At 72.6% G+C, this 53,440-nt stretch carries 39 protein-coding genes, 1 other RNA gene and 1 pseudogene (1 of these 41 cut by a window edge); 22 read left to right on the top strand and 19 right to left on the bottom strand.

The window, feature by feature from the left end; translation table 11 throughout:
* Window positions 1-115: 115 nt before the first annotated feature.
* Genes ACFC0Z_RS32835 through ACFC0Z_RS32815 form a run of 5 tightly spaced genes read right to left on the bottom strand, consistent with a single transcriptional unit; the run spans window position 116 to window position 5,529 of the window.
* Window positions 116-1,426, bottom strand: coding sequence for a DUF58 domain-containing protein (locus ACFC0Z_RS32835; RefSeq protein WP_376445791.1), 1,311 nt, complete (start codon window positions 1,424-1,426; stop codon window positions 116-118).
* Between the two features lie 12 nt (window positions 1,427-1,438).
* On the bottom strand, window positions 1,439-2,422 hold the full coding sequence (locus tag ACFC0Z_RS32830; protein WP_376445788.1) for an AAA family ATPase: 984 nt from the start codon (window positions 2,420-2,422) through the stop codon (window positions 1,439-1,441).
* Window positions 2,419-3,627: a DUF4350 domain-containing protein gene (locus tag ACFC0Z_RS32825; RefSeq protein ID WP_376445786.1), complete on the bottom strand. Its 1,209-nt coding sequence runs from the start codon at window positions 3,625-3,627 to the stop codon at window positions 2,419-2,421. Before ACFC0Z_RS32825 ends, ACFC0Z_RS32830 begins: the two co-directional genes overlap by 4 nt.
* Window positions 3,624-4,316, bottom strand: coding sequence for a DUF4129 domain-containing protein (locus ACFC0Z_RS32820; protein WP_376445784.1), 693 nt, complete (start codon window positions 4,314-4,316; stop codon window positions 3,624-3,626). The genes ACFC0Z_RS32825 and ACFC0Z_RS32820 overlap by 4 nt, the downstream gene beginning before the upstream one ends.
* A gap of 4 nt (window positions 4,317-4,320) precedes the next feature.
* Window positions 4,321-5,529 (bottom strand): hypothetical protein, encoded by a 1,209-nt coding sequence (locus tag ACFC0Z_RS32815; protein WP_376445781.1) that lies wholly within the window; start codon window positions 5,527-5,529, stop codon window positions 4,321-4,323.
* 391 nt (window positions 5,530-5,920) lie between these two features.
* Between ACFC0Z_RS32815 and mtrA the strand changes: the two genes are divergently transcribed.
* From mtrA to ACFC0Z_RS32785, 6 genes and pseudogenes are all read left to right on the top strand, one after another.
* On the top strand, window positions 5,921-6,598 hold the full coding sequence (gene mtrA / locus ACFC0Z_RS32810; RefSeq protein WP_024758631.1) for a two-component system response regulator MtrA: 678 nt from the start codon (window positions 5,921-5,923) through the stop codon (window positions 6,596-6,598).
* A gap of 1 nt (window position 6,599) precedes the next feature.
* Window positions 6,600-8,621, top strand: coding sequence for an MtrAB system histidine kinase MtrB (gene mtrB / locus ACFC0Z_RS32805; RefSeq protein ID WP_376445777.1), 2,022 nt, complete (start codon window positions 6,600-6,602; stop codon window positions 8,619-8,621).
* Window positions 8,622-8,667: 46 nt separating this feature from the next.
* The gene (locus ACFC0Z_RS32800) at window positions 8,668-10,473 is read left to right on the top strand and encodes an LpqB family beta-propeller domain-containing protein (protein WP_376445808.1); all 1,806 of its coding nucleotides are present in this window, start codon (window positions 8,668-8,670) and stop codon (window positions 10,471-10,473) included.
* Between the two features lie 174 nt (window positions 10,474-10,647).
* Window positions 10,648-11,475: a ComF family protein gene (locus tag ACFC0Z_RS32795; protein WP_376445774.1), complete on the top strand. Its 828-nt coding sequence runs from the start codon at window positions 10,648-10,650 to the stop codon at window positions 11,473-11,475.
* A 293-nt stretch (window positions 11,476-11,768) separates the two neighbouring features.
* Window positions 11,769-12,449: a ribosome hibernation-promoting factor, HPF/YfiA family gene (hpf, locus tag ACFC0Z_RS32790; RefSeq protein WP_376445771.1), complete on the top strand. Its 681-nt coding sequence runs from the start codon at window positions 11,769-11,771 to the stop codon at window positions 12,447-12,449.
* Window positions 12,450-12,757: 308 nt separating this feature from the next.
* Window positions 12,758-13,432: pseudogene (locus tag ACFC0Z_RS32785) on the top strand (response regulator); the annotation flags it as partial.
* Between the two features lie 181 nt (window positions 13,433-13,613).
* Here the strand turns inward: ACFC0Z_RS32785 and ACFC0Z_RS32780 are convergent.
* Both ACFC0Z_RS32780 and ACFC0Z_RS32775 read right to left on the bottom strand, forming a co-directional pair.
* Window positions 13,614-14,777, bottom strand: coding sequence for a winged helix-turn-helix domain-containing protein (locus ACFC0Z_RS32780; RefSeq protein WP_376445769.1), 1,164 nt, complete (start codon window positions 14,775-14,777; stop codon window positions 13,614-13,616).
* A gap of 41 nt (window positions 14,778-14,818) precedes the next feature.
* Window positions 14,819-15,406 carry a GNAT family N-acetyltransferase gene (locus tag ACFC0Z_RS32775; RefSeq protein WP_376445766.1) on the bottom strand — a complete coding sequence of 196 codons (588 nt, stop codon included), beginning with the start codon at window positions 15,404-15,406 and terminating at the stop codon, window positions 14,819-14,821.
* A 239-nt stretch (window positions 15,407-15,645) separates the two neighbouring features.
* Here ACFC0Z_RS32775 and secA point away from each other — a divergent pair, with 239 nt between their 5' ends.
* On the top strand, window positions 15,646-18,453 hold the full coding sequence (gene secA, locus ACFC0Z_RS32770; protein WP_376445764.1) for a preprotein translocase subunit SecA: 2,808 nt from the start codon (window positions 15,646-15,648) through the stop codon (window positions 18,451-18,453).
* 79 nt (window positions 18,454-18,532) lie between these two features.
* On the opposite strand, the gene ACFC0Z_RS32765 is transcribed toward secA, so the two are convergent.
* Window positions 18,533-19,051 (bottom strand): Rv3235 family protein, encoded by a 519-nt coding sequence (locus ACFC0Z_RS32765; RefSeq protein ID WP_376445761.1) that lies wholly within the window; start codon window positions 19,049-19,051, stop codon window positions 18,533-18,535.
* Between the two features lie 766 nt (window positions 19,052-19,817).
* Here ACFC0Z_RS32765 and ACFC0Z_RS32760 point away from each other — a divergent pair.
* Together ACFC0Z_RS32760 and ACFC0Z_RS32755 are read left to right on the top strand one after the other, a co-directional pair.
* Window positions 19,818-20,324, top strand: coding sequence for a DUF6912 family protein (locus ACFC0Z_RS32760; RefSeq protein ID WP_376445759.1), 507 nt, complete (start codon window positions 19,818-19,820; stop codon window positions 20,322-20,324).
* Between the two features lie 93 nt (window positions 20,325-20,417).
* On the top strand, window positions 20,418-21,074 hold the full coding sequence (locus ACFC0Z_RS32755) for an HAD family hydrolase (protein ID WP_376445756.1): 657 nt from the start codon (window positions 20,418-20,420) through the stop codon (window positions 21,072-21,074).
* Window positions 21,075-21,170: 96 nt separating this feature from the next.
* On the opposite strand, the gene ACFC0Z_RS32750 is transcribed toward ACFC0Z_RS32755, so the two are convergent.
* Window positions 21,171-21,725 (bottom strand): DJ-1/PfpI family protein, encoded by a 555-nt coding sequence (locus tag ACFC0Z_RS32750; protein ID WP_376445753.1) that lies wholly within the window; start codon window positions 21,723-21,725, stop codon window positions 21,171-21,173.
* A gap of 421 nt (window positions 21,726-22,146) precedes the next feature.
* Here ACFC0Z_RS32750 and ACFC0Z_RS32745 point away from each other — a divergent pair, with 421 nt between their 5' ends.
* Window positions 22,147-27,114, top strand: coding sequence for an NAD-glutamate dehydrogenase (locus ACFC0Z_RS32745; RefSeq protein ID WP_376445750.1), 4,968 nt, complete (start codon window positions 22,147-22,149; stop codon window positions 27,112-27,114).
* 48 nt (window positions 27,115-27,162) lie between these two features.
* Here the strand turns inward: ACFC0Z_RS32745 and ACFC0Z_RS32740 are convergent, their stop codons facing one another.
* The 3 genes from ACFC0Z_RS32740 to ACFC0Z_RS32730 are packed head-to-tail and all read right to left on the bottom strand — an operon-like array spanning window position 27,163 to window position 30,312.
* Window positions 27,163-28,527 (bottom strand): glycosyltransferase 87 family protein, encoded by a 1,365-nt coding sequence (locus ACFC0Z_RS32740; RefSeq protein WP_376445747.1) that lies wholly within the window; start codon window positions 28,525-28,527, stop codon window positions 27,163-27,165.
* Window positions 28,528-28,559: 32 nt separating this feature from the next.
* Window positions 28,560-29,387, bottom strand: coding sequence for an ABC transporter ATP-binding protein (locus ACFC0Z_RS32735; RefSeq protein WP_376445745.1), 828 nt, complete (start codon window positions 29,385-29,387; stop codon window positions 28,560-28,562).
* Window positions 29,380-30,312 (bottom strand): ABC transporter permease, encoded by a 933-nt coding sequence (locus tag ACFC0Z_RS32730; protein ID WP_376445742.1) that lies wholly within the window; start codon window positions 30,310-30,312, stop codon window positions 29,380-29,382. Before ACFC0Z_RS32730 ends, ACFC0Z_RS32735 begins: the two co-directional genes overlap by 8 nt.
* Before the next feature lie 200 nt (window positions 30,313-30,512).
* Between ACFC0Z_RS32730 and ACFC0Z_RS32725 the strand changes: the two genes are divergently transcribed.
* Window positions 30,513-31,112 (top strand): TetR/AcrR family transcriptional regulator, encoded by a 600-nt coding sequence (locus ACFC0Z_RS32725; protein WP_376445739.1) that lies wholly within the window; start codon window positions 30,513-30,515, stop codon window positions 31,110-31,112.
* Between the two features lie 80 nt (window positions 31,113-31,192).
* Here the strand turns inward: ACFC0Z_RS32725 and ACFC0Z_RS32720 are convergent, their stop codons facing one another.
* From ACFC0Z_RS32720 to ACFC0Z_RS32705, 4 genes are all read right to left on the bottom strand, one after another.
* Complete coding sequence (locus ACFC0Z_RS32720) at window positions 31,193-31,984, bottom strand: carbohydrate ABC transporter permease (protein WP_376445805.1); 792 nt, start codon at window positions 31,982-31,984, stop codon at window positions 31,193-31,195.
* Between the two features lie 116 nt (window positions 31,985-32,100).
* Complete coding sequence (locus ACFC0Z_RS32715) at window positions 32,101-33,423, bottom strand: carbohydrate ABC transporter permease (protein ID WP_376445736.1); 1,323 nt, start codon at window positions 33,421-33,423, stop codon at window positions 32,101-32,103.
* A 12-nt stretch (window positions 33,424-33,435) separates the two neighbouring features.
* Entirely contained in the window at window positions 33,436-34,827 is a 1,392-nt protein-coding gene (locus tag ACFC0Z_RS32710) for an ABC transporter substrate-binding protein (protein WP_376445733.1), read from the bottom strand.
* Between the two features lie 136 nt (window positions 34,828-34,963).
* The gene (locus tag ACFC0Z_RS32705; protein WP_376445730.1) at window positions 34,964-39,592 is read right to left on the bottom strand and encodes an FHA domain-containing protein; all 4,629 of its coding nucleotides are present in this window, start codon (window positions 39,590-39,592) and stop codon (window positions 34,964-34,966) included.
* A 566-nt stretch (window positions 39,593-40,158) separates the two neighbouring features.
* Between ACFC0Z_RS32705 and ACFC0Z_RS32700 the strand changes: the two genes are divergently transcribed.
* The 4 genes from ACFC0Z_RS32700 (at window position 40,159) to ACFC0Z_RS32685 (ending at window position 45,797) form a co-directional block, all read left to right on the top strand.
* Window positions 40,159-42,021: a serine/threonine-protein kinase gene (locus ACFC0Z_RS32700; protein ID WP_376445728.1), complete on the top strand. Its 1,863-nt coding sequence runs from the start codon at window positions 40,159-40,161 to the stop codon at window positions 42,019-42,021.
* Window positions 42,022-42,138: 117 nt separating this feature from the next.
* The gene (locus tag ACFC0Z_RS32695; RefSeq protein ID WP_376445725.1) at window positions 42,139-43,383 is read left to right on the top strand and encodes a serine/threonine-protein kinase; all 1,245 of its coding nucleotides are present in this window, start codon (window positions 42,139-42,141) and stop codon (window positions 43,381-43,383) included.
* 58 nt (window positions 43,384-43,441) lie between these two features.
* Entirely contained in the window at window positions 43,442-44,545 is a 1,104-nt protein-coding gene (gene prfB / locus ACFC0Z_RS32690; protein ID WP_376445723.1) for a peptide chain release factor 2, read from the top strand.
* Window positions 44,546-44,942: 397 nt separating this feature from the next.
* The gene (locus ACFC0Z_RS32685; RefSeq protein ID WP_376445720.1) at window positions 44,943-45,797 is read left to right on the top strand and encodes a hypothetical protein; all 855 of its coding nucleotides are present in this window, start codon (window positions 44,943-44,945) and stop codon (window positions 45,795-45,797) included.
* A gap of 92 nt (window positions 45,798-45,889) precedes the next feature.
* Here the strand turns inward: ACFC0Z_RS32685 and ACFC0Z_RS32680 are convergent, their stop codons facing one another.
* On the bottom strand, window positions 45,890-46,072 hold the full coding sequence (locus ACFC0Z_RS32680; RefSeq protein WP_376445717.1) for a hypothetical protein: 183 nt from the start codon (window positions 46,070-46,072) through the stop codon (window positions 45,890-45,892).
* Between the two features lie 236 nt (window positions 46,073-46,308).
* On the opposite strand from ACFC0Z_RS32680, the gene ftsE reads away from it, so the two are divergent.
* The 7 genes from ftsE (at window position 46,309) to ACFC0Z_RS32645 (ending at window position 52,704) form a co-directional block, all read left to right on the top strand.
* Entirely contained in the window at window positions 46,309-46,998 is a 690-nt protein-coding gene (gene ftsE, locus ACFC0Z_RS32675) for a cell division ATP-binding protein FtsE (RefSeq protein WP_150269743.1), read from the top strand.
* Window positions 46,999-47,026: 28 nt separating this feature from the next.
* Window positions 47,027-47,944 carry a permease-like cell division protein FtsX gene (ftsX, locus tag ACFC0Z_RS32670; protein ID WP_376445714.1) on the top strand — a complete coding sequence of 306 codons (918 nt, stop codon included), beginning with the start codon at window positions 47,027-47,029 and terminating at the stop codon, window positions 47,942-47,944.
* A gap of 78 nt (window positions 47,945-48,022) precedes the next feature.
* Window positions 48,023-49,171, top strand: a complete 1,149-nt coding sequence (locus ACFC0Z_RS32665; protein ID WP_376445712.1) for a S41 family peptidase — start codon at window positions 48,023-48,025, stop codon at window positions 49,169-49,171.
* 18 nt (window positions 49,172-49,189) lie between these two features.
* Entirely contained in the window at window positions 49,190-49,738 is a 549-nt protein-coding gene (smpB, locus tag ACFC0Z_RS32660; RefSeq protein ID WP_376445709.1) for an SsrA-binding protein SmpB, read from the top strand.
* 117 nt (window positions 49,739-49,855) lie between these two features.
* Window positions 49,856-50,224, top strand: a transfer-messenger RNA (tmRNA) gene (gene ssrA / locus ACFC0Z_RS32655).
* Window positions 50,225-50,373: 149 nt separating this feature from the next.
* A complete protein-coding gene (locus ACFC0Z_RS32650; protein WP_376445706.1) occupies window positions 50,374-51,465 on the top strand; it encodes a hypothetical protein in 1,092 nt (363 codons plus the stop codon).
* A 177-nt stretch (window positions 51,466-51,642) separates the two neighbouring features.
* Window positions 51,643-52,704 carry an LLM class flavin-dependent oxidoreductase gene (locus tag ACFC0Z_RS32645; protein WP_376445704.1) on the top strand — a complete coding sequence of 354 codons (1,062 nt, stop codon included), beginning with the start codon at window positions 51,643-51,645 and terminating at the stop codon, window positions 52,702-52,704.
* A gap of 38 nt (window positions 52,705-52,742) precedes the next feature.
* Here ACFC0Z_RS32645 and ACFC0Z_RS32640 read toward each other — a convergent pair whose 3' ends face one another.
* Window positions 52,743-53,192, bottom strand: coding sequence for a MarR family winged helix-turn-helix transcriptional regulator (locus ACFC0Z_RS32640; protein ID WP_376445701.1), 450 nt, complete (start codon window positions 53,190-53,192; stop codon window positions 52,743-52,745).
* Window positions 53,193-53,218: 26 nt separating this feature from the next.
* Window positions 53,219-53,440 carry the 3' end of an MFS transporter gene (locus tag ACFC0Z_RS32635; protein ID WP_376445699.1) on the bottom strand. Its footprint extends 1,059 nt past the window's final position, so 222 of the gene's 1,281 nt are visible here — the last part of the coding sequence; the start codon falls outside the window, past its right edge — the gene reads right to left on this strand; the stop codon is at window positions 53,219-53,221.

Raw genomic sequence — 53,440 nt, 5'->3', positions numbered from 1 at the left:
TACTGCAGGGGGGACCCTGTGGGAGAGTAGGACGCCGCCGAACAATCATTGTGGGAAAGCCCCGCACCTTCTGGTGCGGGGCTTTTCTGCGTTTACGGCCCGGCCGCGGCCCCCGTCAGAGACGGCCGGCGGCTTTGAGGGCCAGGTAGGTGTCGGCCAGGGCGGGGGCGAGGGCGTCGGGGGTGGCGTCGACGACGGTGACGCCGTGGCGGCGGAGCTGGTCCGCGGTGCGGTCGCGTTGCGTGTGGGACTGGGTGGCGGCTGCGGCTTCGTAGACGGCCTCGACTGTTCCCCGGGCCGCTGCCATGGCGGTGGTCCGAGGGTCGGCGACCGAGGCCACCACGACCGTGTGGCGTTGTGTGAGCTGCGGCAGTACCGGGAGGAGTCCCTCTTCGACGGGGGACGCGTCGAGGGTCGTCAGGAGGACGATCATCGAGCGGCGCGGGGCGCGGGCCAGGGCTGTGGCCGCGAGGCCTCGGGTGTCCGTCTCGACGAGTTCGGGTTCGAGCGGGGCCAGGGCGTTGACGACGGCCGGGAGGACGTCGCTCGCGGAGCGGCCCTGGACCTGGGCGCGGAGACGGCGGTCGTAGGCGAGGAGGTCGACGCGGTCGCCCGCGCGGGAGGCGAGGGCGGTGAGGAGGAGGGCGGCGTCCATCGCCGCGTCCAGCCGAGGGACGTCGCCGACGCGGCCGGCGGAGGTGCGACCGGTGTCGAGGACGACGAGGATGCGGCGGTCGCGTTCGGGGCGCCAGGTGCGGACGGCGACTTCCGTGCGGCGGGCGGTGGCGCGCCAGTCGATCGAGCGGGTGTCGTCGCCGGGGACGTACCCGCGGAGGCTGTCGAACTCGGTGCCCTCGCCGCGGGTCAGCACGCTGGTGCGGCCGTCGAGTTCACGGAGGCGGGCCAGACGGGACGGCAGGTGCTTGCGACTGGTGAAGGGCGGCAGGACGCGGACCGTCCAGGGGACCTCGTGGTTGCCCTGGCGGGCGGCGAGGCCGAGGGGGCCGAAGGAACGGACGGTGACGCGTGCGGCGTGCCGGTCGCCGCGGCGGGTGGGGCGCAGGGTCGTGGTCAGGCGACGGCGTTCGCCGGCGGGGACCGTCAGTGCCTGGCGTGAGGCGGCCTCGGCGGTGCCGGGGAGCCAGCTGCTGGGCGGCCAGGCGTCGCGGAGCTGGGCGCGGAGGCGGCGGCGGGACGGGTTGGTGACGGTGAGCTGGACTTCTGCGGCGTCACCGAGTCGAACGGATGTATCACCACTTCGGGTGAACTGGAGCGTTCGTACTGGCGCGGCCATCGCGTAGTCGCACAGAATTGCTAGCGAGAGGGGCGCGTTCACCGCCAGCATCCCCGCCCAGCTGGGGGCGAGGATGCCGACGGGGAGCGATCCGAGGGCGGCGAGCAGCGCGGTTCGTCCGGTGAGGGCCATGGGGCGCCGTTCTCAGCGGGGGACGGGGACGTGGGCGAGGATCGAGTGGATGACGGAGTCACAGGTGACTCCCTCCATCTCGGCTTCGGGCCGCAGGTGGATGCGATGACGCAGGGTGGGGAGAGCGAGGGCCTTCACGTCGTCCGGCGTGACGTAGTCCCGGCCGGTGAGCCAGGCCCAGGCGCGGGCGGTGGAGAGCAGGGCGGTGGCGCCTCGGGGGGAGACCCCGAGGGTGAGTGAGGGGGATTCACGCGTGGCACGACAGATATCGACGACATAGCCGGCGATCTCGGGGGAGACCGCGACCTTGGCGACGGCGGCCCGGGCGGCTTCGAGCTCGGCGGGGCCCGCGACGGGGCGGACGCCGGCGGCCTTCAGGTCGCGGGGGTCGAAGCCCTCGGCGTGGCGGGTGAGGACCTGGATCTCGTCCGCCCGTGAGGGCAGAGGCACCGTCAGCTTCAGCAGGAAGCGGTCGAGTTGGGCCTCGGGGAGCGGATAGGTGCCCTCGTACTCGACGGGGTTCTGGGTGGCGGCGACCAGGAAGGGTTCGGGGAGCGCGCGCGGGGTGCCGTCGACGGTGACCTGGCGTTCCTCCATCGCCTCCAGGAGCGAGGACTGGGTCTTCGGGGGCGTGCGGTTGATCTCGTCGGCGAGCAGCAGGTTGGTGAAGACCGGGCCGGGCTGGAAGGAGAACTCGGAGGTCCGGGTGTCGTACACCAGGGAGCCGGTGACGTCGCTCGGCATGAGGTCGGGGGTGAACTGGACGCGCTTGGTGTCGAGTTCGAGTGCGGCGGCGAGCGCGCGGACGAGCAGGGTCTTCGCGACGCCGGGGACGCCTTCGAGGAGGACGTGTCCCCGGCAGAGCAGGGCGACGACGAGACCGGTGACGGCGGGGTCCTGGCCGACCACTGCCTTCGCGATCTCGGTGCGCAGGGACTCCAGGGAGGCGCGGGCGCTGTCCGAGTCGGTGGTGGTCTCGGGGGTCGGGGCGCTCATGAGGTGCGTACCTCTCTTTCGAGGGCGTCGAGTTGGTCCGCGAGGCGGACGAGGGTGATGTCGTCGGCAGGGGGCGGGCCGAAGAGGAGGGTCCTGGGGTCCGCGGTGGTCTCCGGGAGACGGGCGGAGAGTGCGGGGAGGAGGAGTTCGGGGGAGTGGGCGTCGCGGGTGGGGACGCCGATGAGGGGGGCGATGCGGGTGCGGGTCGCCGTGCGGAGGACCGAGGCGGCGCGGTCGCGGGCGTTCGTCCTGCGGTAGAGGCGGGCTCGGCCTTCGGTGGCCTCGGAGGCGTGGATGGTGACGGGGAGTCGCTCGGTGACCAGGGGGCCGAGGCGGCGGCCGCGCCAGAGGGCGGCGAGCACGGCGGCGACGGCGAGTTGGAGTGTGCCCCACAGCCAGCCCGGGGGGATGAGCGCGAGGAAGGTGTCCGTGGTGTCGCCGGCGGGGGCGTCGGTGGTGGCCGAGGTGTCGGCGAGGGAGGGGAGGTACCAGACGAGATGGGGTCGGGAGCCGAGGAGTTGCAGGGCGAGCGAGGCGTTGCCCTGCTGGGTGAGCCGGTTGTTGTAGAGGATGTCGGGCGAGCCGAGGAGGACGGTGTCGGCGGGGCCCGGACCGGGGCCGGGGAGGCGGACCAGGGTCGGCAGGCCGTCGGAGGGGTAGCAGGCGTCGGCCTGGGTGCCGGAGGCGACGGTGTAGCGCTCGCCGCCGAGTTCGGCGCTGCCGGCGCGGGTGGCGGCGGGCAGGGCGCAGGCGGGGGAGAGGACGGAGACCGGGGCGCTGAGGGCGCTGGTGACCTCCGGGGCCAGGGTGTCGAGGGAGGCGTTGCCCGCGCCGGCGAGGACGGTGCGGCCGGCGGAGTGCGTCATCGTGGCGCGGAGGGTGGCCTGTTGGGTGGGGGTGAGCAGGTCCGGTGTGGTGACGAGGAGAGTGGCGCGGCTGTCCGTGGCGGCGACGGCCTCGTCGAGGGTGGTGGCGACGGTGAGGGTGACGCCGCGTTCCTGGAGGAGTTCGGCGACGGCTCGGCTGCCGGTGGGGTCGGCGGAGCGGGGGTCGAGGGCGCCGTGGGCCTCGGTGGAGTTGAGGGCCGCGAGGGTGATGCCGCCGATGAGGAGGAGGGCCAGGACGAGGGCGGCACCGCGGGCGCGGGTCCAGACCTGCCGCGTCGAGAGGGCGGTCGAGGTGGGGGCGGTGACCGGTCGGCTCATGAGGGCGTCCCCGTCGGGGCCGGGTCGAGGGTGGGGCGGGTCCGCTCCAGGGCGGTGTCGAGTTCCTCGATGCGGCGGTACGCGGCTTCGTCGGCGGTGCGGCCGCCGTACGTGACGTCGTCGAAGGCGCGGGCGGCGAGGTGGAGGGCGTCGGCGTGCGCGGGGAGGGTGCGGGCGGCTTCGGCGGCGGCCTCGTCGGCGGTGCGGCCGGGGCGGGGGTCGAGCAGGGTGCGCTCTTCGAGCGAGCGGACGATGGCCCGCATCCGTTCCTGGACGGCCTCGTTCCAGTGGCCGGCGGTGGCGTGGCGGGCGGCGGTCGCGCGGTGCTCCTCGGCGGTGCGCGGTCCGTCGGAGAAGAGGGAGTCGGCGGTGCCGCCGGGGGTTCGGTGGGGGGTGCCGAGGCGCCACCAGAGGGCGGCGACCAGGGCGATGACGAGCAGGGCGATGGCGAGGAGGCCCACGAGGCCACCGGGGGTGGCCTGGGAGGCGGTGCCGAGGAGGTCGTCGACCCAGTCCCAGAAGCGGTCGTACGCGCGCTCGATGAGGTTCGGGTCGTTCTCGTGGTACATCGGCTTGGACAGCTCCCGCTCCGCCGCCTCGCGGGCGGGGAGGCGGGAGATGTCCACCGGTACGTCGCCGTCGGCGCGCGGGAGTGCGCGTGCCGTCGCCGATCCCCCCGTGACCGTCACGGCATCAGCCGCCGACGGTGTCGGTGCCCGGGGTGGTGCCGTAGCCGGGGACGCCGGCGGCCCGGGCCAGTTCGAGGTCCAGGGCTTCGCGGCGGATGCGCTGGTCCACGTAGAGAAGGACGTTGACGCCGGCCGTGATGGGGTAGGTGATCGCGCTGATGATCACGCCGCCGATGCCCGTGACGATCAGGAAGGGCCAGCCGGAGCCGGAGGAGGCGTTGGAGAGGATGGCGCCGAAGCCGCCGTCGACGGCGAAGCCGATGACCGTGAACGGGATCAGGATGATCATGGCGAAGATGAAGACGAGCAGCTGCGTGAGCACCGTGATGCCGAAGATCCGCCACCAGGAGCCCTGCACCAGCTTGGCCGAGCGCTTGAGCGAGGTCACGACGCCCTGACGCTCCAGCATCAGCGCGGGGGAGGCCAGATTGAAGCGGATCATCAGCCAGAGGGCGACGATCGCCGCGACGAGGCCGCCGACCGTCGTCAGGGCGATCCCGGCGCCGCCGCCGATCAGGATCCCGGGCAGCACGCCCACGAGGATGATGCCCGTGCTCATGACCGCGAGGAGCACGGTCAGCCCGAGGAGGGGGAGCAGGCGGGGGCGGGCCTCGCGCCAGGCGTCGCCGAGCGAGACCGGGCGGCCCACGACGGCGCGGCTGATGACGATGGACAGCAGGGCGGCGCTGATCACGCCGGCGATCAGCGTGAGGAGCATCTCCGGGCCGAGGCCGACCAGGGTGTTCTGGGCGTCCTTGATCGTCTGGTCCAGCTGCTCGGCCGGGGTCGCGTCGGGGCTGAGCGGCGAGGTCGTGGGGACGACATAGCGCTGTACCAGGATGCTGACGACCTGGGTGAAGACCGCGACGGGGATCGCGATGGCCAGGACCGTGCGCCAGTAGGTGCGGAGGGTCTTCACCGAGCCGTCGAGGATCTCGCCGACGCCGAGGGGGCGCAGGGGGATCACGCCCGGCTGTGCCGCCGGGGGCGCGCCCCACTGGGGGTGGCGGGACGGTGTGCCCCACTGGGGGCCGGGGGCCGGGGGCGGGGTCTGTGCGGTCGGCGGGGACCACTGGCCGGCGGGCGGCTGGTCCTTGGACCACTGGGAGGTGGAGCCGTCGGCGTCGGCAGGGGTGGGCCGGGAGGTTCCGGAGCCGTCCTGGCCGTCGGAGGGGGCGGATCCGGGCGAGGTCCAGCCCGGAGTGTCGTTCACGGTCGTCCACCTCGGAGGAATGGTCGCGGTGCCGGATCGGCGAACCGGCTCGGTCACGGCGGCCGACGCCTGGGACGGCGGCGGGCCGGGTGCCATCGTGTCACGCGGGGCTCGGCCGTGGGCGGGAGTGGGCGCGTCTCGTTCGTACCTTTGTCCGTACCTTCGCGGTTCGGCCTCCGCGGGGCCCGGACGTGCGGGAAGCTCGTGCGGGGGTGAAGGCGCGGGGTACGGTTCTGCGCGACCACGGGGGCACGGGGGTGACCTTTCATGACGGACATCAACACCCATGAACACGGGCAGTCATCACGGGTTGATCAGGGGCGTTGCCGCAGGTCAGTGAGGTATCTCACCAGTCGCCTTAGGACTGATACGGAAATGGGATGATGTCGATATGAAGGGACGCGTTCTTGTCGTCGACGACGACACCGCACTGGCCGAGATGCTCGGCATTGTGCTGCGGGGTGAAGGGTTCGATCCATCGTTCGTCGCGGACGGTGACAAGGCGCTCGCCGCGTTTCGGGAGGCCAAGCCGGACCTGGTGCTGCTGGACCTGATGCTGCCCGGACGGGACGGCATCGAGGTGTGCCGGCTCATCAGGGCCGAGTCCGGCGTGCCGATCGTGATGCTGACGGCCAAGAGCGACACGGTCGACGTGGTGGTGGGTCTGGAGTCCGGGGCCGACGACTACATCGTCAAGCCGTTCAAGCCGAAGGAGCTCGTCGCCCGGATCCGGGCACGGCTGCGGAGGTCCGAGGAGCCCGCGCCGGAGCAGCTCACCATCGGTGACCTCGTCATCGACGTGGCCGGGCACTCCGTGAAGCGGGAGGGGCAGTCCATCGCCCTGACTCCGCTCGAGTTCGACCTGCTCGTCGCGCTGGCGCGCAAGCCGTGGCAGGTCTTCACCCGTGAGGTCCTGCTGGAGCAGGTCTGGGGATACCGGCACGCGGCCGACACCCGGCTGGTGAACGTGCACGTCCAGCGGCTGCGCTCGAAGGTCGAGAAGGACCCCGAACGCCCGGAGATCGTGGTGACCGTCCGTGGTGTCGGTTACAAGGCGGGACCGAGCTGACATGAGTGAAGGCAGTGCTGCTCCGAAGCCCGGGATGCCGGGAGTCCGTACGGGGCGGGCTGCCGGACCGGGACGGGGGGGCCCGCGATTCCGGCGTCTGCTGGGCGGGCGGCTCCTCAACGACGGGGCACCGGGTGGACCGGTGATCCGGCTGTTCGCGCGCTGGGTGCGCCGTCCGCTGCTGCCCGCTGTGCGGCTGTGGCGGCGGAACATCCAGCTGCGGGTCGTCACCGGCACCCTCCTCATGTCCCTCGGCGTCGTGCTGCTGCTCGGCCTGGTCGTCATCGGCCAGGTCCGCAACGGTCTGCTCGACGCCAAGGAGCGGGCCGCCCAGAGTCAGGCCGCGGGCGGGTTCTCCGCCGCGCAGGACCGGGCCGCGACCACGCCGTCGGGCCCCGGGCAGCAGGAGGGCGGGCGGGACGGTTCGTCCGTGAACTGGCGCTCCACGCTGGTCGAGCAGCTCGCCAGTGGCGGGCAGAGCGCGTTCAACGTCGTGGCCCTCTCGCTGGACACCGGCGTCAGCGCGAGCCGTGGGGCGCGGGCCTCCGGCGAGGTCGACCCCACCACGAGCATCCCCGCCGACCTGCGGCACTCCGTCGCGCAGGCGGCGGACACCTTCCAGCAGTCGACCCGGATCCACTACACGAACGACAGGCCGTCCGAGGCCGGTCTCGTGATCGGCAAGCGGCTGAACGACGCCGACGGCACCCCGTACGAGCTGTACTACCTCTTCCCGCTGACGCAGGAGGAGGACTCCCTCACCCTGGTCAAGGGCACCCTGGCGACCGCCGGGCTGTTCGTCGTCGTCCTGCTGGGCGCCATCGCCTGGTTCATGGTGCGCCAGGTCGTCACGCCCGTCCGGATGGCCGCGGGGATCGCCGAGCGGCTCTCCGCCGGGCACCTCCAGGAGCGGATGAAGGTCACCGGCGAGGACGACATCGCGCGGCTCGGCGAGGCCTTCAACAAGATGGCGCAGAGCCTCCAGGTCAAGATCCAGCAGCTGGAGGAGCTGTCGCGGATGCAGCGGCGGTTCGTCTCCGACGTCTCGCACGAGCTGCGCACCCCCCTCACCACGGTCCGGATGGCGGCCGACGTCATCCACGAGGCCCGTGTCGACTTCGACCCCGTCACCGGGCGGGCCGCCGAGCTCCTCGGGGACCAGCTGGACCGCTTCGAGTCGCTGCTCTCCGACCTTCTGGAGATCAGCCGCTTCGACGCGGGAGCCGCCGCGCTCGAGGCCGAGCCGATCGACCTGCGCCAGATCGTGCGCCGGGTCATCGGCGGCGCCGAGCCGCTCGCCGAGCGCAAGGGCACCCGGATCGTCGTCCTCGGCGACGAGCAGCCCGTGGTGGCCGAGGCGGACGCCCGGCGGGTCGAGCGCGTGCTGCGCAACCTCGTGGTCAACGCCGTCGAGCACGGCGAGGGCCGGGACGTCGTGGTGAAGCTCGCAGCGGCCGGCGGGGCCGTCGCCATCGCCGTACGCGACTACGGCATCGGTCTCAAGCCCGGCGAGGCGACGCGGGTGTTCAACCGCTTCTGGCGGGCCGACCCGGCGCGTGCCCGTACCACCGGTGGCACGGGCCTCGGCCTGTCGATCGCCGTCGAGGACGCGCGGCTGCACGGCGGCTGGCTCCAGGCCTGGGGCGAGCCCGGGGGCGGTTCGCAGTTCCGGCTGACGCTGCCGAGGACCGCGGACGAGCCGCTGCGCGGCTCCCCGATCCCGCTGGAGCCCGAGGACTCGCGGCGCAACCGGGAGCAGGCGGCGGCCGCCGGCCGCGTACAGGAGGAGAGCGCGCGGGCCGCCGCGGTGCCCGCGCAGGCCGCCGCTGACCGGCCGGCACTGCCCGTACCGCCGAGGCTGCCCGCGCAGCCGCGGGCGACCGCCGATCCGACGGCCCTGCCCGGCAGCGGTGCCCGGGTGGTCGCGCGGGCGGCGGCGGAGGCCGACGGCGGTGGGACGGGTACGGCGACGGCCGGAGCGGCAGGGTCCGTGGAGCGGGAGGACGGGACACGTGGGCGCTGATTCCCGAGAGGGACGCGCGGGGTGGGGACGGGGCAGCCGGGCCGTGGTGCTCGCCGTGTGCGGCGGGCTGCTCGCGACCGGTTGCGCGACGATGCCCGACAGCGGCGAAGTCGAGACCGTGAAGGGGGCGAACGCCGGGGATTCGCAGGTGCGGGTCTACGCCGTCGCGCCGCGGGAGAACGCCGACGCGGACGAGATCGTCGACGGCTTCCTGGAGGCGATGACCAGTGACGACCCCGGGTTCGCCACCGCGCGCAAGTACCTGACGAAGCGGGCCCTGCGGAACTGGAAGCCGGAGCAGAGCATCACCGTGCTCTCGACCGCGCCCGGCCGGCAGCCGATCGACCGCGACGCCGACCAGGACAGCAGGAGCCGGGTCTATCCGCTCTCCGGCCGGCAGATCGCGACGGTCGACGCCCGGCACGCGTACAAGCCGGTCAGCCCCGCCGACTACCTCCAGTCCATCCACGTCGTGCAGCAGCCCGCCGCGAACAGCAAGGGCAAGGAGTGGCGCATCGACAGCCTGCCCCCGGGCCTGGTGCTCGGCGAGGCGGACTTCCTGCGCAACTACCGGTCGGTCAACAAGTACTACTTCGCGTCCGGCGAGGACTGGGTCGTGGCCGACCCCGTCTACATCAGGCAGCGGCAGGACCCGGTCACCCGGATGGACCCGGTGACGCAGACGGTCAAGGCGCTCCTCGAAGGGCCCACGAACTGGCTGGACCTGGCCGTCACCTCGTACTTCCCCTCCGGTACGCAGCTGAAGCCGGGGGTCACCTCGCTGACCACGGACGACACCTCCACCCTCAAGGTGCCGCTGAACAAGAAGGCCGACCTGGTCGGCGGCGACAAGTGCCGGAAGATGGCCGCGCAGCTCCTCTTCACGCTGGGCGACCTCACCTCCGTCCGGGTCGAGCAGGTCGACCTCCAGAACGAGCGGGGCGGTTCGCTGTGCCGGCTGGGCCGGGGGCAGGCGGCGGAGTTCGCGGCCGTCCGCACCACCGTGCCCAAGGAGCGGCCGTACGTCCTCGACCACGGCAAGCTGATGACGCTGGACGTCGACGGGAAGCAGGACGACGCGGCGACGGCGGTGCCGGGGCCGTTCGGCCAGGGCGCGAGGCCGCTGGGGTCGGTCGCGGTCGACCGGGGCGAGACCCGGGCCGCGGGGGTCGGGACGAACGGGCGCGACCTGTTCGTCTCCTCGATCACCACCGAGCAGGACCCGCTTCCGGCCGTGCTGACGAGCAAGGGGGTCCGTCCCACGGACCGGCTGTCGGCGCCGAGCTGGGACGGCAGGGGCGACCTGTGGGTCGCCGACCGGAACCCGGCGTCGCCGCACCTGTGGCTGGTGCCGGACGGTTCGGGCGATCCCGTCGAGGTCCGGACGCCCTGGCTGACCGAGGGCACCAGGGTCGAGGCGCTGCGGGTCTCGGCGGACGGGGTGCGGGTCGCGCTGCTCGTCACGCGCGGGGACCGCACCACGCTCCAGATCGGCCGCGTCGAGCGCCAGGCATCGGGGGCGGAGCCCGCGGTGTCCGTCGTCGAGCTCCAGCCGGCCGCGCCCCGGATGGAGTCGGTCACGGCCGTCTCCTGGGCCGGTCCGAGCCGGCTGGTCGTGGTCGGCAAGGAGGCGGGGGGCGTCCAGCAGATCCGCTACCTCCAGACGGACGGTTCGACCTCGGCGAGTTCGGTGCTTCCCGGGCTCAACGGGGTGACCTCGGTCGCCGCGCCGAACAACGACAGCTCGCCGGTGGTGGCGGACTCCGGGAACGACGGCATCGTCCGCCTCGCACCGGGGACGAACTGGCAGCCACTGGTCAAGACGGGCGGCCTGCCCGTCTATCCCGGCTAGGACCCGTCAGCGCCGGGGTGGCAGGGCTCGGCTCGGCGCTTCCCGGCTCGGCTCGGCGCTTCCCGGCTCGGTCCGGCGGGGTTACCTGACGTACTCCGCCGGACGGTGAGCGAGCTCTCGTCGGGGTTTTCCACAGGGGTGGTCCGGAACGGCCGGAGCGCGCACAGTGGAGGCATGCGGGGGTGGTGGCGCGAGATCGCCGGGCTGGTGCTGCCGGTCGCCTGCGGCGGGTGCGGCGCGCCGCGGACGGCCCTGTGCGCGGTGTGCGCCGGCGCGTTGACCGACGGCGGGCCCCGTCGGGTGCGGCCCGCGCCCGAGCCGGCCGGGCTGCCGGTCGTCCATGCCGTCGCGCCGTACGCGGGTGCCGTGCGAGAGCTGCTCGTCGCCCACAAGGAGCGTGGGGCGCTGGCGCTCGCCGGGCCCCTCGGAGGGGCGCTCGCAGCCGCCGTGGCGGCCGCCGGCGGGCCCGTCACCGGCTCCTCGGTCCCTCCGCTTCTCCTCGTACCGGTGCCGTCCTCGCGGAGCTCCGTACGGGCGCGTGGCCACGATCCGACGCGGCGGATCGCGCTGGCCGCGGCCGCCAGGCTGCGGCGCGCCGGCCGGGACGCGCGGGTCGTGCCCGTGCTGCGGCAGCGGCGGTACGTGGCGGACCAGGCGGGCCTGGGGGCGCGCGGGAGGCACGCGAACCTGGCCGGGGCGCTGGAGGTCGTACCGGGCGGCGGGCGGCTCCTGGAGGCCGGAAGGGTGGTTCTCGTGGATGACGTGATGACCACGGGCGCCTCGCTCGCGGAGGCGGCCCGCGCCCTCGGAGCCGTACACCCGGCGTTCATTCCCGCATTACCGGAGGGAATGGCGGAAGCGGCGGCGCGGAAGGCGACGGAGAGATCCGCGCAGCACGAATTCGAACAGCGGCGGGCGGCTGTAATCGCATCCTCTCCCGCTTCGTTCGAAATAAACGGGAACTGGCCAAGAAGTTGCATCGTTGCAGGTGGTGAGAGGTGAAAGCACTCGAACGGAGGCAAGTCCCGGTACCGGGTGCCGACACCCGTCCGAAGGGGCTATGTTCGGTTGTGAGGAATGGCGAACGCCACTGCCTCACGACAAACATGGTTGCGCCTACAGGACAGGAGTTAAGGGCGAATTAACCTCGCGCCGGTGGGATGAGGATCTTGCCGACGGGGCAGGAGAGGTGGAAGTCGCCAAGTCCGAGCTCCGGTAACCACCGGAGTCTGGTGCAAAGGGAGATGCCCGGCGGCCAAGGAGCCGACCAGGGCGATCCGGGAACGGAGTTCTGCGTGGACATCGTCGTCAAGGGCCGCAAGACCGAGGTGCCCGAGCGGTTCCGCAAGCACGTGGCCGAGAAGCTGAAGCTGGAGAAGATCCAGAAGCTCGACGGCAAGGTGATCAGCCTCGACGTCGAGGTGTCCAAGGAGCACAACCCGCGGCAGGCCGACCGGTCCGACCGCGTGGAGATCACCCTCCACTCCCGAGGCCCGGTGATCCGGGCGGAAGCGTCCGCAGCCGACGCGTACGCAGCCCTCGACCTCGCCAGCGACAAGCTGGAGGCCCGGCTGCGCAAGCAGCACGACAAGCGCTACACCCGGCGTGGCAACGGCAGGTTGTCGGCGGCGGAGGTCGGGGACGTGGTGCCCGGCGCCGCCCAGCTCAACGGGGACGGCCAACTCGCGGCCGACGAGCCCGACAAGGTGCCCACCACGATGATGGGCTCGATCGAGGTCCAGGGCGAAGGCCCCATGGTGGTCCGTGAGAAGACCCACCGGGCCGCTCCCATGACGCTCGACCAGGCGCTCTACGAGATGGAGCTGGTCGGCCACGACTTCTACCTGTTCGTCGACTCCGACAACAAGCAGCCGAGTGTCGTCTACCGGCGACATGCGTACGACTACGGCGTCATCCACCTGGAGAGCGACCCGCTCGCCGAGGGCGGCGGCGCCGGCGGTGCGCTCGGCGGCTGACCGGCCGCCGCCCGCACCACCCCCGCACATCAAGATGTCACTCCGGTGCCCCTGGAGCGCGTTTCGCGCCCCCCAGGGGCACCCTCCTGCGTCCGTGGGCGCCTCTCGCGTCGCCGGGGCATGAAATCATGTCGTGCACGCCAACCGGTGCTCTGTGGGCAGTGGTTGGAGGAACCGGAATCGAATTCAGGCCACGGCCTTCAGGGGGAGGAACGATGGCGGACAGCTTCGGCCCGGTACTCAGCGGGCGTGGACCCTATGGCGCGGTTCCTCCGGAGAGTGCTCCGGAGCGAGCGGAATCGGACAGCGGTGGCTACCGCAAGGAGCCCATCCGCGTTCTCGTCGTGGACGACCACGCGCTCTTCCGGCGAGGTCTGGAGATCGTCCTCGCGCAGGAAGAGGACATTCAGGTCGTCGGCGAGGCCGGTGACGGGGCCGAGGCCGTCGACAAGGCCGCCGACCTGCTTCCCGACATCGTCCTGATGGACGTGCGGATGCCCCGGCGCGGCGGCATCGAGGCGTGCACCTCCATCAAGGAGGTGGCCCCCAGCGCGAAGATCATCATGCTGACGATCAGCGACGAGGAGGCCGACCTCTACGACGCGATCAAGGCGGGCGCCACCGGCTACCTCCTCAAGGAGATCTCCACCGACGAGGTCGCCACCGCGATCCGGGCCGTGGCGGACGGGCAGTCGCAGATCAGCCCGTCGATGGCGTCGAAGCTCCTCACCGAGTTCAAGTCGATGATCCAGCGCACCGACGAGCGCAGGCTCGTGCCCGCGCCCCGGCTGACCGACCGCGAGCTGGAGGTCCTCAAGCTCGTCGCGACCGGGATGAACAACCGGGACATCGCCAAGGAGCTGTTCATTTCCGAGAACACGGTCAAGAACCACGTGCGGAACATCCTGGAGAAGCTCCAGCTGCACTCCCGTATGGAGGCCGTGGTCTACGCGATGCGGGAGAAGATCCTCGAGATCCGCTGAGGCCCGGGCCCGGTGGCGCCGCTGCTGGGGTCCGGGGGTCATCCCCCGGGGGATGCAGTGCGATGCGGGAGAAGATCCTCGAGATCCGCTGAGGCCCGGGCCCGGTGGCGCCGCTGCTGGGGGTCCGGGGGTCGTCCCCCGGGGGATGCAGTGCGATGCGGGAGAAGATCCTCGAGATCCGTTAGGCGAGCGCCTTGAGCAGGGGTGCCGCCAGCTCCGGGTGGTTCACGCGCTCGACCGCGACCGTGTCGCAGCCGACCCACTCCGCCGCCTCCCGCAGTGCCTGGGCCACCGCGGGGACGGCCTTCGGGTCGTCCAGGGTGATCTGGCGGGCGACGAGCGTGGAGCCCTCGCGGGCCGGGTCCACCCGGCCCACCAGCCGGCCGCCGGCGAGGACGGGCATCGCGAAGTAGCCGTACACCCGCTTCGGCTTCGGCACGTACGCCTCCAGGCGGTGGGTGAAGCCGAAGATCCGCTCCGTGCGCGGGCGCTCCCAGATCAGCGAGTCGAACGGGGACAGGAGCGTCGTCCGGTGCCGGCCGCGCGGCTCCGTCGCCAGCGCCGCCGGGTCCGCCCACGCGGGCTTCCCCCAGCCCGCGACCGTCACCGGCACCAGACCCGAGGCCTCGACCACCGCGTCGAACTGCTCGGCCTTGATGCGGTGGTAGTCCGCGAGGTCGGCGCGCGTGCCCACGCCCAGAGCCTCGCCCGCCTGCCGTACCAGGCGTCGCACGCACTCGGTGTCGTCCAGGTCGTCGTGGAGCAGCTCCCGCGGGATCGCCCGCTCCGCCAGGTCGTACACCCGCTTCCAGCCCCGTCGCTCGGTGACGACGACCTCGCCGAACATCAGCGCGCGCTCCACGGCGATCTTGGAGTCGGACCAGTCCCACCACTCGCCCTTGTTCTTCGCGCCGCCGAGCTCCGTCGCCGTCAGCGGGCCCTCGTCGCGCAGCTGGGCGATCACCTTCTCGTACGCCCCGGAGGACAGCTCGTGGTGCCAGTGCGGGCGGTCACGGTAGGCGCGGCGGCGGAACGCGAAGTGCGGCCACTCCTCGATCGGCAGGATGCTCGCGGCGTGCGACCAGTACTCGAAGGCGTGCGCCTCGGTCCAGTACGCCCGCTCGACCGTCGTCCGGCCCACCGCGCCGAGGCGCGCGTACGGAATCAGCTCGTGCGAGCGGGCCAGGACCGAGATCGTGTCCAGCTGGACCTGGCCGAGGGCGCGCAGCACCCCCCTGACGCCCGCTCTGCGGTCGGGCGCGCCCAGGAAGCCCTGGGCGCGCAGGGCGATCCGGCGGGCCTCGTCGGCGGACAGTTCGGCAGCGGGGCGCGAAGCGGTCGTCATGATCAGCACCCTAGAACGCGGCACTGACAGCCGTCCGGCCGTCAGGCCTGGGCGGGCTGTTCGCGGGCCGGGAGGTACGGCACCGGGCTCGGCAGGCCGAAGTCGGAGGGCAGCAGCGCGGCCACCCAGGCGTCCCGGAGCGTGCCCTTGTTGGGGATGCCGGCGCGCTGCACGCCCTCCCTCGCGAAGCCGACGCGTTCGGCGACCGCGCGCGACCCGGCGTTGCCGACCTCCGCGCGCCAGACCAGCCGGACGCAGCCCAGGCCCGTGAAGGCCCAGTGCGCCACCGCCCGGACGGCCTCCGTCATGTAGCCCTGGCCGCGGTGGGCCCCGCTCAGCCAGTAGCCGACCTCCCAGGAGCCGGCGCCGCGGCTGCTCAGCGTGATCGACGCGAGCAGCGGGCCGCCGGACAGCGGCTCGACCGCGAACGTGTACTCGGTGTCGTCGCGCCAGCCGTCGGGAATCAGCCGGTTCACGAAGAACTCGGCGTCCGGCCGCGTGTAGGGGTCGGGGACGGTGGTCCAGCGGCGGATGTCCGTGTCCTGACAGATGTCGTACACCGCGTCGATGTCGTCGGAGACGAAGTTCCGCAGCCGCAGACGGTCCGTGGTGAGGGTGATGGGATCCATGCCGGGATTCTGGTCACCGGGCGGAACGGAAGCGAACACTTTTCGGGTGGTGCGGCACCTTCCGCCCACCTCGTGCGTTCTCTCTGAGGGCGGCCTTGCGGCTCGGGCAGTGCGGGCCTCCCTTCGCGAGGGCGGTCTCGCTTACGATGACCGTTACGGTGGGGACCACCTGCCGTGCCCGCGCTCGCGTCCTTCACCAGACCCAGTGCCAGGCCCGACCGGCAAGGAGACCAGCCTCAGTGTCCGTCTTCAACAAGCTCATGCGTGCAGGCGAAGGCAAGATCCTGCGCAAACTGCACCGCATCGCGGACCAGGTCAACTCCATCGAAGAGGACTTCGTCAACCTCTCCGACGCCGACCTGCGGGCGCTCACCGACGAGTACAAGCAGCGGTACATCGACGGCGAGAGCCTCGACGACCTGCTCCCCGAGGCCTTCGCGACGGTCCGCGAGGCCGCGAAGCGCGTCCTCGGCCAGCGCCACTACGACGTCCAGATCATGGGCGGCGCCGCGCTCCACCTCGGCTACGTCGCCGAGATGAAGACCGGTGAGGGCAAGACCCTCGTCGGCACCCTGCCCGCGTACCTCAACGCGCTCTCCGGCAAGGGCGTGCACCTGATCACGGTCAACGACTACCTGGCCGAGCGCGACTCCGAGCTCATGGGCCGCGTCCACAAGTTCCTGGGCCTCCAGGTCGGCTGCATCCTCGCCAACATGACCCCGGCGCAGCGCCGTGAGCAGTACGCCTGCGACATCACGTACGGCACGAACAACGAGTTCGGCTTCGACTACCTGCGCGACAACATGGCGTGGTCCAAGGACGAGCTCGTCCAGCGCGGCCACAACTACGCCTGTGTCGACGAGGTCGACTCGATCCTCGTCGACGAGGCCCGTACGCCGCTGATCATCTCGGGCCCGGCCGACCAGGCCACCAAGTGGTACGGCGACTTCGCGAAGCTCGTCACCCGCCTCACCAAGGGCGAGCCCGGCAACCCCCTCAAGGGCATCGAGGAGACCGGCGACTACGAGGTCGACGAGAAGAAGCGCACCGTCGCCATCCACGAGGCCGGTGTCGCCAAGGTCGAGGACTGGCTCGGCATCGACAACCTCTACGAGTCGGTGAACACCCCCCTCGTCGGGTACCTGAACAACGCCATCAAGGCGAAGGAACTGTTCAAGAAGGACAAGGACTACGTCGTCATGGACGGCGAAGTCATGATCGTCGACGAGCACACCGGCCGCATCCTCGCCGGCCGCCGCTACAACGAGGGCATGCACCAGGCGATCGAGGCGAAGGAAGGAGTGGCGATCAAGGACGAGAACCAGACCCTCGCCACGATCACCCTCCAGAACTTCTTCCGCCTCTACGACAAGCTCTCCGGCATGACCGGTACGGCCATGACCGAGGCCGCGGAGTTCCACCAGATCTACAAGCTCGGCGTCGTCCCGATCCCGACGAACAAGCCGATGCAGCGCAAGGACCAGTCCGACCTGATCTACCGGACCGAGGTCGCCAAGTTCGCCGCCGTCGTCGACGACATCGCGGAGAAGCACGAGAAGGGCCAGCCGGTCCTCGTCGGCACCACCTCCGTCGAGAAGTCCGAGTACCTCTCGCAGCAGCTCTCCAAGCGGGGCATCCCGCACGAGGTCCTCAACGCCAAGCACCACGAGCGCGAGGCCAGCATCGTCGCGCAGGCCGGCCGCCGCGGCGCCGTCACCGTCGCCACGAACATGGCCGGTCGCGGTACGGACATCAAGCTCGGCGGCAACCCGGACGACCTCGCCGAGGCCGAGCTGCGACAGGCCGGCCTCGACCCGGTCGACCACGTCGAGGAGTGGGCCGCGGCCCTCCCCGCCGCCATGGAGCGCGCCGAGAAGGCCGTGAAGGCGGAGTTCGAGGAGGTCAAGGAGCTCGGCGGGCTGTACGTCCTCGGCACGGAGCGCCACGAGTCGCGCCGTATCGACAACCAGCTCCGCGGTCGTTCCGGCCGTCAGGGCGACCCGGGCGAGTCCCGCTTCTACCTCTCCCTCGGCGACGACCTGATGCGCCTGTTCAAGGCGCAGATGGTCGAGCGCGTGATGGCCATGGCCAACGTGCCGGACGACGTGCCGATCGAGAACAAGATGGTCACCCGCGCCATCGCCTCCGCGCAGTCCCAGGTCGAGACCCAGAACTTCGAGACGCGCAAGAACGTCCTCAAGTACGACGAGGTCCTCAACCGCCAGCGCGAGGTCATCTACGGCGAGCGTCGCCGCGTCCTGGAGGGCGAGGACCTGCGCGAGCAGATCCAGCACTTCATGGACGACACGATCGACGACTACATCCGCCAGGAGACCGCCGAGGGCTTCGCGGAGGAGTGGGACCTCGACCGCCTGTGGAACGCGTTCAAGCAGCTCTACCCGGTGAAGGTCACCGTGGAAGAGCTGGAGGACGCGGCCGGTGACCGGGCGGGCATCACCGCCGAGTTCATCGAGACCTCCGTCAAGGACGACATCCACGAGCAGTACGACAGCCGCGAGAAGCAGCTCGGCTCGGAGATCATGCGCGAGCTGGAGCGGCGCGTGGTCCTCTCCGTCCTGGACCGCAAGTGGCGCGAGCACCTCTACGAGATGGACTACCTCCAGGAGGGCATCGGCCTGCGCGCGATGGCGCAGAAGGACCCGCTGGTCGAGTACCAGCGCGAGGGCTTCGACATGTTCACCGCCATGATGGAGGGCATCAAGGAGGAGTCCGTCGGCTACCTGTTCAACCTGGAGGTCCAGGTCGAGCAGCAGGTCGAGGAGGTCCCGGTGCAGGCGAGCGCTCCGTCGCTCGACAAGGAGGACGTGCCGGCCGGTGCCGGGCGTCCGGAGATCCGCGCCAAGGGGCTCGACGCCCCGCAGCGTCCTGACCGGCTGCACTTCTCCGCGCCGACCGTGGACGGCGACGGCGGTGTCGTCGAGGGCGACTTCGCCTCCGACGGCGACGAGTCGGGCGACGGGATGACGCGGGCGGAGCGCCGCAAGGCGCAGAAGAACGCGAGCGGTGGGCGTCGTCGCAAGAAGTGACGCCATGAGGTGACGCCGTCAGGTGACGCCGTGAGTCGATGACGGAGGGGTCGGTGCCCGAGGGGCGCCGGCCCCTTCGTCATGGGCGGAGGGCGGTGGCGCCGAGGCCGCCGAGGCCGCCGAGGCCGTCGAGGCCGTCGAGCTCGACGGCGGCGCAGCGCCAGCGCAGGTCCTCGCCGCGCTCCAGGCGGAAGGCCATGGCCCGGACGCGGTGGCCGGTGGCGATGCTGGCGAAGGCCTCCATGACCGTACGGCCGGGATCCGTCTGGACGGCGCAGCGGCGCAGGACCGGGCGGGGGCCGAGTGAGCGCAGGGGGGTGGTCGTGGCGAGCAGGACGAGCTGCTCGTACGCCTCCCCGACGGTGTGGCCGAGCATCCAGTGGACCGGTCGCTCGCCGCTGAGGACGGCGAGCAGGCGCTCGGCGAAGAGGGTGTGCGGCGGGCGGGCGCGGGGCGCGGCCCCCGGGTGCGTGCCGGCCGCACCGCGCGGGCGGGTGCCGGCGGGGCCACGGGGCCCCGGGCCGGCGGGGCCGGCCGGGGCTGCGCCCAGGGGGTTGGCGGGGGCTGCGCCTACGGAGCGGGTCGGGGCTGTGCCCATGGGGCGGGCCGGGGCTGCGCCTACGGAGCGGGTCGGGGCTGTGCCCATGGGGCGGGCCGGGGCTGTGCCCATGGGGCGGGCCGGGGCTGTGCCCACGGAGGCGACCCGGGCTGTGCCCAGGGGGCCGGTCGGGGCTGCGCCTACGGGGTTGGCGGGGGCTGTGCCCATGGGGCGGGCCGGGGCTGCGCCCACGGAGGCGACCCGGGCTGTGCCCAGGGGGCCGGCCGGGGCTGCGCCTACGGGGTTGGCGGGGGCTGCGCCCGTGGAGCGGGCCGGGGCTGCGCCCACGGAGGCGACCCGGGCTGTGCCCAGGGGGCCGGCCGGGGCTGCGCCCACGGAGCGGGTCGGGGCTGCGCCCACGGGGCCGGTCGGGGCCGGGCCCGGGGCCCCTCGGCCGCCGGGGGCGGTGCGGGGGTGGGGAGTGTGTGTCGGGGTGGTGTGCGTGGCGGGGGTGGGGGGCGTGGGGATGCGTGTTGCCGTGGGCGTGGTCATGAGAACCCCTGTCGTTGCGTGACCGCGTGGTACCAGTCAGTAACTTCTCTTGGGGATCTTGTACGGGCGTGGGGTGAGCGGCCGCAAGGAGCCTCTGACCTCGGGGGTGTACGGAGGGTGATTCACCTATCCGGGTGGTCGCGCGGGAAATCCGATCTCCGGGGGCCTGGGGCACGGGCCCCGGCGGTGGACAGGCGGCGGGTCCGGGCCGCCAGCCCGAAGGGGGACTCCGCACGTATCCTGAGGGCCTCTCCGTCGACGAAAGCGGCCAGTCATGCGCGTGTACGTTCCCCTGACCCTCCCCGGTCTCGCACAGGCGCACAAGGCGGGCGAGCTGGGCCCCGGCCCGCTGACGGCGTACGCCGTCACCCCCGCGCTGCGCGAGTGGTACGTCTCCGACGACATCGAGGAGCTGGAGTACGCGGCGCTCAACCGTGCCGCCTCCGCCTCGCTGCGGCTGCTCGCCGGTGACCCCGAGGCGCCCCGGCGCCGGATCGTCGTCGCCGTGGACGTGGCGGACGGTGCCGCCGTCGCCGACCCCGACCGGGGGCTCGACGCCGACTCGATCGGCGAGGTGCGGATCGCCGGAGCGGTGCCGATGGCCAAGGCGGCGGCCGTGCACGCCGACGCGGACGACGCCGAGGCGGACGTCAGCGCGGCGGCCGCGGCGCTCGGGGCGGCGGACCAGGGCGACGACGACGCGCGGTTCGTCGTGGACGGCGCCGAGGACCACGAACTGCTGTGGTTCGGCGTGCAGGAGATCCCCGGCCTGCTGGGCTGACGGTCTGCCGGGGCTGACGGTCTGCCGGGGCTGACGGTCTGCCGGGCCGAGGGCTCCCGCTTCGCTGTCAGTGGGCCCGGGTACCGTTTTTCCATGGGGAAGCACGGGAAGCACCTGGTCTGGGACTGGAACGGCACACTGCTCGACGACACCGGGGCGGTCATCGGGGCGACGAACGCGGCCTTCGCCGAGCTCGGGCTCGCGTCGATCACGCTGGAGCGGTATCGCGAGCTGTACACCGTGCCGGTGCCGAAGTTCTACGAGCGGCTCCTCGGGCGCCTGCCCACGGACGAGGAGTGGCTCGTCATGGACGGGGCCTTCCACCGGCACTACTGGGAGCGCGCGGTCGGCTGCGGGCTGACCGAGGGCGCCTCCGAGCTGCTCGCCACCCGGCAGGCGTCCGGGCTCACGCAGTCGCTGCTCTCGCTCGCGCCGCACGCCCGGCTCATACCCCTCGTGCGGGAGCACGGGATCGAGGAGCGCTTCGTCCGGGTGGACGGGCGGCCCGACGCGTCCAACGACGGCAAGTCCGGGCACATGGTGCGGCACCTCGCGGCCCTCGGCCTGCCCGCCGAGCGGGTCGTGGTCATCGGGGACGCGGCGGACGACGCGGTGGCGGCGCTGCACGTGGGCGCGAAGGCCGTGCTGTACACGGGCGGCTCGCACAGCCGGGCGTCCCTGGAGCGGGTCGGCGTGCCCGTCGTGGACTCGCTGGCGGAGGCGGTCTCCGTGGCGGAGGAGCTGGCGTAGCGGAGCGGCCCCCACGGCGGCCCCCACGGCGGCCCCCACGGCGGCCTGCCCGGCGGCCCCAGGGGCGTACCCCCGGGGCCGTACGGCAGGGCCCGGTCAGGCCTTCGTGCGGAGGATCTTCAGGAACTCGCGCATCCAGGTCGGGTGGTCGGGCCAGGCCCGGGAGGAGACGAGGAGGCCGTCGACGACGGCCGCCGAGTCCTGGAAGGTGGCACCGGCCGCCTGCATGTCGAGTTCGAGCGCCGGGTACGCCGTGACCCTGCGGCCCTCCAGGCCGCCGACGGCCGCCGTCAGGAGCGGGCCGTGGCAGATCTGGGCCACCGGCTTGTCCGCGTCGAAGAAGGCCTTGAGGATCTTGCGGAGCTCCGGGTCGTTGCGCAGGTACTCCGGCGCCCGGCCGCCCGGGATCACCACAGCGGCGTAGGCGCCCGGGTCGACTTCCGAGAACGCCAGGTCCGCCGGCCAGGTGTAGCCGGGCTTCTCGGTGTACGTGTCGTAGCCCGGCTCGAAGTCGTGCACGACGAAGCGGAGCTGTTTGCGGGCAGGGGCCGCGATGTCGACCTCGTACCCCTCTTCGAGCAGCCGCTGGTAGGGGTACATCACCTCCAGCGACTCCGCAGCGTCCCCGGTCACGATCAGGATCTTCGCCATGGCACTCCCAGATCAGAGATGGTGCTTTGCGGGCTCCACGCTGCCGGTGGGGCGCCCGTTTGCCAAGAGGGCCTCCGAGCCGTTGTCGCTGTCCATAACGTCAAACTTTCACCTCCACTTTTATACACATACGGCTCGTGACGGTTCGGGGGTCGGGAGCGATAGGCTTTTCCCGTGATCAGCGCGATACGCCGAGGGGGCAGTGAAGCCCCCGGCTGCCGCCCGGCACGCGACAGCGGCCGGGCCCACCGTGCGTTCGCCGATCCCCTCCGTCCGGTCGCGCCGCGTTCCGTGGCCGATAACGACCCGGGCATCTCTCATTCGGGCATAACGTCGTCTTCGACCGGAATCACCGCGTCGTGGCGTTGTGTCCTTTCTTCCACCGACGTCACGCAACGGCGCGCGACAGGAGTCAGAGGACATGCAGACCAAGCTGGACGAAGCCAAGGCCGAGCTGCTCGAGAGGGCCGCTCGGGTAGCTGAGCACAGCCCGGTCGGGGGGCGACTTCCGACGGGCTCTGACGGTTCGGGCGAGCGCCCGGACCGGGACACGGTGCTCGAGTACCTCCAGCGCTACTACCTGCACACCGCGCCGGAGGACCTCGGCGACCGCGACCCGGTCGACGTCTTCGGCGCCGCGCTCTCTCACTACCGCCTCGCGGAGAACCGCCCGCAGGGCACCGCGAACGTGCGCGTCCACACCCCGACGGTCGAGGAGAACGGCTGGACCTCCAGCCACTCCGTCGTCGAGGTCGTCACCGACGACATGCCCTTCCTCGTCGACTCCGTCACCAACGAGCTGTCCCGCCAGGGCCGCGGCATCCACGTCGTGATCCACCCGCAGGTCCTCGTCCGCCGTGACCTCACCGGCAAGCTCATCGAGGTCCTGTCGACCCAGATCCAGGGCGAGCTGCCGCACGACGCGCTCCCCGAGTCCTGGATCCACGTCGAGATCGACCGCGAGACCGACCGCGCCGACCTCAAGCAGATCACCGCCGACCTGCTCCGCGTCCTCTCCGACGTCCGCGAGACCGTCGAGGACTGGGAGAAGATGCGCGAGGCGGCCCTGCGCATCGCCGACGGCCTCGCCGACGAGCCCACCGCCTCCGACCTGCGCCCGACCGAGGTCGAAGAGGCCACCGAGCTGCTCCGCTGGCTCGCCGACGACCACTTCACCTTCCTCGGCTACCGCGAGTACGAGCTCGTCAACGGCGACGCCCTGTCCGCCGTGCCCGGCACCGGCCTCGGCATCCTGCGCTCCGACCCGAAGCACGCGGGCGGCGACCAGGGCCACCACGCCCACCCGGTCTCGCCCTCCTTCAGCCGGCTCCCCGACGACGTCCGCGCCAAGGCCCGCGAGCACAAGCTGCTCATCCTGACGAAGGCCAACAGCCGCGCGACCGTCCACCGCCCCTCGTACCTCGACTACGTCGGCGTGAAGAAGTTCGACGCCGACGGCAACGTCATCGGCGAGCGCCGGTTCCTCGGCCTCTTCTCCTCCGCCGCCTACACCGAGTCCGTCCGCCGCGTCCCGGTCGTCAAGCGCAAGGTCCAGGAGGTCCTCGCCGGCGCCGGCTTCTCGTCGAACAGCCACGACGGCCGCGACCTGCTCCAGATCCTGGAGACCTACCCGCGCGACGAGCTCTTCCAGACCCCGGTCGACCAGCTCCAGTCCATCGTCACCAGCGTCCTGTACCTCCAGGAGCGGCGCCGGCTGCGGCTCTACCTGCGCCAGGACGAGTACGGCCGCTACTACTCGGCCCTCGTCTACCTGCCGCGCGACCGCTACACCACCCGCGTCCGGCTGCGGATCATCGAGATCCTGAAGGAGGAGCTCGGCGGCACCAGCGTCGACTTCACCGCCTGGAACACCGAGTCGATCCTCTCCCGCCTCCACTTCGTCGTCCGCGTCAAGCCCGGCACCGAGCTCGCCAAGCTGACCGACGCCGACGTCGACCGCATCGAGGCCCGGCTCGTCGAGGCCGCCCGCTCCTGGGCCGACGGCTTCGGCGAGGCGCTCAACGCCGAGTTCGGCGAGGAGCGCGCCGCCGAGCTGCTCCGCCGCTACGGCAACGCCTTCTCCGAGGGCTACAAGGCCGACCACTCGCCGCGCGCCGCCGTCGCCGACCTCGTCCGCATGGAGGCCCTCGCCGCCAGCGGCAAGGACTTCGCGCTCTCGCTGTACGAGCCCGTCGCCGCCGGCCCCGGCGAGCGCCGCTTCAAGATCTACAAGACCGGCGAGCCGATCTCCCTCTCCGCCGTCCTCCCGGTCCTCAACCGGCTCGGCGTCGAGGTCACCGACGAGCGTCCGTACGAGCTCCGCTGCGCCGACCGCGCCCACGCCTGGGTCTACGACTTCGGCCTGCGCATGCCCGCCCCGACCGGCAACGGCGGCGACTACGTCGGCGACGACGCCCGCGAGCGCTTCCAGGAGGCCTTCGCCGCCACCTGGACCGGCGAGGCCGAGAACGACAACTTCAACTCCCTCGTCCTCTCCGCCGGGCTCACCTGGCGCGAGGCGATGGTGCTGCGCGCGTACGCCAAGTACCTGCGCCAGGCCGGCTCGACGTTCAGCCAGGACTACATGGAGGACACCCTCCGCAACAACGTCCACACCACCCGGCTGCTCGTCTCCCTCTTCGAGGCCCGGATGGCCCCCGGCCGCCAGCGCGCCGGGACGGAGCTCACCGACGGCATCCTGGAGGAGCTCGACGGCGCCCTCGACCAGGTCGCGAGCCTGGACGAGGACCGCATCCTGCGCTCCTTCCTCACCGTCATCAAGGCCACGCTGCGCACCAACTTCTTCCAGAAGAACGCGGCGGGCGAGCAGCACTCCTACGTGTCGATGAAGTTCGACCCGCAGGCCATCCCCGACCTGCCGGCCCCGCGCCCCGCCTTCGAGATCTGGGTGTACTCGCCCCGCGTCGAGGGCGTCCACCTGCGCTTCGGCAAGGTCGCCCGAGGCGGCCTGCGCTGGTCCGACCGCCGCGAGGACTTCCGCACGGAGATCCTCGGCCTGGTCAAGGCGCAGATGGTGAAGAACACCGTCATCGTCCCCGTCGGCGCCAAGGGCGGCTTCGTCGCCAAGCAGCTCCCGGACCCGTCCGTGGACCGCGACGCCTGGCTGGCCGAGGGCATCGCCTCGTACAAGACCTTCATCTCGGCGCTGCTCGACATCACCGACAACCTCGTCGCCGGCGAGGTCGTCCCGCCGCTCGACGTCGTCCGCCACGACGAGGACGACACCTACCTCGTCGTCGCCGCCGACAAGGGCACCGCGACCTTCTCCGACATCGCCAACGGCGTCGCGGAGGCGTACGGCTTCTGGCTCGGCGACGCCTTCGCCTCCGGCGGCTCCGCCGGCTACGACCACAAGGGCATGGGCATCACCGCCCGCGGCGCCTGGGAGTCGGTCAAGCGCCACTTCCGCGAGCTCGGCCACGACACCCAGACCGAGGACTTCACGGTCGTCGGCGTCGGCGACATGTCCGGTGACGTCTTCGGCAACGGCATGCTGCTCTCCGAGCACATCCGCCTGGTCGCCGCCTTCGACCACCGGCACATCTTCCTCGACCCGAACCCGGACGCGGCCACCTCGTACGCCGAGCGCCGCCGGCTCTTCGACCTGCCGCGCTCGTCCTGGGCGGACTACGACACCTCGCTGCTCTCCGCGGGCGGCGGCATCCACCCCCGTACCGCCAAGTCCATCCCGATCAACGCGCAGGTCAGGGCCGCCCTCGGCATCGAGGAAGGCATCACCAAGCTGACCCCGGCCGAGCTCATGAAGGCCGTCCTCCACGCGCCCGTCGACCTGCTGTGGAACGGCGGCATCGGCACGTACGTCAAGTCCTCGGCCGAGTCCAACGCCGACGTCGGTGACAAGGCCAACGACGCCATCCGCGTCGACGGCCAGGACGTCCGCGCCAAGGTCGTCGGCGAGGGCGGCAACCTCGGCGCCACCCAGCTCGGCCGCATCGAGTTCGCCCGCACCGGCGGACCCGAGGGCGAGGGCGGCAAGATCAACACCGACGCCATCGACAACAGCGCCGGCGTCGACACCTCTGACCACGAGGTCAACATCAAGATCCTGCTCAACGGGCTCGTCGCCGAGGGTGACATGACCGTCAAGCAGCGCAACAAGATCCTCGCGGAGATGACCGACGAGGTCGGCCGGCTCGTCCTGCGCAACAACTACGCGCAGAACACCGCCCTGGCCAACGCCGTCGCCCAGTCGCCCTCGCTGCTCCACGCCGCGCAGCGCTTCATGCGCCGCCTCGGCCGTGACGGCAGCCTGGACCGCTCGCTGGAGTTCCTGCCCAACGACCGGCAGATCCGCGAGCTGCTCAACAACGGCCGCGGCCTCAGCCAGCCGGAGCTCGCCGTCCTCCTCGCGTACACCAAGATCACGGCGGCCGACGAGCTCATCGGCACCGAGCTCCCGGACGACCCGTACCTGAGCGGTCTGCTCCACGCCTACTTCCCGACGCTGCTGCGCGAGAAGTTCCCCGAGGCCGTCGACAACCACGCGCTGCGCCGCGAGATCATCACGACCGTCCTGGTCAACGACACCGTCAACACCGGTGGCTCGACCTTCCTGCACCGCCTCCGCGAGGAGACGGGCGCGTCGATCGAGGAGATCGTCCGCGCGCAGACCGCCGCCCGCGCCGTCTTCCGGCTCAGCCAGGTCTGGGACGCCGTCGAGGCCCTCGACAACCGCGTGCCCGCCGAGGTCCAGACCCGGATGCGGCTGCACTCCCGCCGGCTCGTCGAGCGCGGCACCCGCTGGCTGCTCAACAACCGGCCGCAGCCGCTCCAGATCGGCGAGACCATCGAGTTCTTCGCCGACCGCGTCGAGCAGGTCTGGCAGCAGCTGCCGGAGCTGCTGCGCGGCGCGGACCTGGAGTGGTACCAGTCGATCCTCGACGAGCTGACCGAGGTCGGCGTGCCGGAGGAGCTCGCGCGGCGCGTCGCCGGCTTCTCCTCCGCCTTCCCGGCCCTCGACATCGTCGCGATCGCGGACCGCATGGAGAAGGACCCGCTCGCGGTGGCCGAGGTCTACTACGACCTGGCCGACCGTCTGCGGATCACCGACCTCATGGACCGCATCATCGAGCTGCCGCGTGCCGACCGGTGGCAGTCCATGGCCCGCGCCTCGATCCGCGAGGACCTCTTCGCGGCGCACTCGGCGCTGACCGCGGACGTCCTGAGCGTCGGCAACGGCACGACGAGCCCCGAGGAGCGGTTCAAGGCCTGGGAGGAGAAGAACACGGCGATCCTGGGCCGTGCGCGGACGACCCTGGAGGAGATCCAGGGCTCGGACACCTTCGACCTGGCGAACTTGTCGGTGGCCATGCGGACGATGCGCACGCTGCTCCGTACGCACAGCTGATCACGTGAAGAGGAAGGGCCCCGCCGGATCTCCGGCGGGGCCCTTCCGTCATTCGGGCGCCGGTGTGGCGACCGTCGACGTCCACAGGCGGCGGGCGGCGAGCAGGGCGGCGGCGAGGAGGAGGCCGTTGCGGAGCACCATGACGGCCAGGCCGGAGGGTGCGCCGCCGAGGATCTCCGCGTACAGGACGGGGTACGCGAGCGAGCTCAGCGCCGCCGCCGGGAGCATGAGCAGCGCCACCGGGCGCATCACGGTGCTGCGGGAGGTCAGACAGACGGCGGCGAGGCCGAGCAGCCAGATCATGTACTGGGGACTGATCACCCGGCTCGTGGCGGTGAAGAGCAGGACGGCGGCGAAGGCCGCGTCGAGCGGGGTCGCCGGGGTCCAGCGGCGGGCCCGTACGCGCCAGAAGAGCAGCCAGCCGAAGGCGGCGACGGTGAGCAGCAGGGCGAGGTTGCCGAGCGTGGAGACGTACGGGCCGACGTACTCGAAGGAGCCGTAGCGCATCTCGACCGTGCCCTGCCAGACGCCGGCCGCGCGGGCGAGTCCGAGGGCCGTGCCGCCGAGCGACTCGATCTGCACGCCCCGGCCGCCCTGCTGCCGGAGGAAGCCGAGCGAGCCGGGGAAGAGCAGGGCGAGCGTGGCGGCGAGCGCGAGGGCCGCGACGACGGCGGCGGTCCACGCCTCGCGGGTGGTACGCCCCCGGGGCGTGCCGATCAGGGCGAGCGCGGGCCACACCTTGACCATGGCGCCGATCCCGGCGAGCGCCCCGCCCACCTGGCGGGCGGCGGTGGAGCGCAGGCCGAGGGCGAGGAGGGCGAGGACGGCGAAGGCGGTGGCCTGGACGTCGTACCGCGCGAGGGGGAGGTGCAGGAGCAGCGGCAGGCCGCAGACCCAGAACCAGGCGCCGTGGGTGAGCCGTTCGCGATCGGCGAGGGCCAGGGCCAGGGTGATGACGGCGTCCGCGAGGAGCGCGAGGGCGACGAAGGCCTGGGTGTACGTGAGGGCGGGGACGAGACCGGGGACGACGACCACGAGCCCGGCGCCGGGCGGGTACTGCCAGGTCACGTCGCCGACGGGGAAGGTGCCGGAGGCGAACTGGCCGTACCAGTGCCGGTAGAGGGCGATCTCGCGGGAGACCCCGCCGATGCCGAGGTCGTCGCGGAGGAAGAGGACGAGCATGCCGGCCCGGGTGAGCACCCAGAGGACGGCGAGCGCGAGGGAGGGGCCGCGGCCGACCGTGACGAAGGTGGCGGAGGTGAAGGTGTCGGAGTCGAAGGGGGAGCCGGTGAGGGAGGGCGGGGAGGCGAGTGGGGGCGCCGCCTTCCGGGAGGCGGGCGGGGGTGGCGGGGAGGTGGACGCCGGCGCCTGGGGGGCCGGCCCGCCCGGTGGCTGGGGGTCGTCGTTCGTCATCCCTCCGCACTCTAGACCGGTATGCCCTGTTATCAGCCTGTTTTGCCCCCTGTCTTGGTGAACTCCTCGTACGCCGCCACGACCTCCTCCGCCGGGCCGTCCATCCGCAGCGTCCCGGCCTCCAGCCACAGCGCGCGCTCGCAGGTCTCCGTGATGGTGGAGTTCGAGTGGCTGACCAGGAAGACCGTCCCCGCCTCCGCCCGCAGCTCGTCGATCCGCTGCTGGCTGCGGCGCCGGAAGCGGGCGTCGCCGGTCGACAGGGCCTCGTCGATGAGCAGGACGTCGTGGCTCTTCGCGGCGGCGATCGAGAACCGCAGCCGGGCGCCCATGCCGGAGGAGTACGTCCGCATGGGGCGGGAGATGGCGTCGTCCTTCTCGTTGATGCCGGAGAAGTCGACGATGTCCTCGTACCGCTCGCGGATCTCCGCGCGGCTCATGCCCATCGCGAGCCCGCCGAGGATCACGTTCCGCTCGCCCGTGAGGTCGCTCATCAGGGCCGCGTTGACGCCGAGGAGGGAGGGCTGGCCGTGGGTGTGGATGTGGCCGCGCTCGACCGGCTGGAGGCCCGCGATCGCCTTCAGGAGCGTCGACTTGCCGGAGCCGTTCGAGCCGATCAGGCCGATGGCCTCGCCCCGGTACGCGGCGAAGCTCACCCCCTTCACGGCGTGGACCAGGCGCCCGGCCGGAGCCGTACCGCTCCCCTTCCGGTTCCGGTTCCGGTTCCGGCGCAGCATCCGGCAGAGTGCGGCGGTGGCGCTGCCGCGGCCGCCGGAGCCGCCGCCGTTGACGGTGTAGGTGATGTGGACGCCGGTCGCGACGACGGTCGGCGTGCGCTCGGTCTGTTCTGTCGTCTCAGCCACGGCCGTACGTCTCCTCTGCCTTCCAGAACCAGATGAAGCCGCCCGCGAACGCGAGCGCCGCCCAGCCGGCGGCGAGCGCCCAGACGTGCGGCGGCAGCTGCTCGGACGTGTAGCTGCCGATCAGCGCGAAGCGCACCAGGTCGATGTAGATCGCCGCCGGGTTGCACTGGAGCGCCAGGACCAGGCCCCCGGGGACGCGTCCGCCGCTCGCCAGGTTCTGGATCGAGAACATCGCGCCCGACGCGTACATCCAGGTCCGCAGCACGAACGGCATCAGCTGGCTGATGTCCGGGGTGCGCGCCGCGAGCCGGGCGAGGACGAAGGCCACGCCCACGTTGAACAGCGCCTGGAGGGCGAGCGCGGGGACCGCGAGCAGCCAGCTCCAGGTGGGGTACTCGCCGAAGCAGACCAGGATCGCGGCGAGCGTGGCGAGGGAGAGCAGCAGCTGCTGGAGCTGCTGGAGCGCGAGCGAGATCGGCAGGCTCGCGCGGGGGAAGTGCAGGGCGCGGACCAGGCCCAGGTTGTCGCTGATCGCCCGGCTGCCGGCGAGGACCGTGTTCGCGGTGAACGTCCACACGAAGATGCCGGTGAGGAGGAAGGGGATGTAGTCGGGGACGCCGTGCTCGGCGTTCATGACGATCCCGAAGATGAAGTAGTAGACCGCCGCGTTGAGGAGCGGGGTCGCCACCTGCCAGATCTGGCCGAGGCGCGCCTGGCTGTACTGGGCGGTCAGGCGGGCGGTCGCGAAGGCGGTGACGAAGCCGCGGCGGGCCCACAGCTGCCGGACGTACTCCGGGAGGGAGGGGCGGGCGCCGCTGACGGTCAGGCCGTGGCGGAGGGCGAGCGCGTGCAGCTCCTCGTCGGAGAGGGCCGGGGGCGCGGTCCGGCGAGGAGCTGCGGGCGGGGTGAGGGTGGTCGTGGTCACGGGCGGGCGGCTTTCGGAGACAGACGATGACGCTCGGACGGCGACGGCGGGGCCCTCGGGACCGTCGGGTGCGTTGGGTGCGATGGATGCATGGGGTACGTCGGGACGGGGCCGTATCGTCGCTACGTGGAGAGTAGGACGCCGGTACGTCGGAACGCAACCGTATCGTCGTGACGTAAGTCGTTGGTTAGGATGCCGTCATGAGCGAACCGACCCCCCGCCGCGCCCCCGCCGGAGCCGCCGTACTCCGCGAGGACGTGACCGAGGCCATCCGCACCGCCGTCTTCGACGAGCTCGCGGCGGTCGGCTTCGCCCGGATGTCCATCGAGGGCATCGCCCGGCGCGCGGGCGTCGGCAAGACCGCCGTCTACCGGCGGTGGAAGTCCAAGCTCGCCCTCGTCCTCGACCTCGTGGGCGCCTTCGCCGCCCAGGGCCTGCCCGTCCCCGCCACCGGCTCGCTGCACGGGGACGTCCGCGCGCTCCTGGAGATGGCCTCGTACGCGCTCCGCCACCCGGTCGCCTCGCAGGTCATCCCCGACCTGCTCGTCGAGGCCGCGCGGCAGCCCGAGATCGCCGACGCCATCCGCGAGCGGCTGCTCGACAGCCAGCAGGGCGTCATGGCCCAGATCGTCCGCGAGGCGGTCGCGCGCGGCGAGCTGCCCGCCGACGCCGACCCGGCGAAGGCGCTCGACCTCGTCGTCGGCCCGCTGTACTGGCGCCTCGTCGTCGTGCGCACGGAGCTGCCGGACGGGTACGTGGACGAGCTCGCGCGCGCGGCGGTGGCGGCGCTCAAGGCCTGAGCGCCCGTACTGGGCGTCCGCCCTGAGCGTCCGCCCTGAGCGTCCGCCCTGAGCGTCCGCCCGGTCACGTACCCGAGGGCCTACTTCAGCGCGCCGGCCGTCACGCCCGACGTGAACTGGCGCTGGAACGCGAAGAACACCGCCAGCGGCACCACCATCGACAGGAACGCGCCCGGCGCGAGCACGTCCACGTTGTTGCCGAACTGCCGGACCTGCTGCTGGAGCGCCACCGTGATCGGCGGCGACTGCGCGTCCGCGAAGATCAGCGCGATCAGCATGTCGTTCCACACCCACAGGAACTGGAAGATCCCGAGCGAGGCGAGGGCCGGGGCGCCGAGCGGCAGCACCACGCGCGCGTAGAGCCGGATCTCGCCCGCGCCGTCCAGCCGCGCCGCCTCCAGGAGCTCGCGCGGGATCTCCGCGAAGAAGTTCCGCAGCAGGAAGATCGCGAACGGCAGCCCGAAGGCCGTGTGGAAGAGGACCACCCCGAGCGTCGTCTCGAAGAGCCCGACCGCCCCGAACAGCTTCGACACCGGGACCAGGGCGACCTGGACGGGGACCACGAGCAGGGCCACCACTCCCAGGAACCACCAGTCCCGGCCCGGGAACTCCAGCCACGCGAACGCGTACCCGGCGAAGGAGCCGAGGGCGAGGACGAGCAGCGTGGCCGGGACGGTGATCAGGACCGTGGAGAGCAGGGAGCCGGTGATCGTGCCGTTCGCGAGGAGGTCGGCGTAGTTCCGGGTCGTGAGCTGGGCGGGCGCCGTGAACACCTGCCACCATCCGCTCGCCGCGATGTCGGAGGGCGAGCGGAGGGAGGAGAGCAGCAGGCCGAGGGTCGGGAGCAGCCAGAACAGTCCGGCGAGGAGCAGGAGGACGCGGACGGCGCCGGAGCCGGCCCGGGCGGCGAGGCGGCCCGCGAGGCGACCGGGGAGGCGACCGGGGAGGCGGCCGTCGAGGTGGTCGGCGAACCCCTTGTCCGGTGGTTTCACCTGCGGGTCTCCCTTCGGATGCGGCGGATGTTGACCGCCATCACCGGCAGCACGAGCAGGAGCAGGACCACCGCGATGGCCGAGCCGACGCCGAGGTCCGCGTCCGTGCCGAAGGACGAGCGGTAGAGCTGGAGCGCGAGGACGTTCGCGTCGTCCTGCGCGGAGCCCGGCGCGATGACGAAGACCAGGTCGAAGACCTTCAGGACGTTGATCATGAGCGTGACGAGGACGACCGCGAGGACCGGCGCGAGGAGCGGCACCGTGATCCGGCGGAACACCTGCCACTCGTTCGCCCCGTCCACCCGCGCCGCTTCGAGCAGCTCGCGCGGGAGGGCCGCGAGCCCCGCGCCGATCAGCACCATCGCGAACCCGGCCCACATCCACACGTACGCCCCGATCACGGCCGGGGTGACGAGCGACGGGCCGAGCCACTCCACCCCGGCGTACGGCTCGCGGAAGTTGCTCGCGGGCAGCCGGAGTACGGCTCCGTCGGCGCGGTCGGCGGGCAGGGAGAAGGTGCCGTCGGGGGCGGCGGTGGTCGAGGCGACGACCTTGCCGTCCCGTACGGCCTCGATGCGGAGGCCGGCCAGGCCGAGTTCGGCGGGGTCGACGACGTTGGGCTTCCCGCCGCCACCGCGTGTGAAGTCCAGCCAGGCGGTGCCGGTGACCGTGGTGGAGCCGGAGGGGCGGGGGGTGTGGGCGGGGCGGGCCTCCTCCGGCATCCTCCCCGGTGCCACGCCGACGAGCGGCAGCCGTACGGGTTCCCCGGCGGCGACCGGCTCCTTGGTGACGTACGCGCCGCCGTCGGCCGCCGTGAGCGGGTGGACGGGCAGCGGGCGGGCACGGGGGAAGACCGAGGACTCGGCGAAGGTGTCGTGGACGCCGACCCAGACCGCGTTGGCGACCCCTCGGTCCGGGTCTTGCTCGTACACCAGCCGGAAGATGATCCCGGCGGCGAGCATCGAGATCGCCATCGGCATGAAGACGACGAGCTTGAACGCCGTTCCCCAGCGGACCCGTTCGGTCAGGACGGCGAACACCAGACCGAGGACGGTGGCGACCGTGGGGGCGAGAATCAGCCAGACCAGGTTGTTGCGGACGGCGGTGCGGAGGGAGTCGTCGGTGACGAGCGCGAGGTAGTTGTCGACGCCGACGAAGGCGGTGCCGGAGCGGTCGAAGAGGGAGCGCTGGACGGAGTAGCCGATGGGGTAGACGACGAGGGCGCCGAGGAGGAGCAGGGAGGGGAGAAGGAAGGCGGCGGCGACGACACGGCCCTTGGTGCGGGCGGGGGTCCTGGCGCTGCTGGGGGTGCTGGGCATGGTGGCCCCGCCTCAGTTCTTCGCCGCGGCCTTGTACGCCTTCGCCGCGTCCGCCTCCAGGCGGGCCTGCGCCCCGGCGACGTCGGCCGGGTTCTTCAGGAAGTCCTGGAGCGCCTTCCACTCGCCCTTGCCCGGCGTCCCGCCGAAGGACTGCGGCATCTGGTCCGACATGTCGAAGCGGAAGTCGTCGCCCGCGCCGATCAGCGCCTTGGCGATCTCGCGCTGGACGTCGTTCGGGTACGCGGCCGGGTCCAGGTTCTTGTTCGGGGAGAGGAAACCGCCCTCGGCCGCCCAGATCCGGGCCGCGTCCGGAGAGGCCAGGAAGGCGAGCAGCGCCTGCGCGCCCTCGGTGTCCTTGAGGGCGACGGCCGCGTCGCCCGCCGTCACGACGGGGGCCGTGCCGGAGCCGACGGCCGGGAACGGGAAGACCTTCGCGTCGGTCCCGATCTCCGCCTTCGTCTGGGCGATGTTGACGGCCGCGAAGTCGCCCTCGAAGACCATCGCGCCCTTGGGGCGGTCGCCGCCGGTGAAGGTCTGGGTGACCGAGACCGGGTACTCCGTCTGGAGCGCGCCGTTCGTCCCGCCCGCGAGGAGCGCGGGCTTCCCGAAGAGTTCGGCGAGCGTCTTGAGCGCCGCGCCGACGGACGGGTCCGTCCACTTGATCTCGTGCTTCGCCAGCCGGTCGTACTTCTCCGGGCCCGCCTGCGACAGGTAGACGTTCTCGAACCAGTCCGTGAGGGTCCAGCCGTCCGCGCCGCCGACGGAGACCGGGGTGACACCCGAGGCGGAGATCGTCTCGGCGGTGGCGAGGAACTCCTTCCAGCTCTTCGGCTCGGAGGCGCCCGCGTTCTCGAAGGCTGCCGTGTTGTACCAGACCAGGGACTTGTTGGCGGCCTTGAAGTAGACGCCGTACTGGGTGCCGTCGACCGCGCCGAGGGCCTGCCAGCCGGGCGAGTAGTTCGCGGCGAGCGCGGCCTTGGCCTCGGGGCCGACGGGCTTCAGCCACTTCTGGGCGGCGGCCTGCCGGATGGCGCCGACCTGCGGGAGCAGGGCCACGTCGGGCGGGGAGCCGCCGGCGATCTTCGTACCGAGGAAGTTCACGATCGGGTCCTGGGCGGGGACGAAGGTCACCGTGGCGCCGGTGCGCTTCTCGAACTCCTTCAGGACCTTGGTGAAGTTCTCCTGCTCGGGGCCGGTCCAGACGGCGGCGACCTCGATCTTCTGGCCCGCGAGGGAGCGGGAGGCCGGCGTGGGCGCGGAGCTGGTGCCGCCGTTTCCACCGCTGCTGCTGCCGTCGCCGTCGCCGCCGTTGTCGCTCTCGCCGCCGCAGGCCGCGAGGGCCAGGGCGAGTAAGGCGGCCGTCACGGCCGCCCCGGCCTTGCGTGAGTGAAGAGTTGATCGCATCGCGGCCCCGTCTCTCCCATGCGCGTCACTGTCCCGTGCCGACAGGTCTACGCCCGGTGACGAGGCCGCCGCAATACCGCCTCTCGCGCGAAGAGGGCGATCGTGACGGCCTTGTGACGTCTCGTCAGGTGACGCGTCAGGTGCGCGTCGCGGGGGCGAGCGGCGGTATCGGGGTCGCCTCGACCGAGCGGGCGGCCCGGTCCAGCGCGCTCGCGAGGAGGGCCAGGTCCGTCGGGCCGTTGCCCAGTTCGCGGACCGGGCGGCGGGCGGGCGGGTCGCCCATCCGCTCCCACTCCAGCGGGACGACGACCGGGCGGAGCGTCGCCGTCCGGGGGATCCGGCCCGAGACGCGGCCCGTCTGGAACGGCGTCAGACGCCCGTCCGGGTGCCCGAGCCGTCCACGGCCCGCGGTGGGCACGTCGGGGCCCGGGGCGGCGGGCGGCGGGTCGAGCACGACCCGCAGGCGGGCGCCGTGGGCGAGCTCCGTGTCGGACGTGCGGTCCGGCCGCGCCGAGGTCGCGACGAGGTGGACGCCGAGCCGCTCGCCGTGCCGGGCGACGGCTTCGAGGGCCCGGACGACGGAACCGGCGGCGGGGCGGCCGGGGGCGCCGAGGGCCGGGGCCACGAGGGCGTCGAAGTCGTCCACGAGCACGACGAGCCGGGGCAGCGGGCCGCTCCCGGCCGCGACCTCGTACGCGGCCTCGGGCCGCGGCACGCGCGCGCCCGAGGTCGCCGCTGCCGCGGCCTGCTCGACGGGTTCGCCGTCCCCGGTCCGGAGGGTCCGGCCACTCGGCCCCGAACGGAGGGTCCGCCCGCTGGACCGGTCGACGAGATCGCCGTCCCCGGTCCGGAACGTGCGGCTGCTGGGGCGGTCGGTGAGTTCGCCGTCCCCGGTCCGGAACGTGCGGCTGCTCGGGCGGCCGCCGAGGTCGCCGTCCCCCGCGCGGTGGGTCCGGCTGCTCGGACGGTCCTCCAGGGGCCCGCCGTCCCGCCGGGGCAGCCGTCCGCTGGGCGTGTCGGGCAGGTAGCCGCCGGCCGGGTACGGGGTCCGGCCGCTCGCGTGGTCGCTCGTGCCGGGGTGCGGGATGCGTCCGCTGGGGCGGCGGCCGAGGTCCTCGGCTCCGGGGTGCGCCACGCGCCCGCTCCCGCGACCGTCGAGGTCGTCGGAGCCCGGATACGGGATCCGGCCGCTCGGGCGCCGGCCGAGATCGTCCGCGCCGGGGTACGGGCCCTGGCCGCTCACGCGGCCGTCGAGGTCGTCGCCGGGGTAGGGGGTCCGGCCGCTCGCGTGGTCGCTCGTGCCGGGGTGCGGGATGCGTCCGCTGGGACGGCGGCCCAGGTCGTCCGCGCCGGGGTGCGCCACGCGCCCGCTCGTACGGCCGTCGAGGTCCTCGGCGCCCGGGTGCGGGATCCGGCCGCTCGCGCGTCGGCCGAGGTCGTCCGCGCCGGGGTACGGGCCCTGGCCGCTCGTGCCGGGGTGCGGGATGCGTCCGCTCGGGCGGCGGCCGAGGTCGTCCGCTCCGGGGTACGGGCTGCCCTGGCCGCTCCCTCGACCGTCGAGGTCCTCGGCCCCGGCCCGGCGCACGCGCCCGCTGGAGCCGCCGTCGAGGTCCTCGGCGCCCGGGTACGGGATCCGGCCGCTCGCGCGTCGGCCGAGGTCGTCCGCCCCGGGGCGGGCGATGCGGTCGCTGCTCCGGCCGTCCAGGTCGTCCGCGCCGTGGCCGCTCGTGCCGGGGTGCGGGATCCGGCCGCTCGCGCGGCGGCCCAGGTCCTCGGCGCCCGGGTGTGCCACGCGTCCGCTCGTACGGCCGTCGAGGTCGTCGGCGCTCGGGTACGCGATCCGTCCGCTCGGGCGGCGGCCCAGGTCGTCCGCTCCGGCGCGGCCGCTGGTGCGGCTGTCGAGGTCGTCGGCGCCGGGGTACGCGGTGCGGCCGGTGGTGCGACGGCCGAGGTCGTCCGCTCCCGCGCGGCCGCTCGTACGGCCGTCGAGGTCGTCCGCCCCGGGGCGGGTGATGCGGCCGCTGCTCCGGCCGTCCAGGTCGTCCGCGCCGTGGCCGCTCGTGCCGGGGTGCGGGATCCGGCCGCTCGCGCGGCGGTTCAGGTCGTTGGCTCCCGTGTCGCCCTCGGGGCGGGTCGCGTCCACGTGGACCGTTCGGCCGCTGGGGCGGTCGCCGAGGGTGCCGTCGTCCAGGGTGCGGTAGGGGGTGCGGCCGCTCGGGAGGGCGCCGACGGTGCCGTCGCCCGTGCGGAGGGTGCGGCCGCTCGCGCGGCCGTCGAGGTCGCCCGGCTCCGGGAGGCGGACGGTCACGCGCGGGGCCACCGACTCCGCCGCGCTCGCGGTGCGCTGACCGCCGATCAGCCGTTCGGCCGCCCGCGCGCCCTGCCGGTCCGCGAAGTGGCCGTCGCCGAGGATCTCCGCCCGGCGCTTCAGCTCCGCGCCGAGCGCCTGCGCGAACTCCCGCATCCGGACCGGGTCCGAGGCGACCAGGTGCTCGCTGACGTGCGGCAGCTCCGTACACGCCGCGAGGCCCTCGCCGCGCTCGCCGCCCGCGCCGTCCACGAGGAGCAGGCCCAGGCGGTCGGGGCGGCCGCCGGCCGCCAGGGACGCGGCGACGGCGCGGAGCAGCTCCGTGCGGCCGCTGCCCGCGGGGCCCTCGATCAGCAGGTGGGGGCCCTCCTGGGTGAGGTCCACCGCGAGCGGGCCGCGCGGGCCCGTGCCGAGGACGACCGTGCCGTCGCCGGCCGAGGCCCAGCGGGCGAGCAGGGAGGCCGGGGTGGCCCGGGCGAGGCCCAGTTCGTCGAGGAGCCGCGAGGACGGGGGGAGCGCGGCGGCCCGGCCGTGCGGCGCCGTGTTCGTCTCGGTGCGCAGCGGGGCGAGGGCGCGGCCGAACCGCTCCGCCCAGGCCACCGACACCGCGTCGACCACGCCGACCGTGCCGTGGCCCGCGACCTGCCCGCCCGAGGCGCGCACGAGCCGCAGCGCGGTCGCCACGTCGCCGCTGAGGAGTGCCACCGCCCCGCATTCGCGGAAGGCGAGGGAGGCGACGCACGCGGACTCGTACGTCGCGGTCACCGGTGACTCGGGGGTCGCCGCGGGCGCCTCCGCCAGGCACAGCACGTGGATGCCGGCCGCCGCGCCGACGCCCGCGAGGCGCGCGACCGTCTCGCGCAGTGCCGCCGAACCGGGGTCGCCGTCGACGACGACGAGCGTCGAGGGCCCGTCGTGGCGCGCGGCGGCCTCGGCGACGGTCTCGCGGTCGGCGCTGGGCCAGCCGGGGCCGAGGGGGCCGTCGTCGAGCCGTCGGGTCAGCTCGGTCGTACGGGCCTGGGCCTGCTCGCGGTCGTAGGCCAGGAGCAGGCGGCAGTCCTGGCCGTGGGCCGGACGGACGTGGGGGAGCCAGCCGAGCCAGCCCCAGGCCCGGCGCCGCTCCTCGAGGGAGCGGTTCCGGTCGGCGCAGATCAGCACGATCTCCAGGTCGGCGGGGGAGTGCAGGGCGGCGAGCTGGGCCACGACCGAGCGGGCGAGCCCGGCGAGCCGGTCGGCGGGGCCCGCGAGGCCGAGCGAACCGGCTTCGCGCAGGCCGACGGTGACCGGCACCCCGGACAGCTCGGCGCGGTCGGCGGTGCCGAGCCTGACCACGAGGGACTCGGGGTGGCCCTGGGGCCGCTCCCACAGGCGCGGGCCCGGGCCCAGCGCCGTGAGGAGGACGGTGGCCGGGTCGGGCCAGGCGTCCGCGAGGGAGGGGGAGGAAGGGGAAGAGGGGGCGGGAAGGACGGGGGCAGGGGCAGCGGTGGTCCGCGCGGCCGGGCGGTCGTCCTGCCGGGGCGCGGGCTGCTCCTCGCGGCCGCCCGCGAGACGCCGGGCCCACGCGCCGAGGCCGCGCTTCCCGCTCTGGCGGCGGGTCTGCCGGGTGCTGCTGTGCGCCGTGCCGTCACTCTCGCCCTCGGCGTCCTCGTCGCCGTAGGAATGCGCGGGGTCCTCCGCGCGCGCGTGGCCGGGGGAGTCCTCGGCGTACGGCTCCGCGTGGTGGACGTCGCCCGCGGGCTCGTACGCGCGCGCGTCCTCGTCCGCCGGACGCGCCGCGGGCGCGACGCGCAGGTGGCCCTCGCCGTCGGGGGCCGTCGCCACCGTCTCCGTACCCGCGAGGTCGTCGCCCGGGGCGGTCAGGCGGAGGGCGGACTCGCCGAGGCGCAGCAGGGAGCCGGGGAGGAGGCGGACCGGGCGGGCGCCGACGGGGGCGCCGTCGAGCGTCGTGCCGTTGGTCGAGCCCAGGTCGGAGACGGTGACGCGGCCGTCCTCGCCGACGGTCACCGTGCAGTGGGCGCGGGAGACGTCGGGGTCGTCGAGCGGCACGTCGGCGTCGACGGAACGGCCGATTCTGATCGCCCCGCCGTGGAGCAGGTGCACGCCGCCCGCGTCCGGTCCCGCCACCACGTGGAGCCGGGCGGAGGCGGCCTCGCCGACCCGGTCGTCGGGGCCGGGGACCTGGAGGGAGAGGACGGCGCCGTCGACGAGCGGCGGCTCGCCGAGCAGGCAGCGCTGCGCGTCGAGCCGCTCCGGGCCCGCGTAGAGCACGGTGGTGCCCGAGGAGGAGGTCTCGGGGCCGGTGACGGCCGCGGCGAGACCGGAGGCCACGGCGGCGAGTGCCGTCCCGGCGGGGGCGGTGACGAGCACGTCGCAGGCGCGCGCGGCGCTGTGGCCGCCATGGCCCGTGTGGCTGCCATGGCCGGCGTGCGGCGCGAGGACGGTCAGGCGGATCTGCATCGCCGTCAGCGGTCCCTTCTGCGCGAGGTGCCCGGCAGGGGTCCGCCCTGTGACTCCCCCCACCCGACACGGACGCGTCGTCCGGTTCAGGTCGGCACGGCGCGGGGGCTCCCGACCCCACCGATGCGACGTGCTGGAGGCATCCTCGCACCTGCCGCTGACAACATGTCCCCGGGTCGGCCAGAAGTGATCTTGATCGATCGCTCGTGGTCCAAAAAATGCCTGGTTGAGCATGCCTTCGGACCATGCCCGGCAACCATCGCGGCGCGCGGAGCGTCTTCTTCCGGACAAGTTCAGGACGTCACCGGGGCCCGCGCGGGTCGCCGGACGGACCGCCCGCCGGATCGGTTCCCGACCCCTCCACGAGGAGCCGGAGCCGTACCGCCGGCCGGGAAACCGGCCTGTGGACAACCGGTCTCGGACCCGTTCGGCGGCACTAAAGTGGGTCGGACGCCCGAACGGGTCACAACAGAGGACAGGGAACCCCGGGGAACCCCAGCGAAGCCCGGGGAACCGCGGGAAGACACGGGACCACCCAGGACCACGATCAGCAGGGAGCGCGTGACGTGCGGCCAATCGGCAGCAAGTACCTGCTCGAGGAGCCGCTCGGACGCGGCGCCACGGGCACCGTCTGGCGAGCCCGCCAGCGGGAGACGGCGGGCGCCGAGGCGGCCGTTCCCGGCCAGCCCGGCGAGACCGTCGCGATCAAGGTCCTCAAGGAGGAGCTGGCCAACGACGCGGACATCGTGATGCGCTTCCTGCGCGAGCGGTCCGTGCTGCTCCGGCTCACCCACCCGAACATCGTGCGCACCCGCGACCTGGTCGTCGAGGGCGATGTCCTCGCCCTCGTCATGGACCTCGTCGAAGGCCCCGACCTCCACCGCTACCTGCGGGAGAACGGCCCGCTCACCCCGGTCGCCGCCGCCCTCCTGACGGCCCAGATCGCCGACGCGCTCGCCGCGAGCCACGCCGACGGCGTGGTCCACCGCGACCTCAAGCCGGCCAACGTCCTGCTCGCCGAGCAGCACGGTCAGATGCACCCGATGCTCACCGACTTCGGCATCGCGCGCCTGGCCGACTCCCCGGGCCTCACCCGCACCCACGAGTTCGTCGGCACGCCCGCGTACGTGGCGCCCGAGTCCGCCGAGGGCCGCCCGCAGACCTCCGCCGTCGACATCTACGGCGCGGGCATCCTGCTCTACGAGCTCGTCACCGGCCGCCCCCCGTTCGCCGGCGGCACGGCCCTCGAAGTCCTGCACCGGCACCTCAGCGAGGAGCCCCGCCGCCCCTCCACCGTCCCCGGCCCGCTGTGGACGGTCATCGAGCGCTGCCTCAGCAAGGACCCCGACCGCCGCCCCAGCGCCGAGAACCTCGCCCGCGCCCTGCGCGCGGTCGCGGCCGGCATCGGCGTCCACGCCACCCCCGCCCAGATCGAGGCCGCCGACGGCGTCGGCGCGCTCCTCGCCCCCGACCCGGCCCCCGCGCCGGTCCCCGACACCCCGGGCGTGGACCCGGCCGGTGCCACGCAGGTGCTGCCCAGCACCGGCGCCGTGCCCCCGTCCCAGTACGACCTCGCCGCCGCGACCAGCGTCATGCCGACGAGCGGCCCGGCCGGCGCCGCCGACCCGACGGCCGTGCTGCCCACCGGCGGCCCGGCGGGCGTCGCGGACCCGACCGCCGTCATGCCGCCCGTGCCGTCGCAGCCGCCGCAGAGCGAGGACCCGCACCCCTGGCAGAGCCAGCTGCGCGCGGCCCGCGACCGCAACGAGCAGACCCAGGTGCAGTACCTCGACCCGAGCGAGGACCCGCTGCGCCGCCGCCCGCAGCGCCCCCAGGCGCAGCCCGGACCGCAGCAGGGCGGACCGCAGCACGGCGGCCCGCAGCAGGGCGGACCGTACGGCGGACCGCAGGGCCGGCCTGGGGGTCAGCAGTACGGCCAGCAGGGCCCGTACGGAGCCCAGCAGGGCCAGCAGTACGGCCAGCAGGGGGCGTACGGCCAGCAGCGCCCTCCGCAGCAGTACCCGCCGCAGCACCAGCAGCAGCACCAGCCCCAGCAGCCGCAGCAGTACGCGCCCCCGCCGCCCCAGCAGCAGTACGCGCAGCCGCAGCGGCCGCCCCAGCAGCACCAGCCCCCGCAGGCCCCGCCGCAGGCACCCGCCCCGCGCGAGCCGCGCCCGCCGCGCCAGCGGAGCGCGAACCCCATGCGGATCCCCGGCCTCGGCTGCCTCAAGGGCTGCCTCTTCACGATCGTCCTGTTCGTGGTCGCCGGCTGGCTCGTCTGGGAGCTCACCCCGCTCCAGGGCTGGATCGCCGAGGGCAAGGGCTACTGGGAGGCCATCGGGGACGGCATCTCCAAGGTCACCGACTGGGTCTCCACCATCGGCGAGGCCACCGGCTCCGGCGGTGCTACCGGCGGTACGGGGCAGTAATCGGCGGTAATACTGCCGATTTATCGACTTCCGAAGGGTGATTTCCCCGCGGAAGTGACGACCGGCGGCCGCGGACGCGTAGTTTTGACGCGAACCGCAGCCGCTGAGGGAGCAGTCTTGGCACGGAACATCGGCAGCCGCTACACCGCCCACCAGATCCTCGGGCGGGGCAGCGCCGGAACGGTGTGGCTCGGCGAGGGGCCCGAAGGGCCCGTCGCCGTCAAACTGCTGCGCGAGGACCTGGCCTCCGACCAGGAGCTCGTCGGCCGCTTCGTCCAGGAGCGGACCGCCCTGCTCGGCCTCGACCACCCCCGGGTGGTCAAGGTCCGCGACCTCGTCGTCGACGGCAACGACCTCGCGCTCGTCATGGACCTCGTCCGCGGCACCGACCTGCGCACCCGCCTCGACCGCGAGCGCCGCCTCGCCCCCGAGGCCGCCGTCGCGATCATCGCCGACGTCGCCGACGGCCTCGCCGCCGCGCACGCGGCCGGGATCGTCCACCGCGACGTCAAGCCCGAGAACATCCTGCTCGACATGGAGGGCCCCCTCGGCCCCGGCGGCGCCCACCCCGCCCTCCTCACCGACTTCGGCGTCGCCAAGCTCATCGACACCCCCGGCCGCACCAAGGCCACCCGCATCATCGGCACCCCCGACTACCTCGCCCCCGAGATCGTCGAGGGCCTCCCGCCCCGCGCCGCCGTCGACATCTACGCCCTCGCGACCGTCCTGTACGAGCTCCTCGCCGGCTTCACGCCCTTCGGCGGCGGCCACCCCGGCGCGGTCCTGCGCCGCCACGTCACCGAGACCGTCGTCCCGCTCCCCGGCATCCCCGAGGAGCTCTGGCAGCTCGTCGTCCAGTGCCTCGCGAAGGCCCCCGCCTCCCGGCTGCGCGCCTCCGAGCTCGCCGCCCGCCTCCGGGACGTCCTGCCGCTGCTCAAGGGCATCCCGCCGCTGGACGTCGACGAGCCGGGCGCGGAGCCGTCCCCGGAGCCGTACGAGGAGGACCCGTACGCCACGGGCGCGGGCGCCGGCGGCGGGGAGCCCGGCCCGCGCCGGGCCGCCGTCCCGCTCGTCCCCGGCGCCTCCGCCGACTCCAACCGCGACACCCACACCTCCATGCGGGTCCCCGCCCCCGACGAGCTCTCCGGCGGCCCCCTCGGCACCGCCCGCGCCCCCCGCCCGGCCGGCGCCCGGCGGCCCGGCTCGGCCCGCCACAAGGCGGGCGTGGTCCGCAAGCGGCGGATCACCCTCGCCGTCGCGGCCGTGGTGGTCGCGGGAGCGCTCGGCGCCGGCGGCTACCTGGCGGCCTCCGGCGACGGGGACGCGCCGCCGCAGGACTCGAAGCAGTCCTCGCAGCCCTGAGCCCCCGGGGTCACGGCCAAAGGTTCGGCTCCCGGCCCGGAGCCGTTACGCTGGACGCGTGGCAGTCGTCGATGTATCCGAAGAGCTGAAGTCCCTCTCCTCGACCATGGGGTCGATCGAGGCCGTCCTGGACCTCGAGAAGCTGAGGGCCGACATCGCCGTGCTCGAAGAGCAGGCCGCGGCCCCGTCCCTGTGGGACGACCCGGAGGCGGCGCAGAAGATCACGAGCAAGCTTTCGCACCTCCAGGCCGAGGTCCGCAAGGCCGAGACCCTGCGCGGCCGGATCGACGACCTCGCGGTGCTCTTCGAGCTCGCCGAGGAGATGGACGACCCGGACACCCTCGCCGAGGCCGAGACGGAGCTCACCTCCGTCCGCAAGGCCCTCGACGAGATGGAGGTCCGCACCCTCCTCTCCGGCGAGTACGACGAGCGCGAGGCGCTGGTCAACATCCGCGCCGAGGCCGGCGGCGTCGACGCCTCCGACTTCGCCGAGCGCCTCCAGCGCATGTACCTGCGCTGGGCCGAGCGCCACGGCTACGCGACCGAGATCTACGAGACCTCGTACGCGGAAGAGGCCGGCATCAAGTCGACCACCTTCGTCGTGAAGTCGCCGTACGCCTACGGCACGCTCTCCGTCGAGCAGGGCACCCACCGCCTGGTCCGCATCTCGCCCTTCGACAACCAGGGCCGCCGCCAGACGTCCTTCGCGGGCGTCGAGGTCCTCCCGGTCGTCGAGTCCTCCGACCACGTCGAGATCGACGAGTCGGAGCTCCGCGTCGACGTCTACCGCGCCTCCGGCCCCGGCGGCCAGGGCGTCAACACGACCGACTCGGCCGTGCGCATCACGCACCTCCCGACCGGCATCGTCGTCTCCTGTCAGAACGAGCGCTCGCAGATCCAGAACAAGGCGAGCGCCATGAACGTCCTCCAGGCGAAGCTCCTGGAGCGCCAGCGTCAGGAGGAGCGCGCCAAGATGGACGCGCTCAAGGACAGCGGCAGCTCCTGGGGCAACCAGATGCGGTCGTACGTGCTCCACCCGTACCAGATGGTCAAGGACCTCCGGACGGAGTTCGAGGTCGGCAACCCGCAGTCGGTGCTCGACGGCGAGATCGACGGCTTCCTGGAGGCCGGCATCCGCTGGCGCAAGCAGCAGGAGAAGTAACCCCGTTCGTACGGGCACGGGCCTCGCACCTGAGTGGTGCGGGGCCCGTCCTCGTTTCCGTACGGGACGCGGTCCGCGCTCCGCGGATTCGCTGGAGCAAGCGGAGGAGCGGGGGTGCGGGTGCTTTGTCGACAAGGGAACTGGGCTCACGGAGCCCGGAGTTACGGCTTCACGTCACAGTTGCATCGTCATATGGCGGGCCATTGTGGATCTTTCGGGCATCGCACGCGCAACGACCTTGACTGCTCATCGGAAAGTCGGAAGGGTGGCCCATTGGCATGCGCATTTCTGGGGCGCGTGTGAACGGGGGGCCCGGTTCAGTCGCGATGTCGCCCCCTGCGCGCGGGGCCCCGAGCGCTGCCCCATGACGAGCTGAGCTACTGGGGGTAGCAACCAGATGACGAAGAAGACGCGAGTGCGCCTCGCGCGCATCGCCGCCGGCGCGATGATCGCCGCCGGCGCTTCGATGACCGTGGCCGGCGTCGCCCAGGCCGACCCGACGCCGCCGGAGTGCCTCCCGAACACGGTCTGCCCGGACCCGGAGCCGACGGTCGAGCCGACCGTGGAGCCGACGGTCGAGCCGACCGTGGAGCCCACGGTGGAGCCGACCGTGGAGCCGACGGTCGAGCCCACCGTCGAGCCGACGGTCGAGCCCACCGTCGAGCCGACGGTCGAGCCGACCGTGGAGCCCACGGTGGAGCCCACCGTCGAGCCGACCGTGGAGCCCACGGTGGAGCCCACCGTCGAGCCCACGGTCGACCCGACCGAGCCCGGCAACGGTTCGAACGGCTCCAACGGTTCGAACGGCTCCAACGGTTCGAACGGGTCCAGCGGGTCCAACGGTTCGAGCGGCACCGGCACGTCCGGCTCCACCGGCACCGGCACCTCCGGTTCCACCGGTTCGACCGGCACCACCGGTTCGGAAACGGGCGCCTCCGGCTCGACCGGTTCGGCCGACTCCGGCTCGACCGGCTCCACCGGCTCCGGCGACGCCGGCACCTGCACCGTCGACCTCGACGGCGCCGAGTGCGTCGACACCGGTACGGGCTCCGCCACGGGCAACGGCAACACCGACACCAACAACGTCGGCTCCCAGCCCGTCCAGCAGGGCGAGGCCAAGGAGGAGCTCGCCGAGACCGGTGCGGCCGAGACCTCGTTCCTGGTCATCGGCGCCGCGACCATGATCGCGGGCGGCATCGGCTTCCGCATGCTGCCGCGCCTCGTTGCCCGGGGCGGCGACGTCGCCGCGTGAGCGCGTAACGGCGTGACCGTGTGAGCGCACGAAGAGAAGGGCCGGGGAGTGATCTCCCCGGCCCTTCTCTCCACTTTCCACGCCCGATACGGCTACGCCGTCTGGACCACCGCGAGCAGGGCGAGGGCGGCGAGCAGCGCGATCGCCAGCGTCAGCAGCATCGCCGGGGTCGGACCCTGAGGGGTCAGACGCTCCCGGTTCGCGCGGCAGACGGGGCACCGGCCCTCGGCGACCGGGGCCGCGCAGTTGGCGCACACCAGTCGGTCGTAGGTCATGCGCTCTCCTCCTCCCGCACAGGGATCCACACCAGGACAACGTCCGGTGGGTTCCGGACGTTCCCCCTACCACTGTGCCAGCTCCGGCACGTTTCGGCGCGTCCCGCCGGAAGGACCGCCCGTCGTCGCAAACGGTGAAAAAGGATAAACCACGTAAGTCGGGACCGCGACTGCGCGGGCCTACGCCGTTCGCGTAAGGTCACGCACACCTACTCCCGGCCGACCGTGGTGCATCCGTGATCCGATTCGACAACGTCTCCAAGTCCTATCCGAAGCAGAACCGCCCCGCGCTCCGGGATGTCTCCCTGGAGATCGAGAAGGGGGAGTTCGTCTTCCTCGTCGGTTCGTCCGGCTCCGGAAAGTCGACCTTCCTGCGGCTCCTGCTGCGAGAGGAGCGCGCCAGCCAAGGCCAGGTGCACGTCCTCGGCAAGGACCTGGCCCGGCTCTCCAACTGGAAGGTCCCGCACATGCGGCGCCAGCTCGGCACCGTCTTCCAGGACTTCCGCCTGCTGCCCAACAAGACCGTCGCCGAGAACGTGGCCTTCGCGCAGGAGGTCATCGGCAAGCCGCGCGGCGAGATCCGCAAGGCCGTGCCGCAGGTGCTCGACCTCGTCGGTCTCGGCGGCAAGGAGGACCGGCGGCCGGGCGAGCTCTCCGGCGGTGAGCAGCAGCGCGTGGCCATCGCGCGCGCCTTCGTGAACCGTCCGATGCTGCTGATCGCCGACGAGCCGACCGGCAACCTCGACCCGCAGACCTCCGTCGGCATCATGAAGCTGCTGGACCGCATCAACAGGACGGGGACCACCGTCGTCATGGCGACCCACGACCAGAACATCGTCGACCAGATGCGCAAGCGCGTCATCGAGCTGGAACAGGGCCGTCTCGTCCGCGACCAGGCGCGCGGCGTCTACGGATACCAGCACTGAGCTGTAGCGAGTAGGAGAAAGCAGACCCATGCGCGCTCAGTTCGTGCTTTCCGAGATCGGCGTCGGTCTCCGGCGCAACCTGACGATGACCTTCGCCGTCGTCATCTCCGTGGCCCTTTCGCTCGCCCTGTTCGGCGGTGCGCTGCTCATGCGCGAGCAGGTCAGCACGATGAAGGACTACTGGTACGACAAGGTCAACGTCTCCATCTTCCTCTGCAACAAGACGGACGCGGCCACGGCGCCGAAGTGCGCCAAGGGCGCGGTCACGGCGCAGCAGAAGGAACAGATCGAGGCCGATCTGAAGAAGATGGACATCGTCGAGACCGTCCACCACGAGACGGCCGACGAGGCGTTCAAGCACTACAAGGAGCAGTACAGCGACACGGCCATCGCCTCCGTCATCACGCCGGACCAGATGCAGGAGTCGTTCCGGGTCAAGCTCAAGGACCCGGAGAAGTACAAGGTCGTGGCGACGGCCTTCGCCGGCCGTGACGGCGTCGAGTCGGTGCAGGACCAGCGGGGCATCCTGCAGAACCTCTTCGACCTGATGAACGGCATGAACATCGCGGCGCTCGGCGTCATGGGCCTGATGCTGGTCATCGCCCTCATGCTGATCGTGAACACCGTCCGCGTCTCGGCCTTCAGCCGCCGCCGCGAGACCGGCATCATGCGGCTCGTCGGCGCGTCCAGCTTCTACATCCAGATGCCCTTCATCATGGAGGCCGCCTTCGCGGGCCTCCTCGGCGGCGGCGTCGCCTGCGTGCTGCTCCTGGTCGGCCGGTACTTCCTCATCGACCACGGCATCGCGCTCGCCGAGAAGATGCAGCTGGTCCAGTTCATCGGCTGGGACGCCGTCCTCTCGGTCCTCCCGCTGGTCCTCGTCATCGGCCTCCTGATGCCGGCCGTGGCGGCCTTCATCGCGCTGCGCAAGTACCTGAAGGTGTGACAAGAGCCCACTGACGGCGGATGGCGTCGTGCGGTCAAAGGCCGTGCGGCGCCTTTTGCTTGTCCTAGAGTGGGCCGCGTGCCGGCCGGCGGTGAAGGGCTTTGTATCCGGCCCCGCGGAGTGCTCCGTGGGGCCGTTCTGACGTTGGTGTTCGCCGGGGTGCTCGCCACCGCCGCCGCCACCGGGGTGCTGCCCCGGGAGGAGAGTGCCGGGGCGGAGGGCGCGGGTGGGGATCGGGCCGCGGTGCGGCGGGCGGTCGCGGAGGCCATGGCCGACGGGAAGTCGGGGACCGAGGCGGCCGAGGAGTTCGTGAGCCGGAGCGGGGACCGGTGGAGCGCGGTGTACGACAAGAGGGAGTACGCGGCTTTCGAGCGGTCCCTCGACGGGGCCTACACGGGGGTCGGGCTCTCGGCCGGGCGGTCCGGGGCCGACGGGGTGCGGGTGACGCGGGTCCAGGACGGCGGGCCGGCCGACCGGGCCGGGCTGCGGGTCGGGGACCGGATCGTGGCGGTCGACGGGCGGGCGGTGGACGGGCTGTCCGTGTCCGAGGTCGTGTCGCTGCTGCGCGGGGACGGGGAGGCCGGGACTCCGGTGGAGCTCCGTGTCGGGCGCGGCCGGGACGTGTGGACCGAGACCCTGCGCCGGGCCCGGCTGGAGACGGATTCCGTCACCGTCCGGCGGCTCGACGGCGGGGCCGTGCTGATCAAGGTGTCCGCCTTCACGAAGGGGGCCGGTGCCCGGGTCCGGGACGCCGTGCGCGACGCGCCCGCCGGTGCGGGTGTCCTGCTCGATCTGCGGGGCAACGCCGGGGGCCTCGTCGCGGAGGCCGCCGTCGCCGCCTCGGCGTTCCTGGACGGCGGGCTCGTCGCCACGTACGACGTCGAGGGCGAGCAGCGGGCCGTGTACGCGGAGGGGGGCGGGGACACGGGCAGGCCGCTGGTCGCGTTGGTCGACGGGGGCACCATGAGCGCCGCCGAGCTGCTCACCGGCGCCCTCCAGGACCGGGGCCGGGCGGTCACCGTCGGCTCGCGGACCTTCGGCAAGGGGTCGGTGCAGATGCCGAGCGAGCTGCCGGACGGGTCGGTGGCCGAGCTGACCGTCGGCCATTACCGGACCCCGGCCGGTCATGCGGTGGACGGGCGGGGCATCACCCCTGACGTGGTCGCCGCGGACCGGGCCGAAGAGCGGGCGAGGACAGTATTGAGTGGCCTCGGAGGGGGCTCCTAGTGCGAAAATGACCGCACTATGGCAAAGGGACTCGTGAACGTGCAGGGCAAGCCTGCCAAGAAGACGACGGACAAGGCGCCGGAGCGCAAGCTCATCGCGCAGAACAAGAAGGCCCGGCACGACTACCACATCCTCGACACCTACGAGTGCGGTGTGGTGCTCATGGGCACCGAGGTGAAGTCGCTGCGCATGGGGCGTGCCTCGCTGGTCGACGGCTTCGTCCACATCGACCACCACGAGGCGTGGCTGCACAACATCCACGTCCCGGAGTACATGCAGGGCAGCTGGACCAACCACCACGCCAAGCGGAAGCGCAAGCTGCTGCTGCACCGTGCCGAGATCGACAAGCTGGAGTCGAAGGCCTCGGAGACGGGTCACACGATCGTGCCCCTGTCGCTGTACTTCCTGAACGGCCGGGTGAAGTGCGAGATCGCACTCGCCAAGGGCAAGAAGGAGTACGACAAGCGGCAGACCCTGCGCGAGAAGCAGGACACGCGCGAGACCGCGCGGGCGATCGCGTCGGCGAAGCGGCGGCAGCGGGCGGCCCAGGCGGCGGCGCGCGGCTGACGCGGTCTGACTGACACGGTCGGGCCGTCGCGGTTTATTCGCTGGCAACCGTGCCCGTCGGTCACGTACGATGGGTCACGCACCTCACAGAGGGTGCACGCATTGAAAACACAACATGGGGATGATCGGTTTCGACAGCGGATGTCGAAGCAGGGGAAGCGTGTCGAGGAAGCGGCAATGATCTCGTTAACCACGCGCCGAAACCAATAATCGCCAACACCAAGCGCGATTCCTTCGCCCTCGCTGCCTAAGTAGCGACTTGCGAAGTGTCAGCCCGGGGCTGTTCCCGACCCGGATCCTGGCATCATGAAGGGGACTAAACCTTGATCCCGGTCACGGGGTGAAGAGGGAAATCAAACAGTGACTGAGCCCGTTCCGGACTTGTCTGGGTGATCCGGAGGGCTGAGAAACTCGTACCAGTCTGCACACGGAGAAGCCCTGGTTCCGCACCGTTGGACGCGGGTTCGATTCCCGCCATCTCCACTCATCCCATGTGGGCAGAGGCCCGGTGGTCGCGCGAGCGGCTGCCGGGCCTTTGTCATGCCCTGCGTGCGTTCCCTCTCTTGTGGGGTTGGTCTGTACCTGACACTCTTCGGTCCGCCGCCCCCCACGCCACGGCATTCCCGGAGGTACGTATGCGTCGCAGAGCCCTCGCGGTCCTGTTCATGCTCCTCGCCCTGCTCGTCCCGGCCACCGCCCTCCCCGCCGGTGCCGGCGCCGCCGCCCCCGCGCCCGTGCAGGTCTACGGCACCTGGCACTGCGGCGACGACTTCTGCACCTGGGGCACCGTCCGGAGCGTCGCCGAGTTCGACGCCAAGAACCACTGGATCATCGACCGGGGCGACGGCCGGCCCTCCGTCAACCTCGTCGTCCTCAGCTTCGTCGAGCCGCTCAAGCTGCTGCGCCGCACCAGCGACGCCACCACCGCCAACGGCGTGCCCGTCGGCATGAGCCGGGACATCGTCCAGTACTTCACCTCGCGCGGGATCCGCGTGATGCTCTCCATCGGCGGCATCACCTACACCGACGAGTGGGACACGGCCCTCGCCGAGAACGCCGGCCAGCTCGGCCTGAACGCCGCCGCCGTCGCCGCAGACCTCGGCGTCGGCATCGAGATCGACTACGAGCAGAACACGAACCCGAACCTCGCCGGGCTCCAGGCCTTCATCGACGCCTACCGGTCCGTCCACGCCTACGACGCCTCCGGTACGAAGCCGGCCGCGCGCCTCACCCTCGACACGGCCGCCGGTGACCGCTGGCTCATCGACATCAACCGCAAGGCCACCGCCGACTGGCTGCGCACCGACAAGCCCGTCCTCGACTACGCCAACGCGATGGTGACCGCCCGGCCCTCCTCGGCGAGCTCCCACATCGCCAACTGGCAGGAGCACCTCGACGGCAAGTCGCAGTTCTCGCCGCCGGTCGCCCCGCTGGCCCCCGCCAAGTTCACGGCCGGGCTCTACCTCGCGTACGGCCGCAGCCCGCTGCCCGAGTGCGTCGACTTCGCGAACTCGCTCCAGAAGGCCACGGGCGACTGGGTGCGGAACGCGGCCCCCAACGGGGCCGGGACCACGGCCGGGCTCCTCGGCTACATGTTCTGGGCGGCCGAAAAGCCGTCGACCCGCGGCCTCGGCACCCAGGAGCCGAACGGCTGCGCGGGCGGCGCGGGCGCGGGGGCGACCGCGTACGGCGTGCAGGTGCCGATGCCGGCCCTCCGGCAGAGCTAGGGCCTGTCCGGGGGCCAGTCCGGCGGATCATGCCGGGCTCGTGGCGTCTGGTGCGGCACCTCGCCGCGCCAGGCGCCGCTCCCTGGTCCGGCACGCAGTCGGTCCGACCTTCTTTCGGTCGGCGGCCCGGCGTGCCAGACTGGCTTCGTCGAGTTCACATGTGAACCCACCGGAGGGATGACCGTGAAATTCCTGGCCAGCACATTGGTCCCCAAGAACAGCAGGGGGCCGGGGAGCCCGCCGCTCAGCCGGACCGAGCGGTTCGCGGAGCTGACCGAGCTCGCGCTCTGGGCCGAGGGGCTGGGTTACGACGCCTTCGGGATCGGCGAGCGGCACAACCCGGACCTGCTGTCGGCCTCGCCCGCGGTGATCCTGTCGCACATCGCGGCCCGGACCTCCCGGATCCGCCTCGTCACCACCGTCGCGGTGCTGTCGCTGACTGACCCCGTCCGCTCGGCCGAGGACTACGCCACGCTCGACCACCTCAGCGGCGGGCGGCTCGACCTGATCATCGGCAAGGGGGGCGACGCCGTCGCCCCGAGCGTCTTCGGCGTCGATCCCGCCGACCTGTGGGACCGGCTGGAGGAGAGCTACGAACTGCTGCGACGGCTGTGGCGGGAGGAGAAGGTCACCTGGGAGGGCCGCTACCGCCCCCCACTGACCGAGGCCTCCGTGGAACCCCGGCCCCTCCAGCAGCCGGCGCCCCGGGTCTGGCACGGCTCGGCCACCGACAAGCGCTCCACCGAACTGGCCGCGCGCTGGGGCGACCCGCTCTACTCGGCCAACGGCACCGACCGGATCGGCCACTACCTGGAGCTGGTCGGCCACTATCGTGAGCGGCTCTCCTTCCACGGCCACGACCCCGACGCCGCCCTGGTCGCCGTGGGCGTGCACTCCCCGATCATCACCGACCGCTCCCAGGACGCCCTCGCGATCGCCCGGCCGATGTTCGAGGCCTCGGTGGCCGAGCACTACCGCGTCCGCGCCCGCTTCCCCTTCGCGTCCCTGGAGGACTTCGTCGAGAACGGGTCGGCGCTGGTCGGCACCGCAGACCAGATCACCGAGAAGCTCATCGGACTGCAGCGGAAGTTCGGCAACCAGCTCTTCGGCGTCGGAGTCGAGGGGTTCTTCTCCACCTACACGTCCGACCTGGCGGTCACCCGCGGCTACCTCGAACGGTTCTTCGCCGAGGTCGCCCCCGTGCTGCGCGCCGAGATCCCCACCACGCTCTGGGAGTGACCAGTGACCAGTGACCAGTGGCCAGTGACCAACGGTCCTCAGCGGTCGCGGCGCACGTGCGCGCGGATCTTCGCGGAGATCGCGGTCAGCTGCTCCACCTCGTCCGCGCCGAGGGCGCCGACCAGCTCCTCGCGGATGTGCCGGGCCCGGTACGCCTGGGCCCGGCGGAACACCTCAAGACCCTCCGGAGTCAGCGAGACCGTCGAGGCGCGTGCGTCGCCGGGCACCGTCCCCCGCTCCACCAGCCCGCGCTGCTCCATGCGTCCGACGTGCTGGTGGAGCCGGCTCTTGCCGAACATCAACGCCTTCGCCAGCTCGAACGCGCGCATGGTGTGGCCCTCGGTGTTGCCGAGCCCGTCCAGGACCTGCCAGTCGGGCTCGGACAGCCCGGTGTCCTGCAGGAGTCTGCGGGTCAGCACCTGCCAGAGCTCGGCGTCCATGTGGAAGAACGCGTCCCACAGTGCCCGTTCGCGCTCTCGCTGCCGCATGGCTCCACACTGTACCGAGCCACCTCCTAGGGGGTCTTGCTGCCCCGCGCGCGGCGGCCGACCCCGGTCGCCGCGCACAGGGTCAGCGCCGCGGCCGCCGCCGTGACCGGGACGAGGAAGCCGAAGGCGGGGAAGGGGGCGTGGTCGGCGGACCAGCCGCCGGTGGCCGAGCCCACCGCGATCCCGGCGAGCAGCGCGGTCACGGCGAGGGTCATGCCCTCGTTGAGCTGGGCCGGGGGCGTCAGGCG

The sequence above is a fragment of the Streptomyces sp. NPDC056144 genome, from assembly GCF_042264145.1.
In the GTDB taxonomy this organism is placed as follows: Bacteria; Actinomycetota; Actinomycetes; order Streptomycetales; family Streptomycetaceae; genus Streptomyces.
This window is presented reverse-complemented; position numbering and strand designations above follow the sequence as displayed.

Coding starts and splice junctions, on each gene's coding strand:
- ACFC0Z_RS32715 (WP_376445736.1), bottom strand. CDS start 33,423: ATGCCCAGCACCCCCAGCAGCGCCAGGACCCCCGCCCGCACCAAGGGC.
- ACFC0Z_RS32775 (WP_376445766.1), bottom strand. CDS start 15,406: ATGGATCCCATCACCCTCACCACGGACCGTCTGCGGCTGCGGAACTTC.
- ACFC0Z_RS32765 (WP_376445761.1), bottom strand. CDS start 19,051: ATGGGCACAGCCCCGACCCGCTCCGTAGGCGCAGCCCCCGCCAACCCC.
- mtrA (WP_024758631.1), top strand. CDS start 5,921: ATGAAGGGACGCGTTCTTGTCGTCGACGACGACACCGCACTGGCCGAG.
- mtrB (WP_376445777.1), top strand. CDS start 6,600: ATGAGTGAAGGCAGTGCTGCTCCGAAGCCCGGGATGCCGGGAGTCCGT.
- ACFC0Z_RS32645 (WP_376445704.1), top strand. CDS start 51,643: ATGACCGTGAAATTCCTGGCCAGCACATTGGTCCCCAAGAACAGCAGG.
- ACFC0Z_RS32835 (WP_376445791.1), bottom strand. CDS start 1,426: ATGGCCCTCACCGGACGAACCGCGCTGCTCGCCGCCCTCGGATCGCTC.
- ACFC0Z_RS32640 (WP_376445701.1), bottom strand. CDS start 53,192: ATGCGGCAGCGAGAGCGCGAACGGGCACTGTGGGACGCGTTCTTCCAC.
- ftsX (WP_376445714.1), top strand. CDS start 47,027: ATGCGCGCTCAGTTCGTGCTTTCCGAGATCGGCGTCGGTCTCCGGCGC.
- ACFC0Z_RS32705 (WP_376445730.1), bottom strand. CDS start 39,592: ATGCAGATCCGCCTGACCGTCCTCGCGCCGCACGCCGGCCATGGCAGC.
- ACFC0Z_RS32745 (WP_376445750.1), top strand. CDS start 22,147: ATGCAGACCAAGCTGGACGAAGCCAAGGCCGAGCTGCTCGAGAGGGCC.
- ACFC0Z_RS32740 (WP_376445747.1), bottom strand. CDS start 28,527: ATGACGAACGACGACCCCCAGCCACCGGGCGGGCCGGCCCCCCAGGCG.
- ACFC0Z_RS32680 (WP_376445717.1), bottom strand. CDS start 46,072: ATGACCTACGACCGACTGGTGTGCGCCAACTGCGCGGCCCCGGTCGCC.
- ACFC0Z_RS32795 (WP_376445774.1), top strand. CDS start 10,648: ATGCGGGGGTGGTGGCGCGAGATCGCCGGGCTGGTGCTGCCGGTCGCC.
- ACFC0Z_RS32825 (WP_376445786.1), bottom strand. CDS start 3,627: ATGAGCCGACCGGTCACCGCCCCCACCTCGACCGCCCTCTCGACGCGG.
- smpB (WP_376445709.1), top strand. CDS start 49,190: ATGGCAAAGGGACTCGTGAACGTGCAGGGCAAGCCTGCCAAGAAGACG.
- ACFC0Z_RS32710 (WP_376445733.1), bottom strand. CDS start 34,827: ATGCGATCAACTCTTCACTCACGCAAGGCCGGGGCGGCCGTGACGGCC.
- ACFC0Z_RS32650 (WP_376445706.1), top strand. CDS start 50,374: ATGCGTCGCAGAGCCCTCGCGGTCCTGTTCATGCTCCTCGCCCTGCTC.
- ACFC0Z_RS32830 (WP_376445788.1), bottom strand. CDS start 2,422: ATGAGCGCCCCGACCCCCGAGACCACCACCGACTCGGACAGCGCCCGC.
- ACFC0Z_RS32725 (WP_376445739.1), top strand. CDS start 30,513: ATGAGCGAACCGACCCCCCGCCGCGCCCCCGCCGGAGCCGCCGTACTC.
- ACFC0Z_RS32760 (WP_376445759.1), top strand. CDS start 19,818: ATGCGCGTGTACGTTCCCCTGACCCTCCCCGGTCTCGCACAGGCGCAC.
- ACFC0Z_RS32685 (WP_376445720.1), top strand. CDS start 44,943: ATGACGAAGAAGACGCGAGTGCGCCTCGCGCGCATCGCCGCCGGCGCG.
- ACFC0Z_RS32755 (WP_376445756.1), top strand. CDS start 20,418: ATGGGGAAGCACGGGAAGCACCTGGTCTGGGACTGGAACGGCACACTG.
- ACFC0Z_RS32780 (WP_376445769.1), bottom strand. CDS start 14,777: ATGACGACCGCTTCGCGCCCCGCTGCCGAACTGTCCGCCGACGAGGCC.
- ACFC0Z_RS32750 (WP_376445753.1), bottom strand. CDS start 21,725: ATGGCGAAGATCCTGATCGTGACCGGGGACGCTGCGGAGTCGCTGGAG.